This window comes from Pseudomonas sp. NUPR-002 (genome assembly GCF_056322725.1).
Window position 1 is genome coordinate 6,240,097 of the sequence record NZ_CM150476.1, and the last position, 55,679, is coordinate 6,295,775.

54 protein-coding genes (2 of these 54 only partly in view) are annotated in these 55,679 nt (G+C 59.3%); 14 read left to right on the forward strand and 40 right to left on the reverse strand.

Annotated features, from left to right (window positions below; translation table 11 throughout):
• Positions 1-520, reverse strand: partial view of a cation:proton antiporter gene (locus ACVWSC_RS28795; protein ID WP_442110974.1) — the start only. 1,241 nt of this gene lie to the left of the window's left edge; the window shows 520 of its 1,761 coding nt (coding positions 1-520); it begins with the start codon at positions 518-520; the stop codon falls past the left edge of the window.
• A gap of 324 nt (positions 521-844) precedes the next feature.
• Here ACVWSC_RS28795 and ACVWSC_RS28800 point away from each other — a divergent pair, with 324 nt between their 5' ends.
• Positions 845-1,330, forward strand: a complete 486-nt coding sequence (locus ACVWSC_RS28800; protein ID WP_442110976.1) for an acyl-CoA thioesterase — start codon at positions 845-847, stop codon at positions 1,328-1,330.
• Here the strand turns inward: ACVWSC_RS28800 and pdxY are convergent.
• Complete coding sequence (gene pdxY, locus ACVWSC_RS28805) at positions 1,327-2,199, reverse strand: pyridoxal kinase PdxY (RefSeq protein WP_442110978.1); 873 nt, start codon at positions 2,197-2,199, stop codon at positions 1,327-1,329. The two genes, ACVWSC_RS28800 and pdxY, sit on opposite strands and share 4 nt — an antisense overlap.
• Before the next feature lie 117 nt (positions 2,200-2,316).
• Between pdxY and ACVWSC_RS28810 the strand changes: the two genes are divergently transcribed.
• Positions 2,317-2,709 carry a DUF3301 domain-containing protein gene (locus tag ACVWSC_RS28810; protein ID WP_442110980.1) on the forward strand — a complete coding sequence of 131 codons (393 nt, stop codon included), beginning with the start codon at positions 2,317-2,319 and terminating at the stop codon, positions 2,707-2,709.
• Here ACVWSC_RS28810 and ACVWSC_RS28815 read toward each other — a convergent pair.
• Positions 2,706-3,677, reverse strand: coding sequence for a CobW family GTP-binding protein (locus ACVWSC_RS28815; protein ID WP_442110982.1), 972 nt, complete (start codon positions 3,675-3,677; stop codon positions 2,706-2,708). The genes ACVWSC_RS28810 and ACVWSC_RS28815 overlap by 4 nt on opposite strands.
• A gap of 69 nt (positions 3,678-3,746) precedes the next feature.
• Positions 3,747-4,955, reverse strand: a complete 1,209-nt coding sequence (gene zigA / locus ACVWSC_RS28820) for a zinc metallochaperone GTPase ZigA (protein WP_442110984.1) — start codon at positions 4,953-4,955, stop codon at positions 3,747-3,749.
• Positions 4,956-5,083: 128 nt separating this feature from the next.
• On the opposite strand from zigA, the gene ACVWSC_RS28825 reads away from it, so the two are divergent.
• Together ACVWSC_RS28825 and folE2 are read left to right on the forward strand one after the other, a co-directional pair.
• Positions 5,084-5,470, forward strand: a complete 387-nt coding sequence (locus ACVWSC_RS28825) for a glutamine synthetase (RefSeq protein WP_442110986.1) — start codon at positions 5,084-5,086, stop codon at positions 5,468-5,470.
• Positions 5,471-5,500: 30 nt separating this feature from the next.
• Positions 5,501-6,388 (forward strand): GTP cyclohydrolase FolE2, encoded by an 888-nt coding sequence (gene folE2, locus ACVWSC_RS28830; RefSeq protein WP_442110988.1) that lies wholly within the window; start codon positions 5,501-5,503, stop codon positions 6,386-6,388.
• Between the two features lie 13 nt (positions 6,389-6,401).
• Here the strand turns inward: folE2 and ACVWSC_RS28835 are convergent, their stop codons facing one another.
• The gene (locus ACVWSC_RS28835; RefSeq protein ID WP_442110990.1) at positions 6,402-6,929 is read right to left on the reverse strand and encodes a DUF3617 domain-containing protein; all 528 of its coding nucleotides are present in this window, start codon (positions 6,927-6,929) and stop codon (positions 6,402-6,404) included.
• A 127-nt stretch (positions 6,930-7,056) separates the two neighbouring features.
• Between ACVWSC_RS28835 and cls the strand changes: the two genes are divergently transcribed.
• The gene (gene cls, locus ACVWSC_RS28840; protein ID WP_442110992.1) at positions 7,057-8,496 is read left to right on the forward strand and encodes a cardiolipin synthase; all 1,440 of its coding nucleotides are present in this window, start codon (positions 7,057-7,059) and stop codon (positions 8,494-8,496) included.
• A gap of 6 nt (positions 8,497-8,502) precedes the next feature.
• Here the strand turns inward: cls and cfaB are convergent, their stop codons facing one another.
• Positions 8,503-9,687 carry a C17 cyclopropane fatty acid synthase CfaB gene (gene cfaB, locus ACVWSC_RS28845; protein ID WP_442110994.1) on the reverse strand — a complete coding sequence of 395 codons (1,185 nt, stop codon included), beginning with the start codon at positions 9,685-9,687 and terminating at the stop codon, positions 8,503-8,505.
• Between the two features lie 210 nt (positions 9,688-9,897).
• Here cfaB and lpdA point away from each other — a divergent pair, with 210 nt between their 5' ends.
• On the forward strand, positions 9,898-11,298 hold the full coding sequence (gene lpdA / locus ACVWSC_RS28850) for a dihydrolipoyl dehydrogenase (RefSeq protein WP_442110995.1): 1,401 nt from the start codon (positions 9,898-9,900) through the stop codon (positions 11,296-11,298).
• 2 nt (positions 11,299-11,300) lie between these two features.
• Here lpdA and ACVWSC_RS28855 read toward each other — a convergent pair whose 3' ends face one another.
• The 12 genes from ACVWSC_RS28855 to ACVWSC_RS28910 all read right to left on the reverse strand — a co-directional run bounded on the left by ACVWSC_RS28855 (position 11,301) and on the right by ACVWSC_RS28910 (position 23,738).
• Positions 11,301-12,506, reverse strand: coding sequence for a benzoate/H(+) symporter BenE family transporter (locus ACVWSC_RS28855; RefSeq protein WP_442110997.1), 1,206 nt, complete (start codon positions 12,504-12,506; stop codon positions 11,301-11,303).
• A 107-nt stretch (positions 12,507-12,613) separates the two neighbouring features.
• On the reverse strand, positions 12,614-13,546 hold the full coding sequence (gene catA, locus ACVWSC_RS28860) for a catechol 1,2-dioxygenase (protein WP_442110999.1): 933 nt from the start codon (positions 13,544-13,546) through the stop codon (positions 12,614-12,616).
• A 38-nt stretch (positions 13,547-13,584) separates the two neighbouring features.
• Positions 13,585-13,875 (reverse strand): muconolactone Delta-isomerase, encoded by a 291-nt coding sequence (gene catC / locus ACVWSC_RS28865; RefSeq protein WP_133213657.1) that lies wholly within the window; start codon positions 13,873-13,875, stop codon positions 13,585-13,587.
• Between the two features lie 11 nt (positions 13,876-13,886).
• Complete coding sequence (locus ACVWSC_RS28870) at positions 13,887-15,008, reverse strand: muconate cycloisomerase family protein (protein ID WP_442111001.1); 1,122 nt, start codon at positions 15,006-15,008, stop codon at positions 13,887-13,889.
• A gap of 19 nt (positions 15,009-15,027) precedes the next feature.
• Complete coding sequence (locus ACVWSC_RS28875; RefSeq protein WP_442111003.1) at positions 15,028-15,789, reverse strand: 1,6-dihydroxycyclohexa-2,4-diene-1-carboxylate dehydrogenase; 762 nt, start codon at positions 15,787-15,789, stop codon at positions 15,028-15,030.
• Between the two features lie 65 nt (positions 15,790-15,854).
• On the reverse strand, positions 15,855-16,865 hold the full coding sequence (benC, locus tag ACVWSC_RS28880) for a benzoate 1,2-dioxygenase electron transfer component BenC (RefSeq protein ID WP_442111005.1): 1,011 nt from the start codon (positions 16,863-16,865) through the stop codon (positions 15,855-15,857).
• Between the two features lie 25 nt (positions 16,866-16,890).
• Positions 16,891-17,379, reverse strand: coding sequence for a benzoate 1,2-dioxygenase small subunit (gene benB / locus ACVWSC_RS28885; RefSeq protein WP_038616069.1), 489 nt, complete (start codon positions 17,377-17,379; stop codon positions 16,891-16,893).
• Positions 17,376-18,734, reverse strand: coding sequence for a benzoate 1,2-dioxygenase large subunit (gene benA / locus ACVWSC_RS28890; protein WP_442111007.1), 1,359 nt, complete (start codon positions 18,732-18,734; stop codon positions 17,376-17,378). The genes benB and benA overlap by 4 nt, the downstream gene beginning before the upstream one ends.
• Before the next feature lie 106 nt (positions 18,735-18,840).
• Positions 18,841-19,797, reverse strand: coding sequence for an AraC family transcriptional regulator (locus ACVWSC_RS28895; RefSeq protein ID WP_442111009.1), 957 nt, complete (start codon positions 19,795-19,797; stop codon positions 18,841-18,843).
• 161 nt (positions 19,798-19,958) lie between these two features.
• Entirely contained in the window at positions 19,959-21,212 is a 1,254-nt protein-coding gene (locus ACVWSC_RS28900) for an OprD family porin (protein ID WP_442111011.1), read from the reverse strand.
• A gap of 92 nt (positions 21,213-21,304) precedes the next feature.
• Entirely contained in the window at positions 21,305-22,636 is a 1,332-nt protein-coding gene (locus ACVWSC_RS28905) for an aromatic acid/H+ symport family MFS transporter (RefSeq protein WP_442111013.1), read from the reverse strand.
• Between the two features lie 145 nt (positions 22,637-22,781).
• A complete protein-coding gene (locus ACVWSC_RS28910) occupies positions 22,782-23,738 on the reverse strand; it encodes an AraC family transcriptional regulator (protein WP_442111015.1) in 957 nt (318 codons plus the stop codon).
• A 129-nt stretch (positions 23,739-23,867) separates the two neighbouring features.
• On the opposite strand from ACVWSC_RS28910, the gene ACVWSC_RS28915 reads away from it, so the two are divergent.
• Positions 23,868-24,743 (forward strand): LysR family transcriptional regulator, encoded by an 876-nt coding sequence (locus ACVWSC_RS28915; RefSeq protein WP_442111017.1) that lies wholly within the window; start codon positions 23,868-23,870, stop codon positions 24,741-24,743.
• Positions 24,744-24,760: 17 nt separating this feature from the next.
• Here the strand turns inward: ACVWSC_RS28915 and hcnC are convergent, their stop codons facing one another.
• From hcnC to hcnA, 3 genes are read right to left on the reverse strand one after another with little or no spacing between them, the layout of a single operon-like run.
• Positions 24,761-26,017, reverse strand: a complete 1,257-nt coding sequence (hcnC, locus tag ACVWSC_RS28920) for a cyanide-forming glycine dehydrogenase subunit HcnC (protein WP_442111019.1) — start codon at positions 26,015-26,017, stop codon at positions 24,761-24,763.
• Positions 26,018-26,020: 3 nt separating this feature from the next.
• Positions 26,021-27,415: a cyanide-forming glycine dehydrogenase subunit HcnB gene (gene hcnB / locus ACVWSC_RS28925; protein ID WP_442111021.1), complete on the reverse strand. Its 1,395-nt coding sequence runs from the start codon at positions 27,413-27,415 to the stop codon at positions 26,021-26,023.
• Positions 27,412-27,726, reverse strand: a complete 315-nt coding sequence (gene hcnA, locus ACVWSC_RS28930) for a cyanide-forming glycine dehydrogenase subunit HcnA (RefSeq protein ID WP_442111023.1) — start codon at positions 27,724-27,726, stop codon at positions 27,412-27,414. The genes hcnB and hcnA overlap by 4 nt, the downstream gene beginning before the upstream one ends.
• Before the next feature lie 216 nt (positions 27,727-27,942).
• Between hcnA and ACVWSC_RS28935 the strand changes: the two genes are divergently transcribed.
• The 4 genes from ACVWSC_RS28935 (at position 27,943) to ACVWSC_RS28950 (ending at position 31,012) form a co-directional block, all read left to right on the forward strand.
• Positions 27,943-28,977, forward strand: a complete 1,035-nt coding sequence (locus tag ACVWSC_RS28935) for a L,D-transpeptidase (RefSeq protein WP_442111025.1) — start codon at positions 27,943-27,945, stop codon at positions 28,975-28,977.
• Between the two features lie 126 nt (positions 28,978-29,103).
• On the forward strand, positions 29,104-29,814 hold the full coding sequence (locus ACVWSC_RS28940; protein WP_442111027.1) for a murein L,D-transpeptidase catalytic domain family protein: 711 nt from the start codon (positions 29,104-29,106) through the stop codon (positions 29,812-29,814).
• Between the two features lie 104 nt (positions 29,815-29,918).
• Positions 29,919-30,320 (forward strand): antitoxin Xre-like helix-turn-helix domain-containing protein, encoded by a 402-nt coding sequence (locus tag ACVWSC_RS28945; RefSeq protein ID WP_442111029.1) that lies wholly within the window; start codon positions 29,919-29,921, stop codon positions 30,318-30,320.
• Entirely contained in the window at positions 30,314-31,012 is a 699-nt protein-coding gene (locus ACVWSC_RS28950) for an RES family NAD+ phosphorylase (protein ID WP_442111031.1), read from the forward strand. Before ACVWSC_RS28945 ends, ACVWSC_RS28950 begins: the two co-directional genes overlap by 7 nt.
• Before the next feature lie 33 nt (positions 31,013-31,045).
• Here ACVWSC_RS28950 and ACVWSC_RS28955 read toward each other — a convergent pair whose 3' ends face one another.
• A complete protein-coding gene (locus tag ACVWSC_RS28955) occupies positions 31,046-31,468 on the reverse strand; it encodes a glycine zipper domain-containing protein (protein WP_442111032.1) in 423 nt (140 codons plus the stop codon).
• Positions 31,469-31,802: 334 nt separating this feature from the next.
• Between ACVWSC_RS28955 and ACVWSC_RS28960 the strand changes: the two genes are divergently transcribed.
• A complete protein-coding gene (locus ACVWSC_RS28960; RefSeq protein ID WP_442111034.1) occupies positions 31,803-32,144 on the forward strand; it encodes a DUF5713 family protein in 342 nt (113 codons plus the stop codon).
• Positions 32,145-32,307: 163 nt separating this feature from the next.
• Positions 32,308-34,281: a BCCT family transporter gene (locus ACVWSC_RS28965; protein WP_442111036.1), complete on the forward strand. Its 1,974-nt coding sequence runs from the start codon at positions 32,308-32,310 to the stop codon at positions 34,279-34,281.
• A gap of 52 nt (positions 34,282-34,333) precedes the next feature.
• On the opposite strand, the gene ACVWSC_RS28970 is transcribed toward ACVWSC_RS28965, so the two are convergent.
• From ACVWSC_RS28970 to katG, 4 genes are all read right to left on the reverse strand, one after another.
• Entirely contained in the window at positions 34,334-36,289 is a 1,956-nt protein-coding gene (locus ACVWSC_RS28970) for a TonB-dependent receptor domain-containing protein (RefSeq protein ID WP_442111038.1), read from the reverse strand.
• Positions 36,290-36,375: 86 nt separating this feature from the next.
• Positions 36,376-37,713 carry a histidine kinase sensor domain-containing protein gene (locus ACVWSC_RS28975; RefSeq protein ID WP_442111040.1) on the reverse strand — a complete coding sequence of 446 codons (1,338 nt, stop codon included), beginning with the start codon at positions 37,711-37,713 and terminating at the stop codon, positions 36,376-36,378.
• Entirely contained in the window at positions 37,710-38,408 is a 699-nt protein-coding gene (locus tag ACVWSC_RS28980; RefSeq protein WP_442111041.1) for a response regulator transcription factor, read from the reverse strand. The genes ACVWSC_RS28975 and ACVWSC_RS28980 overlap by 4 nt, the downstream gene beginning before the upstream one ends.
• Positions 38,409-38,616: 208 nt before the next feature.
• The gene (katG, locus tag ACVWSC_RS28985) at positions 38,617-40,851 is read right to left on the reverse strand and encodes a catalase/peroxidase HPI (protein ID WP_442111043.1); all 2,235 of its coding nucleotides are present in this window, start codon (positions 40,849-40,851) and stop codon (positions 38,617-38,619) included.
• A gap of 208 nt (positions 40,852-41,059) precedes the next feature.
• Here katG and ACVWSC_RS28990 point away from each other — a divergent pair, with 208 nt between their 5' ends.
• On the forward strand, positions 41,060-42,145 hold the full coding sequence (locus ACVWSC_RS28990; RefSeq protein ID WP_442111045.1) for a LysR substrate-binding domain-containing protein: 1,086 nt from the start codon (positions 41,060-41,062) through the stop codon (positions 42,143-42,145).
• A gap of 404 nt (positions 42,146-42,549) precedes the next feature.
• Here the strand turns inward: ACVWSC_RS28990 and glmS are convergent, their stop codons facing one another.
• The 14 genes from glmS to ACVWSC_RS29060 form a co-directional block, all read right to left on the reverse strand.
• Positions 42,550-44,385, reverse strand: coding sequence for a glutamine--fructose-6-phosphate transaminase (isomerizing) (gene glmS / locus ACVWSC_RS28995; RefSeq protein WP_442111047.1), 1,836 nt, complete (start codon positions 44,383-44,385; stop codon positions 42,550-42,552).
• On the reverse strand, positions 44,385-45,164 hold the full coding sequence (locus tag ACVWSC_RS29000) for a DeoR/GlpR family DNA-binding transcription regulator (protein ID WP_442111049.1): 780 nt from the start codon (positions 45,162-45,164) through the stop codon (positions 44,385-44,387). Before ACVWSC_RS29000 ends, glmS begins: the two co-directional genes overlap by 1 nt.
• Positions 45,165-45,427: 263 nt before the next feature.
• On the reverse strand, positions 45,428-46,795 hold the full coding sequence (glmU, locus tag ACVWSC_RS29005) for a bifunctional UDP-N-acetylglucosamine diphosphorylase/glucosamine-1-phosphate N-acetyltransferase GlmU (RefSeq protein ID WP_442111051.1): 1,368 nt from the start codon (positions 46,793-46,795) through the stop codon (positions 45,428-45,430).
• A gap of 123 nt (positions 46,796-46,918) precedes the next feature.
• On the reverse strand, positions 46,919-47,338 hold the full coding sequence (locus ACVWSC_RS29010; RefSeq protein WP_442111053.1) for a F0F1 ATP synthase subunit epsilon: 420 nt from the start codon (positions 47,336-47,338) through the stop codon (positions 46,919-46,921).
• A gap of 44 nt (positions 47,339-47,382) precedes the next feature.
• On the reverse strand, positions 47,383-48,759 hold the full coding sequence (gene atpD, locus ACVWSC_RS29015) for a F0F1 ATP synthase subunit beta (RefSeq protein WP_442111055.1): 1,377 nt from the start codon (positions 48,757-48,759) through the stop codon (positions 47,383-47,385).
• A gap of 27 nt (positions 48,760-48,786) precedes the next feature.
• The gene (atpG, locus tag ACVWSC_RS29020) at positions 48,787-49,647 is read right to left on the reverse strand and encodes a F0F1 ATP synthase subunit gamma (protein WP_038616133.1); all 861 of its coding nucleotides are present in this window, start codon (positions 49,645-49,647) and stop codon (positions 48,787-48,789) included.
• A 50-nt stretch (positions 49,648-49,697) separates the two neighbouring features.
• Positions 49,698-51,242 carry a F0F1 ATP synthase subunit alpha gene (gene atpA / locus ACVWSC_RS29025; RefSeq protein ID WP_442111057.1) on the reverse strand — a complete coding sequence of 515 codons (1,545 nt, stop codon included), beginning with the start codon at positions 51,240-51,242 and terminating at the stop codon, positions 49,698-49,700.
• Positions 51,243-51,263: 21 nt separating this feature from the next.
• On the reverse strand, positions 51,264-51,800 hold the full coding sequence (locus tag ACVWSC_RS29030) for a F0F1 ATP synthase subunit delta (RefSeq protein ID WP_442111059.1): 537 nt from the start codon (positions 51,798-51,800) through the stop codon (positions 51,264-51,266).
• A 12-nt stretch (positions 51,801-51,812) separates the two neighbouring features.
• The gene (locus ACVWSC_RS29035) at positions 51,813-52,283 is read right to left on the reverse strand and encodes a F0F1 ATP synthase subunit B (protein ID WP_028942553.1); all 471 of its coding nucleotides are present in this window, start codon (positions 52,281-52,283) and stop codon (positions 51,813-51,815) included.
• Between the two features lie 57 nt (positions 52,284-52,340).
• The gene (gene atpE / locus ACVWSC_RS29040) at positions 52,341-52,598 is read right to left on the reverse strand and encodes a F0F1 ATP synthase subunit C (protein ID WP_003097235.1); all 258 of its coding nucleotides are present in this window, start codon (positions 52,596-52,598) and stop codon (positions 52,341-52,343) included.
• Positions 52,599-52,740: 142 nt separating this feature from the next.
• Positions 52,741-53,610 (reverse strand): F0F1 ATP synthase subunit A, encoded by an 870-nt coding sequence (gene atpB, locus ACVWSC_RS29045; RefSeq protein WP_010222723.1) that lies wholly within the window; start codon positions 53,608-53,610, stop codon positions 52,741-52,743.
• A 16-nt stretch (positions 53,611-53,626) separates the two neighbouring features.
• Entirely contained in the window at positions 53,627-54,034 is a 408-nt protein-coding gene (locus tag ACVWSC_RS29050; RefSeq protein ID WP_403041528.1) for a F0F1 ATP synthase subunit I, read from the reverse strand.
• Positions 54,035-54,183: 149 nt separating this feature from the next.
• On the reverse strand, positions 54,184-55,056 hold the full coding sequence (locus ACVWSC_RS29055; protein ID WP_442111062.1) for a ParB/RepB/Spo0J family partition protein: 873 nt from the start codon (positions 55,054-55,056) through the stop codon (positions 54,184-54,186).
• A gap of 9 nt (positions 55,057-55,065) precedes the next feature.
• A protein-coding gene (locus tag ACVWSC_RS29060) for a ParA family protein (protein WP_128322013.1) crosses the window boundary here: on the reverse strand, positions 55,066-55,679 show its 3' portion. It continues 178 nt past the right edge of the window; only the last 614 of its 792 coding nucleotides appear in the window; the start codon falls outside the window, past its right edge; it ends in the stop codon at positions 55,066-55,068.

Sequence of the window (55,679 nt, forward strand, 5' to 3'; positions counted from 1 at the left end):
CGGCTATTCCGGAGAGCAAGGCGATGATGCCGATGCCTAGGATATCCTCGACGATCAGCACACCAAAGATCAGCTGGGCAAAGCGTTCGTTCTTCATCTTCAAGTCATTGAGCGCCTTGACGATGATGGTGGTCGAGGAAATCGCCAGAATCGCACCGAGGAACAACGAGTCCATGGTGCTCCATCCAAACCAGCGGCCGATCTCGAAGCCGATCCAGATCATCAGCACGATTTCCAGGAACGCCGCGATAAACGCAGTCGCCCCGACCTTGAACAACTTGCGCAGGCTGAACTCCAGGCCCAGGCAGAACATCAGAAAGATCACCCCTAGCTCGGCAAGGGTCTTGATGGTGACTTCGTCGTGAATCAGGCCAAACGGCGGGGTGTGTGGGCCGATGATGAAGCCGGCGACGATGTAGCCGAGCACGACCGGTTGCTTGAAGCGATGAAAAAGAATAGTGACCACACCCGCAACCAGCATGATCACTGCCAAGTCCTGGATAAAGCTGATGGCATGCACGGCGTGGTACTCCTTACCTTAAGACCAAGGACAAACCGCTACTTAAGCCCCGGAATTGACGGGTTGAGTTGCGGCTACATAGTGCTTTTAATGTAGAGATCCCCACCTTGCATGGGCTTCTTCAGGTTAACACTGCCGCCTGAGGTGAAAAGCCGATGCAATAAGTGGAAACAGATCGACCAGATCAACGCCGTAAATGGCACAAACAGCGTGACGGCAAGGCCGCTGTCAGCGTCCCGTCTTTAGATGGGAATCGTAATAGGGGAAAGAAGCGTGAAAACCAGTCGCCACCCCGCCTCAGCGCAACCTCACCGTGAGCACACTATGGAACCTGGAAACGCCCAGCTGTCGATGACCGTCCTGATGACTCCGGACATGGCCAACTTTTCTGGCAATGTTCATGGCGGCACGCTGCTTAAATACCTGGATGAAGTCGCCTACGCTTGCGCCAGCCGCTATGCCGGGCGCTATGTAGTCACCCTGTCGGTAGACCAGGTGGTCTTTCGCGAGCCGGTGCATGTCGGTGAGCTGGTGACCTTCCTGGCCTCGGTCAACTACACCGGCAACACCTCGATGGAAGTTGGTATCAAGGTGGTCACCGAAAACATTCGCGAACGTTCGGTACGCCACAGCAACAGCTGCTTTTTCACCATGGTGGCCGTCGATGACGACCGTAAGCCAGTGGCAGTACCGCCGCGCCAGCCCGAAACCAGCGAAGAAAAGCGCCGTTTCCTGCAAGGTAAACAGCGCCGGTTGATCCGCCAGGAGCTGGAGAAGCGCTACCAGGAGCTCAAAGGCGACACGCTTTAATCGTTCAGACGGCGCGCCTCAAAGCGCACCCGTGGATGCACGATGCGGTCCTGGGCCCGCACCAGTTCAAGTTCGTAACTGGCGCAGGCCTGGGTCTCAAGCAACACCTCATGCACTGCGGCGGCGGCAAACTCGAACGCGGCCAGGCAGCTATCACCCAGCAGCAGGCGCGCCAGGAACAGCCCTGAGGTGAGGTCACCGACACCCACGGGCTGACGCGGGAAGGCCAGCAAAGGCCGGCGCAGATGCCAGCTGCCCTCTGCCGTTACCAGCAGCATTTCAAAGTCCTCTGCGCCACGTCCCGGGTAGGCCAGGTGTTTGACCAGCACCGCTTTCGGTCCCCGTTCCAGCAGGCTACGCGCCATCAACACACAATCTTCCAGAGACTGCGGTCGACGGTCACAGAAGGTATCCAGTTCCAACTGGTTCGGGCACAGCACATCAGCAACGGCAACCGCCTCTTCAAGCAGAAAGGTGCTGACTTCGGCCGGTACGATGCAGCCCTTTTCCGGGTGCCCCATCACCGGATCGCACAGGTACAGGGCCTTGGGATTGGCGGCCTTGATTCGCGCCACACCACTGAGAATCGCGCGGCCCTGTTCGGCGCTGCCCAGGTAACCCGACAACACCGCGTCGCAGTTACCCAGTTCGCCGATCGCCGCAATGCCCTCGACCAGCGCAGGAATTTGCGCTGGAGCAAGCACTTCTCCCGTCCACTGGCCATACTGAGTGTGATTGGAGAATTGCACGGTGTTCAACGCCCAGACATTCACCCCCACCCTCTGCATCGGAAACACTGCCGCGCCATTACCGGCATGGCCAAAAACGACGTGAGACTGGATGGCGAGCAGATGCGGTGTACGTTTCATGCAAGGCTTCCAAAGCAAAGGAATGAATAACAAGGACGCAGTATGGCGCTAAAAGCCTCCTGTACGACAGACCGGGGAGGCAGTTAAGCTGGGCATACTTTGTTGGAGCATTTGCAAATGTTGACCCTGGGTAATCTCTCCGTGCTGATGCTGCTGGCCACGGCTGGCGCCTGGCTGTGGCATAACCATGGCTTGCGCGAAAAGGCCCTGGAGCGGGTCAAACAGCACTGTGCAAAACTCGATCTGGAATTGCTCGATGGCAACGTCGCGCTCAAGCGTATCGGCTTTGTCCGAGACGCCCAAGGCCGCAAGCGTCTGGCGCGTGTGTATAACTTCGAATTTACCGTCACCGGGGAGCAGCGCCACCCCGGCACCGTCACCCAGTTCGGTGCCCACAGCATGCAGATCGAGCTGGCGCCCTACCCGTTCGAGATTAAAACTGTTCAACATGCCGACAATGTCGTCGAAATGAATCAGTGGCGTCAGGACCATAACCGCTGGCGCAACTAGAGTCGGCACGCCTGCATGGCGTGATTCAGCTGCGCGCGGTCCTGGGCGGCGCTAAATATCAGTTCGATACGCGAATCACGGCGCCATGCGCTGGGCTGCCAGTGAAGACTTTCCTGCCCTTCCACTGCGTTGATCGACTGCCAACCGTGCGGGCTGTGGATAACTAATTTGGCCCGACGCCAGTCGAACGCACGCAAAAACTGCTCGATGCGTGACGGTTCGAACATCTGCTGTGGATGCCAACGCCAACCGATACTCCACCCATCTGCAGCCTCTTGAACACTGCAGAGGGGTTCGTGAGGATTTATCCACAGGGCCGCGGCAGGCCCGGAATCGTTGGGCAAAGACAGCTTATCCACAGCGCCGTCGAGCTCATGCTGTTGTTCCAGCACTGGCAATTTCGATAGCGGTAATTGCCCTTGCTCGGTCCAGAACTGCGGTTGCGCAGGCAGTTGTGAACTTATCCACAGACGCTGGTGCTCATCCAGTCCCTGGGACTTGTTCAGCACCAGCAAGCCCGCACTGGCCAACGCCTGCTGCTGCGCCTCAGGCAGCGCGACACGCCCTGCCAGTTGCTGGGCATCCAGCACCATGACCGCGGGCTGCACATTCAACACACCACGCCAAGGCGGCTGCCGAAGTTGATCCAGCAATTGCTGTGGATGCCCCAGGCCTGAAGGTTCGATAAACAACCGATGGGGTTTGGCTTTGCGCAGCAAACGGCCCAGCCCGACCTGAAAAGGCGCGCCGTTGACGCAACACAGGCAGCCACCCGCCACCTCCCCCATGGCAATGCCCTGGTCATCGGTGCTGAGCAGCGCCGCATCCAGACCAATCTGGCCAAATTCGTTGATGAGTACCGCCCAACGTTCATTGGCTGGCCGTTGCGCCAGCAACTGACGGATCAGGCTGGTCTTGCCAGCCCCTAAAGGGCCAGCAATGACGTGGGTGGGGATGTTCTGCAGCATAAGACGGTAGGCGCTCGGAATTTTCCTCACTATGCCTTGATATCAGGTCGTGCCGTCAAGGCTTGAACATCAAGCCGCTTCCTCGTCGTACCAAGGGCCGAACGGATCAGGCAACTGGCGCCAGCGTTCGACGCCTTCGGCCATTTCGGCATCACTGAGCAAGCAAGCGTCCAGTTCAGCCGTGAGCCGGTTGAAGTCGATGTTCTGACCAATGAACACCAGTTCCTGACGGCAGTCACCGCATTCGGCCGTCCAGTGCTTCAGGATTGCCGCCGTGCTGACTTCATCTTGCGGCCAATGCTCGCGTGGAACAAAGCGCCACCAGCCGCCAGCAAAGCCATAACGCATCATGCCGCCAGCCTGCGACCAGCTCCCCGCATCCTGATACTTGCTGGCCAGCCAGAAGAAGCCTTTGGAGCGCAGCAGCCGGCCGTTGTCCCAAGGCCCGTTGATAAAGTCGAAAAAACGCTGTGGATGCAGCGGCCGACGCGCTTGCCAGGTGCTGGCAGCGATGCCGTACTCCTCGGTCTCCGGTACATGCTCACCCCGCAGTTCCTGCAACCAGCCTGGTGCCTGGGCCGCACGCTCGAAATCAAATAAGCCGGTGTTGAGGATCGCTGCCAACGGCACCTGGCCCATGACCATCGGCACAATCTGCGCAGTGGCATTGAGGCTGCGCAAAATGGCACTGAGCTCATCGCGCTCATGGCTGCTGATCAGGTCGATCTTGCTGAGCAGAATCACATCGGCAAACTCCACTTGTTCAATCAGCAGGTCACTGATGGAACGTTCGTCACCTTCACCGAGGGTCTCACCATGGCTGGCCAGGCTCTGCGCTGCCTGATAATCGCGCAGGAAATTCAAGCCGTCGACCACCGTGACCATGGTATCCAGTCGCGCCTGGTCGGCCAGGCTGCGGCCCTGTTCATCGCGGAAGGTGAAAGTCTCGGCAACCGGCAACGGTTCGGAAATGCCGGTGGATTCGATCAACAGGTAATCGAAACGCCCCTCCTGAGCCAAGCGGCTCACTTCTTCCAGCAGGTCTTCACGCAGGGTGCAGCAGATGCAGCCGTTGCTCATTTCCACCAGCTTCTCTTCAGCGCGATTGAGGCTGACGTTGCGCTGCACCTCGCTGGCGTCGATGTTGATTTCGCTCATGTCATTGACGATCACCGCGACGCGCAGATTCTCGCGGTTGCGCAGCACATGGTTGAGCAAGGTGCTTTTGCCGGCACCCAGAAAGCCGGAAAGCACGGTGACAGGAAGGCGGTTGGGCATGGTCAGATCCTCATCAGGGCGGGTGCATTCGAATGATGCATTGCGAAATGTTATATTATAACAATACAATCTCGCCAAGCTGCTTAACCTGACTGCTACCGAAAAGGCCTCTGAAAGGACGCTAAGCAATGAAGATGCTGTGCTTGTTTGCCCTTGCAGGATTGCTGCTGAGCCTGCCCGTTTGCGCGCAAGCCGTGCCGCTAAGCAAGGGCTTGGCGTTGTGTACGCGTAGCGCCACTTTGCTGGCCTGCGCTGATGCGCAAGGCAACTACTACAGCGTGCGCACCGATGGCAGCACAACCTACCTGCGCGGTTACGAAGCGCAAGGAAAGCGGCTGTGGGCACAAACCAACAGCCGCTATGGGCAGCTGACGTTCTACACCGGATTGGCCAGCGACGGTGAAACCTGGGTGGGCTATAGCCGCAAAGTCGGCTGGACCACACTCAATCGAGTATCTAGCTCCAGCGGTCAGCGCTTCAACGTGCGCTGCAATCGCCTGAGCGGCTGCCAGTAATTGCTCTTTCCTGCCCATGACGAGTTGCCCATGACTGCCTTCACGCTTCCCGATATTGCCGCGCAAGCCAATCGTTCATCACTGCCCCTGGACTGGGTCGGCATGTGCAACATCGCTTTGCCGGTGTTGCTCGATGGCCGCACGCTGCGCGCAACTGCCGACGCAGGTGTCAGCCTCGACGATGGCAGCGCACGCGGTATCCACATGTCGCGCCTGTACCTGGCGCTGGAGACATTCGAACAGCAGCCTCTGACGCCTCAGTTGCTACACCAGGTATTGCTGAACTTTCTTGAGAGCCACACGGGTTTATCGGCGGCCGCTTATTTGGATTTGCGCTTCGACTACATGATCAAGCGCCCGGCATTGATCAGCCCATTAAGCGGATGGAAGGCCTATCCGATCACCCTGTCTGCGCAGTTGAAAGATGAAATGTTCCACGTGGAACTAAAAGTGAATGTGGATTACTCCTCCACCTGCCCTTGCTCGGCGGCTTTGGCCAGGCAGTTGATTCAGCAGCAATTTATCTCCGACTTCGGCAATCGCGCCCTCAGCCATGAGTCGATTCTCAGCTGGCTGGGTAGTGCCGAAGGTGTGGTAGCGACGCCGCACAGCCAACGCAGCGTGGCGCAATTACAACTACGACTGAAGCAGGGAACCCGTGAACTGCCGCTGACTGCTCTGATCGATCACGCGGAGGCGGCTCTGGGTACCGCGGTGCAGACGGCGGTGAAGCGTGCAGACGAACAGGCCTTTGCCTTGGCCAACGGCCAGAACCTGATGTTCTGTGAGGATGCCGCCCGACGCCTGCACCTGGCGTTGCAGCGCCTGCCTTGGGCAAGCGGATTTAGCCTGCGCGTGGAACATGCAGAAAGCCTGCATGCCCACGACGCTGTCGCGCACAGCCAGTGGCGCTGGTAAGGCTCAACGCATTTCAGGTGCGTGGTTTGACCGTGCCACAGTCACTGCCCAACCACACCGCGCGGGTGTTCATGCTGCCCTGCTGCTGAACCCCGGAAGCATTGAAGGTGCCACTGACCTGGGTGAGAAACTCGCGGTCACTGACAAAAGTAGCCTGCCCGGCACCCTGGGCTTTCGGGCAACTGAAGGTGAACTTCCAGACATTACCGCTGCGCTCGGTAATCTTCTGGGTGCAGCCCGACTTCGGATCTTGCAGCGGAATGTCGTTGGTCTTGACCTGCTCCGGGGTCAAGCACGAGCGCACACCTTCGCCGGCGACGTTGATGCCCTGCTTGGCCAGACCCCCTTCGATCATCGCCCGTTGTTCAGGCGGCAAGTTCTTCAACTGGCCAAGCATGAAGCCCATGTCTGGTAGTGCCTTGCCATCGACCTGCATGTTGCTGGTGGTCAGCTCCCATAACCCTGGTTGCAACATTTGCGCATGCACCATCGGGCTCGACACACCCAGGACCAATGCCAGCATCGGCAGACGACTTTTCATGTAATGACTCCTCGAAACTCCAGCCCCAAGCTGGAACACAGCTTAGACGTCAATTTGCCCTTTCGGTTGCAAGTTGAGTGTGGAACATGCTCTGTTAGAGGCAGTGCCTTTGGACAGCAGGATGTGTATGGATTACCACAGCCCCTACTTCTTCGGTTACCTCATCGGTGCCCTGCACTTGCTCGGTGGCATTGCCGCCATGCATGCGGTGCTCACCGTACGCACGGCCCAGGGCGCAATCGCCTGGGCCTTATCGCTGCTGTTTATCCCCTACTTCACCTTGATCCCGTATCTGATCTTCGGCAGCCGCACCTTCGACGCCTACATCCAGGCGAGGCGCCAGGCCAACCGGGAAATGCACGTGGCGATGGCCGACCTGAACTGGCGACCCTGGGTCGATGAAGCGTTGGCCGCGCGAAACTCCGAGTCTTATGCGGCGTTGCGAGCCATGCCCAAGCTGGGCCGCATGCCGTGTCTGGCGAACAACCAGGTGCGCTTGCTGATCGACGGCAAGGCGACGTTCGACGCCATCTTTGCCGCGATTCAACAAGCCCGTGACACCGTGCTGGTGCAGTTTTTCATCATCCATGACGACACGCTTGGTCGCGCCCTACAGGCCCTGCTGCTGAAAAAAGCCGCCGAAGGGGTCAAGGTCTATGTGCTGTATGACCGCGTCGGCAGTCATGCACTACCTGCCAGCTACAGCCAGACGCTGCGCGACGGCGGTGTGAACGTCCGCGCCTTCGCCACCCGAAGAGGCTGGTTCAACCGCTTTCAGGTCAACTTCCGCAATCACCGCAAAATCGTCGTGGTCGATGGCCTGCAGGGTTTTCTTGGTGGGCATAACGTGGGTGACGAGTACTTGGGGGAAAAGCCCAAGCTCTCACCCTGGCGTGACACTCACATCCAGGTCAGCGGCCCGGTGCTGGCCTGCCTGCAGGAGTCATTCGCCGAAGACTGGTTCTGGGCTGCACGCGCACTGCCCCCGCTGATCCTGCCCGACACTTACCCTGAAGACGGCGTGCTCTGCCAAGTGCTGGCCAGCGGTCCGGCCGACTCACAGGAAACCTGTTCGCTGTTTTTCGTCGAGGCCATCCATTCGGCGCGCGAGCGGCTGTGGATCACCAGCCCCTACTTCATCCCTGATGAAGCTGTATTCGCCGCCTTGCGTCTGGCCGTGCTGCGCGGGGTGGATGTACGCATCCTGCTCCCTTCGCGGGCCGACCACCGCATCGTCTATGCCGCTTCCAGCCTGTATGCCTTCGAGGCGGTGCGCGCTGGGGTGAGGATGTTCCGCTATGGTCCGGGCTTCCTGCACCAGAAGGTCGTCCTCATCGATAACGAGGTCAGCGCCATCGGCAGTGCCAACCTGGACAACCGCTCCTTCCGTCTCAACTTCGAAGTGATGCTGCTGACGGTGGACCGCCAGTTTGCCGATCAGGTCGAAGCCATGCTCAGGCACGACTTCGACCTGGCCCGTGAGATCACGCCTGAAGACAGCCAGGACACCCATCGCATTCAACACCTGGGAATGCGTATCGCACGCTTGATCTCGCCGATTCTCTAACAGCCGTCAGCGGTACAAGTCCTCACGTGTCAGCGGCAAATCATGGTGCCCATCGGCAAAGGGTTTGACCGCAAGAATCTGGTGCAGGTTGATCCAGCCCTTGGCGAAGGCATAGGAGCAACCGGCCAGGTACAGGCGCCAGATACGCAGCGCTTTCTCCGGCACCAGTGTCGAGGCCAACTGCAGCTGGTTTTCCAGGCGATCACTCCAGTGCTTGAGCGTGCGTGCATAGTGCAGGCGCAGGCTCTCGACATCGACAATCTCAAGACCGCTATGACTGATGCTGGCAGCGATCATCGACAGGTGTGGCAGCTCGCCATGCGGAAATACGTAGCGGCCAATGAAGTTACCAGCGCCCCGCCCTACCGGACGCCCATCCACATGCTTGGCAGTGATGCCGTGGTTCATCACCAGGCCACCTTCGCGCACTGCCCCGAACAGGCGCTGGCAGTACAGCGCCAGGTTGGCATGACCCACATGCTCGAACATGCCGACACTCACCACCTTGTCGAAGCGACCATCCTGGGGAATATCGCGGTAGTCGAGAATCTGCAGGTCCACCTGTTTCTGCAGACCTTCGGCCTTTACCCGCTCCCGCCCCAGTTTGAGCTGTTCCTTGCTCAGGGTGATGCCGAACACCTTGGCGCCGAACTCGCGAGCCGCGAAGCGCGATAGCCCGCCCCAACCACAGCCCACATCAAGCAGGTAGTCGCCCTTCTGCAGGCGTAACTTGCGGCACAGGTGCTCGAACTTGTTCTGCTGTGCTTGCTCAAGGGTGTCCTGCTCAGTTTTGAAGTAGGCACAGGAGTAGACCATGTCGCGGTCCAGCCACAGCTGATAGAAGTCGTTGGACAAGTCGTAGTGATAGGAAATTGCCGCTGCATCCGTCGCCTTGTCGTGTTCGCGGCGCTGCGGCTGGTCTTCGGTTTCATGCTTGAGCAAGGCTTCACTGAGCTCATCGCAAATCCGGATCACTTCACTGATCGTGCCCTCCAACTCAAGCTTGCCCTCAACGAAAGCAGCGCCCAGTTCATCCAGGCTGGGATGGGTCAGTTGGGTGAGCAACTGCGGATCTTTGACCAGAATAGTGACCTGAGGCTTGGGCCCCAAATCGAACTCATGGCCATCCCACAGGCGCAGACGCAGTGGCAATCGCAGGCTTTGCAGAACAGGTGGAAGTTGCGCAAGCATGAATTGAACCTCCCTTTCTTCATCGGACGTCACCGCCAAAGGGTAGTTCATCTATTGGAAGTTTCAGCCTGACGTGACCATAGTCTGAGCCTGCCGCCCGCATTCCAGACCCTCGCAAGGCAAAAGGGCTGTGCGATAAATTGTATACAATCCATCGTCTTGCAGACTAATCTTGGCGCCATTGCCGATTCTTCATCCTGGAGTACAACAATGAAAACCTATGATGTGGTGATCATCGGCGGCGGCCCAGGTGGCTATAACGCCGCCATCCGCGCCGGGCAGCTGGGTATGAGCGTGGCCTGCGTGGAAGGCCGTTCGACCCTGGGCGGCACCTGTCTGAACGTGGGCTGCATGCCATCCAAGGCGCTGCTGCATGCTTCGGAACTGTACGAAGCCGCCGTTGGCAGCGAGTTCGCCAACCTGGGGATTGAGGTCAAGCCAACCCTGAACCTCGCCCAGATGATGAAACAGAAAGACGAGAGCGTGACCGGCCTGACCAAGGGCATCGAGTTTCTGTTCCGCAAGAGCAAGGTCGACTGGATCAAAGGCTGGGGTCAATTGGCCGGGCCGGGGCGGGTCAACGTCAAGGCCGAAGACGGCAGTGTCACCGAGCTGCAGGCCAAAGATATCGTCATTGCCACCGGCTCCGAGCCTACGCCGCTGCCAGGGGTGACCATCGATAACCAACGTATCATCGACTCCACCGGCGCTCTGTCGCTGCCGTCCGTGCCAAAGCATCTGGTGGTGATCGGCGCCGGGGTGATCGGCCTGGAACTGGGCTCGGTGTGGCGCCGTCTGGGTAGCCAGGTCACGGTGATCGAGTACCTCGACCGCATCTGCCCAGGCACCGATGAAGAAACCGCAAAAACCCTGCAACGGTCACTGGCCAAGCAAGGCATCAGCTTCAAGCTGGGCAGCAAGGTCACCCAGGCGACTTCGACAGCGGATGCAGTGAACTTGAGCCTTGAGCCGGCCGCCGGTGGCGCCAGCGAATCGCTGCAGGCGGACTATGTGTTGGTTGCCATCGGCCGTCGCCCTTACACCAAAGGCTTGGGGCTGGAAACCGTCGGCCTCGACACCGACAAACGCGGCATGCTCAGCAACCAGCACCACCGCACTGCAGTGCCGGGGATCTGGGTCATTGGCGATGTCACCTCCGGCCCGATGCTTGCGCACAAGGCCGAAGATGAGGCGGTTGCCTGCATCGAGCGAATTGCCGGCAAGGCCCATGAGGTCAACTACAACCTCATTCCCGGGGTGATCTACACCCGTCCGGAACTGGCCAGCGTCGGTAAGACCGAAGAGCAACTCAAGGCCGAAGGCCGCGCCTACAAAGTGGGCAAGTTCCCCTTCACCGCCAACAGCCGCGCCAAGATCAACCACGAGACCGAAGGCTTTGCCAAAGTGCTGGCCGACGCCAACACCGACGAAGTGCTCGGCGTGCACCTGGTCGGTCCTAGCGTCAGCGAGATGATCGGTGAGTTCTGCGTGGCCATGGAGTTCTCGGCCTCGGCCGAAGACATCGCCCTCACCTGCCATCCACACCCGACGCGCTCCGAAGCCTTGCGCCAGGCTGCGATGAACGTCGAAGGCATGGCCATGCAGATCTGACCTCAGTCAGCCTGCAAACTTGCCTTGCTCACCTGTGGCGCGGGTCGCCGCAGGTGCAGCAACAGGTGGGCGAACAAACCGAAGATCAGGCCCCAGAACGCGGCCGACAGTCCCAGGAATGACATCCCCGAAGCGGTCACCAGAAAGGTGATCAACGCCGCTTCACGATCACTCGGCACACTCATCGCGCCTGCCAGCGCCCCACCAATCGCCCCGAACAACGCCAGCCCCGCCAGCGCGGCAATCAACGCCGCCGGAAACGCCGTAAACAGCGACACCAGCGTTGCGCCAAATACCCCCAGCAACAAATACAGCACACCGCCGCACACACCTGCCCAGTAGCGTTTGCCGGGATCGTCATGAGATTCACGACCGGTGCAGATCGCCGCGGTGATGGCCGCCAGGTTCAAGCCGTGACATCCGAACGGCGCCAGCAGCAGGCTGGTGAACGCGTTGCTGGCAATGATCGGGCTTGCCGGGGTTTGATAACCATCGTTGCGCAGTACCGCGATGCCCGGCACGAACTGCCCGGTCAGCGCCACCATCACCAACGGCAGGCTGATGCTCAACAAGGCGTTCCAGGTGAACACTGGAGTGGTCCACACGGGAGTGGCAAAACCCACCACCAGCGCCGAGCTGTTCATTGCACCGCTGAACACCGCAATGCTGACGCCGCACACCAGCACGGCCAACACCGCGTAGCGCGGCGCAACGCGCTTGAACACTAGGTAGGTGACGAACATCGCCAGCACCAACAGCGGTTGCGATTTGAGCGAGGTAAACAAGCCGGTGCCGAAGCTGAACAGAATGCCGGCGAGCATCGCTGCAGAAATAGCCGGTGGCAGCTTGCCGACAATCCGGTCGAAAGCGCCAGACACGCCCACCAGCAGGATCACCAGGTTGGCAACGATGTACGCCCCAACCGCTTCGGCAAAGGCGATGTCCGGCAACAGCGCCACCAGCAAGGCCGAACCCGGCGCCGACCAGGCAATCACCAGCGGCACTTTGTAGCGCAGGCTGAGCACCACGCCCAGCACACCGCTGCCGATGGAAATGGCCCAGACCCACGATGACAGTTCCGCTGCCGACAGCTGAGCGCTGTGCGCGGCCTGGAAGATGATCACCAAAGGGCCTGCGTAGGAAATCAGGGTGGCGATGAAGCCGGCAACCAAGGCAGAGAGGGAGAAGTCCTGGAGTATTGTTTTCATTGGATCGTCCAGTTGTTTGCTTCTAGAAAGCATCGCGGGGCAAGCCCGCTCCCACCGTGTCGTCACCGTGGGAGCGGGCTTGCCCCGCGATCAATTCAACCTGTTACTCAGGCGTCCTGCAACGCCCGCGGCCGCTTGCTGCGCTGCTCACTGGCAGGCTTGGGCGCGCTGAGCAGTTGGAAGTCGAAGTCCATCTCAGCAAAGCGCCCTTGCACACCACGGGCATCGGCCGCTGCTGCGTCTTCGACAAAACGCAGCTCGCCAATCAGACCATCACGGGTGGCGTAGGCGAAGTCGTCCCACAGGTATTGGTCACCGGCCAGGTTGATCTGGGTGGTCAGGTGACGATAGCCCGGCGCCGAGATGAAGAAGTGGATATGCGCTGGGCGATTGCCGTGACGACCCAGTTGGTCGAGCAGCTCCTGAGTCGGGCCATCGGCCGGGCAGCCGTAGCCGGACGGCACGATGCTGCGGGCACGGTAGCGACCCTCGGCGTCGGTGACGATACGACGACGCAGGTTGTAGTCCGATTGGGTGCTGTCGAAATACGAGTAAGTGCCTTGGGTGTTGGCATGCCACAGATCCACCACGGCACCTGCTACGGGCTGACCCTGCTCATCCAGCACACGGCCCTGCAGGAACATCACGGTACCTGCGTCGAGGCCGTCGTCCATGCGCACTTCGCCTTCAGCCATCGGGGCACCGGCAACATACAGCGGCCCTTCGATGGTTCGCGGCGTACCACCGCTGATGCCAGCTTCGGCGTCCTGGGCATCGAGTTGCAGGTCCAGGTAGTGCTCGACGCCCAGGCCGGCCACCAGCAGGCCGGCTTCCTGGCGCGAGCCCAGACGGTTGAGGTAATCCACCGCCTTCCAGAATTCATCAGGGGTGACTTGCAGGTCTTCGATGATGCGCGCCACATCGTTAACGATACGGTTGGTCACCAGCTTCATGCGCGGGCTACCCAGGTCGTTGTTCAGGCCACTGACTTCTTCGAAGAATTTCTGGACATCGGCAGTGTGGGCAATCTTCACGGTCATGATAAGTACCTCGAATTGTTGTTATCTGCGGTTCGCGTTCAACGGTCGTCGCTGTGGATCGATGACGGGTGACGGCACAGGCCATCGATTTCGATGTCCATGTAGGGGAACAGCGGCAGCTGCATCAGGGTGTCGTGCAGCGCTTCGACGCTCGGCAGGTCGAAGACGCTGTAGTTGGCGTAGTGCCCGGCAATGCGCCACAGGTGGCGCCAGCTGCCTTCGCGTTGCAGACGCTGGGCCAGTTCCTTCTCGTCGGCCTTGAGCTGCGCAGCTTTGGCCGGGTCCATGTCCAGGGGCAGGTTCACGGTCATTTTCACGTGGAACAACATGGCATCTCTCCTTACTTGCGGCTGAAGAACGCCAGGCGCTCTTCGTCCAGGGTCAGGCCCAGGCCTGGGGTACGGGGTACGTGCAGGGCGAAGTCGCGATAGACCGGCGCTTCGTTGACGATCTCTTCGGTCAGCAGCAAGGGGCCGAACAGCTCGGTGTGCCAGGTCAGTGTGTTCAGGGTGACAAAGGCGTGAGCCGAGGCCAGCGTGCCGATCGAGCCTTCGAGCATGGTGCCGCCGTACAGCGCGATGCCTGCGGCCTCGGCAATCTGTGCGGTACGCAACACGGCACGCGGGCCGCCGTTCTTGGCAATCTTCAGGGCGAAGATGCTGGCGGCGCCGTCGGCGGCCAGGCTGAAAGCGTCTTCGACACTTTCGATCGACTCATCGGCCATGATCGGCGCCGGGCTGCGCTGGTTCAGGCGTACTTGACCGGCGCGGTTGATGCGCGAAATCGGCTGCTCGACCAGGTCGATACCGTGGTCGCCCAACACCTGGCAGGCGCGGATCGCCTGAGATTCGTCCCAGTACTGGTTAACGTCGACGCGCACACTGGCGCGGTCGCCCAGCGCACGTTTGATCGCGATGACATGGTTGAGGTCATGGGCAACTTCGTTGGAGCCGATCTTCAGTTTGAAGATGCGGTGGCGGCGCAGGTCGAGCATCTGCTCGGCCTCGGCGATGTCACGCGCGGTGTCGCCGCTGGCCAGGGTCCAGGCCACTTCCAGACTGTCACGGACACGGCCGCCCAGCAGCTCACTGACGGCCAGGCCCTGACGTTTGCCTTGCGCATCGAGCAAGGCGCTTTCGATGCCGGAACGGGCAAAGGTATTGCCCTTGATCACCTTGTCCAGGCGCTGCATCGCGGCGTTGATGTTGCTGGCGTCCTGGCCAATCAGCAGCGGTGCAAAGTAGCTGTCGATGTTCTGCTTGATGCTTTCCGGGCTTTCGTTGCCATAGGCCAGACCACCAATGGTGGTGGACTCGCCAATACCTTCGATGCCATCAGAGCACTGCAGACGGATGATCACCAAGGTCTGCTTCTGCATGGTATGCATCGCCAGCTTGTGCGGGCGAATGGTGGGCAAATCAACGATCAGCGTCGAGATGCGTTCAATCAGGGGATGACTCATCGAGATCTCCAGGGGGCGTTCAGCCGAGGTCGCCGCCGCCGACTGGCAACACCGTGCCAGTGATGTAGGAAGCCTCGTCAGAGGCCAGGAACAGAATCGCGCCAACCTGTTCATCGAGGTTGCCGTAGCGCTTCATCAGGCTGCTATCGAGGGTCTGGTCGACGATTTGCTGGTACCAGACTTTCTCGTCGCTGCTCTGCTCAGCACTGTTGCGCGGTACCCGCCGTGGTGGCGCTTCGGTGCCACCGGGTGCGGTGGCGTTGACCCGCACGCCGCGCCCTGCGGTTTCGAACGCCAGGCAAGCGGTCAGTGCATTCACGCCGCCCTTGGCCGCGCCATAGGGCACGCGGTTGACGCTGCGCGTGGCGATGGAGGAAACGTTGACGATGGCGCCGCTGCCCTGCTCCAGCATGTAGGGCAACGCCGCATGGCAGCACCACAGGGTGGGGAACAACGAGCGACGTACTTCGGCTTCGATCTGCGCCGCTTCGTAATGCTCGAACGGCTTCGCCCAGATGGTGCCGCCAACGTTGTTGACCAGCACATCGAGACGACCAAAGTGCTCCACGGCTGCCGCCATCACCTGGCTGCAGTCGCTGTGTTGCTCTAGGTCTGCGGTGAGGGTCAGTACACCGTCGCGTTGCAGCTCGTGCACCAGCTCTGAGCGGTCAACGGCCACCAGCGTCGCGCCTTCTTCGAGCAAGCGCTCGCACAAGCGGCGACCGATGCCCTGGGCAGCGCCGGTGACCAGCACGACCTTGTTATCGAATCTGTTGTTCATGACAACCTCGAATAAAAAAGGGACCGACCGTACCCGCACGATGCGCCCGGTCCCATAAAGCGGGTTCAGGCAGCGGCGGCAGCGAATTTTTCGTAGTAGAAATTCGCCGGGGTGATGCCTTGTTCGCGGATGTACTGGCTGACCGCTTCAACCATCGGCGGCGGGCCGCACAGGTACACATCGACATCGCCTTCGTTGAGGTGGCGCGGCTCGATGTGCTGGGTGACATAACCCTTGAGCGGATGCTGGCTCTCCGGGTTGGCCACGCAGGCGCTGAAGCTGAAGTTGGGGATGCTCGCGGCCAGGGCTTGCAGGCGGTCCAGTTCAACCAGGTCGAAGTCGTTGGTCACGCCGTAGATCAGGTGCAGTGGATGCTCGCTGCCCTCTTCGGCGATTTTTTCCAACATGGCGGTGAACGGCGCGAGTCCGGTACCACCGGCCAGCAGCAGCAAGGGGCGACGGATTTCACGCAGGTAAAAACTGCCCAGCGGGCCGGCCAGGGTCATGCTGTCGCCCGCTTTGGCCAGGCCAGTAAGGAAGCTGCTCATCAGCCCGCCCGGTACGTTGCGAATCAGGAAGCTGACCTCGCCATCCTTCTGCAGCGAGCTGAAGGAATAGGCACGGGTCTGCTCGCTGCCGGGTACGCCGAGGTTGACGTACTGCCCTGGCAGGAAGGCCAGGCGGCTCAGCGCTTCACCTTTGATCGACAAGGCAATGGTGCTGTCGGACAGCTGACGAACTTCGCTGATGCTGGCCTGGTAGCTGGACTGCTCGGTTTTGCACACCTGCGATGAAGCCGGCACACGCACCACGCAATCGCTTTCAGCGCGCATCTGGCAGGTCAGTACATAACCCTGAGCGGCTTCGTCCTCGCTCAAGGCATCTTCGATGTATTCCTGGCCCATGTCGTAACGACCGGCCTCGGCAAAGCACTTGCAGGTACCGCAGGCGCCATCACGGCAGTCCAGTGGGATGTTGATGCCCTGACGGTAGGCGGCATCGGCCACGGTTTCGTCAGCAGTGGCGTCAATGAAACGGGTAACCCCGTCCTCGAAATTCAAGGCGATCTTGTGCATGGCGCACCTCGCAGAAAAGCTGGATTCAGATGTGGTAAACGTCGATGACCTGACGCACGTAGTCGTTCTTGAGCACGACCTTCTTGGCCTTGATCAGCGGCCGCTCGCCGCGCACATCAAGGGTGTAGAAGCTGGTGCCGAAGTGACTGTCCACTGTCTTGTAGCGAAAGCTCAGGGTGTGCCAGTTGAAGCGCACCTTGCAGACGCCATCGTTCTGTTCCAGCAGTTCGATGTTGCTGATGTTGTGCGAAGTCCGGGTGTCGGGCATGGTCGCACTGGAGCGTTCGGTCTTGATCCGGAACACCCGGTCTTCCAGGCCGCCACGGTTGCCGTACCAGATCAGCGAGATTTCCCGTTGTGGGTCTTCGGTGAGCTGGTCGTTGTCGTCCCAGGCCGGCATCCAGAAGGTGGCGTCGGCGGCGTAGCACTCCAGCCAGTTGTCCCACTGGCTGTCGTCCAGGTAACGCGCTTCTTCGTAGAGGAAGTCGCGAACTTGCTCGAAGGAAATGCTCATTGCACGGCCTCCACTGGGATCAGCTGCTGTTCGGCTTCGAGGGCCTTGAGCATGGTTTCCTGCCAGTACTTGTGTTGCAGCACGAACAGGCCTTCGTCTTCGGTGCGCACGCCGCTCATTTGCGGATGCAGGTCGATTTCCTGGGCCGCGGCATCGGCGCCATCTACCCAGTGCGTGGCACCACGGGACATGTCGTTCCAACCACGCCCGCCCTGGTAGCCCATCTGGCAGGAGCGGAACTCTTCCAGGTCGTCCGGCGTGGCCATGCCACTGACGTTAAAGAAGTCTTCGTACTGACGGATACGCTGGGCCCGCGCCTCGGCGCTCTCGCCTTTGGGGGCGATGCAGTAAATGGTGATCTCGGTCTTGTCCACGGCAATCGGGCGGGCAATCCGGATCTGCGAGCTGAACTGGTCCATCAGGTACACGTTCGGGTACAGGCACAGGTTGCGCGAGTTCTCGATCATCCAGTTGGCGCGCGCCTGGCCGAAGTCGGCCGCCAGCTCATCGCGGCGCTCGAACAGCGGACGGTCTTCAGGGTTGGCCCAACGGGTCCAGAGCAGCAGGTGACCTTTGTCGAACGAGTAGAAACCACCACCGCTCTTGGCCCAGCCGCCAGCACTCATGGTTTTCACTTCGCTACCGGCTTCGCGCTGCTTGCGCTGGTTCTGGGTAGCGGCGTAGTTCCAGTGCACGGCGCTTACGTGGTAGCCGTCGGCGCCGTTTTCGGCGGTCAGTTTCCAGTTGCCTTCGTAGATGTACGACGAAGAACCGCGCAGTACTTCCAGACCTTCAGGCGACTGATCGACGATCATGTCGATGATTTTCGCCGACTCGCCAAGGTGCTCAACCAGTGGCACGACGTCTGGGTTCAGGCTGCCGAACAGGAAGCCACGGTACGACTCAAAGCGCGCGACCTTGGTCAGGTCGTGGGAGCCTTCACAGTTGAAGCTCGACGGATAACCGGCATCGACCGGATCCTTGACCTTGAGCAGCTTGCCGGAGTTGTTGAAGGTCCAGCCGTGGAACGGGCAGGTATACGACGAGCGATTACCGCTCTTGTGTCGGCAGAGCATCGCACCGCGGTGACTGCAGGCATTGAGGAAAGCATTGAGCACCCCCTCCTTGTTGCGCGCGATAAAAATCGGCTGGCGCCCCATGGTGGTGGTGAGGAAGTCGTTCTTTTCAGGAATCTGGCTTTCGTGGGCAAGGTACAGCCAGTTGCCCTCGAAGATGTGTTTCATTTCAAGATCGAACAGACGGGGGTCGGTGAACATCTCACGCTTGCAGCGAAAGACGCCCTTCTCCTGATCTTCTTCAAGCAGGGCATTAATGTAATCGAATCCCAGGGACATGGCCGGGGCCTCCGTTGTTATTGTGGTCAGGCCATGTCAGGTTAGGGAGCGAGGGGCACGGCAAATATCCGCTTTGTGCAGACCTTTATCCGTTTTCTGCAAAGTGTCAGGAACGACGCTTGAGGGTATCGGAGGGAAGTTCGCCGAACAGCGACTTGTAGTTTTCCGAGAATCGGCCCAGGTGCACGAAGCCATAATCCATGGCCAGTTCAGTGATACTGCGCACCGGGCAGTTGGGGTCGGCGAGGCTGGCGTGAATGCGTTCGAGCTTCTTCTGGCGGATGTAGATTTTCGGCGTGGTCCCGGCATTGCGCTCGAACAACGCATACAACGAGCGCAGGCTCATGCTGGCCTGACGCGCCAATTGTTCACTGCAGATATCCAGCTTGAGGTTGCCTTCGATGTAGCCGGCAATCCGGTCAAACGTCACCGCCTGACTGTTCAGCGCCTCACGGCTGACGTTGGTGGGCATCAGGGTGAGCATCTTGCTGGCAACGATCTGGCTGTAGTGCTCCTGCACGCGGATCAGCGGCTCACTGGCTTCGGCTTCATGACAGACCATGGCCAGCAACCCGGAAAAGCCCTCCAGCGCCAGCAGCTGGTAATGGCTCTGGATAAAGCGCACGCCTTCATCGGGGCGGTGCCAACGTTGTTCATCACAGACGTTTTCCAGCAAGCGGTTGGGCAGTTTGAGAATGAATTTTTCGCAGTCGGCCGAATAGGCCAGATCGACCGGTTCGTCCGGGTTGATCAGCAGCAGTTCACCCGGGCCGAGCAAACGCTCGTCCTTGCCACGGCGCCACAGGCAATGGCCGCGCAGCAGAATCTGCAGGTGAAAGACGTTTTCCAGCGCAGGCGACATCACCCGCACTTCGCCCCCATAGCTGATCCGGCAGAGATCAAGGCTGGCGAATTTGCGGTGGTCGAGACACGCTTCGGGATGCCCGTAACGCGGCAGACGGATGTTATGCACACCCACATGCTGATTGACGTAGGTCGACACGGCATAAGGGTCGGCACGATCGAAAACCCGGCTGCGCTCACTGAGCAGGGGACTCTCCATACCAGGACACTCGTTGTAGTTATCTTGGCAGTCTAAGCGAAAGCGCAGGTTGGCGACCAACCGAAAGATGGACGGTTTGTTTCCGGTAGGCGCGGGCTTGCCCCGCGATTGCGGTGTATCAGTTCAATCGCAATCGCGGGGCAAGCCCGCTCCTACAGGATCTACAGCAGTGTCCAGGTGTAGGTGAGGATCAGGCGGTTTTCATCGATGTCGGAACGGTAGTTCGAGCGGGCCATGGCATTGCGCACGCGTATCCCCAATCCTTTGAGTACCCCGCTCTGTACCGCATAGCCCAGGTCCAGGTCACGCTCGTGCTCTTTGCCTTCGAAGCCGAGGCCGGTATCGACGTTGTTGCCTTTGAGGTAACGCACGGTCGCCGTCAGCCCCGGAACACCCATGGCGACGAAGTCGTAGTCGTAACGCACCTGCCAGGAGCGCTCGTCGGCATAGGAAAACTCATAAGTCGGTACTTCGTTGCCGAGCGGTGAAATGTTCGGAAACACTCGCGGGAACGAATCCTCGCCATAGATTCCCTGATAACCAACGCTGAAGGTATGCCCCCCGCGTTTGGCCGACAGCAGCGAATAGAACGCCTGGTTGTCGATATCGCCAATGCGGCTTTCGCCCTGCTCCTTGGCGCTGAAATAACCGAGGTTTGCACCCAGCACCCAATCACCCACCGGCTGGCTGTGCTTGAGGCCGACAAAGCCCTGTTGATAGATGTCTTCCAGGCGCCCGTACCACAGGCTCAAGGTGCTGCGGTTGGCGTTGAAGCTGTAGTCGCCGCCTGCGAAGTTGAAGGCACCGCTGTCGGCCTGGCGCTGTGGCAGGTGACCGAGCATGGCAATCATCTTCTCATCACCGGCTTCGTTACGCAGGCTGGTGGAGCTCAAGTGTCCGGCCTGCAGGGTCAGGCCGCTGATTTCAGCGGAGGTGATGCTGGCGCCCTGGTAGGTGGGCGGCAACAGGCGCGAATCGTTGTACTGCAAAATCGGCAGGTTAGTCTGTAGCTCACCTACCTTCAGTTCGGTCTTCGAATAACGCAGCTTCAAGGTGGCGCCAGCCCGGCTGTATTCGTCGGCGGCACGGCCGTCATCCTGTACCGGGAGCAATCCGGTGCCGGTTCGATCCGGGCTGCTGTCGAGTTTGATACCGAGCACGCCGATGGCATCGACACCGACGCCAATGATGCCCGGGGTATAGCCTGATTTGACGTTGAGGATGAAACCTTGGCCCCACTCTTCGGCTTTGGACTGTTTGTTTGGGCCGACGATGTCGGAAAAATCACGGCTGAAGTAGTAGTTGCGCGCTTGCAGGGTGGCCGTGGCGTCCTTGAAAAAGTCAGGTTCGGCGGCCTGGGCGGTGAAACTCAGGGCGAGCAAAGGTAGCCACCCGATTGGACGGAGATTGATCATGGGAGATGCTCTTTTTTTATTGTTGTTTTGAACTGGGGGATCGCGGGGCAAGCCCGCTCCTACAGGAACGGTTTGCCCCGCGATGGGGTCGGCTACGCCGCCGACTGCAACTCGGCCCCGGCCTGCGCCGCACTGCGGCTGGCGAACACCATCATCGCCAGCGCCGCGACCGCTCCCGGCACGGCAAAGGCCATGAAGTTCAGCGCCAGCGGCAGTTGGTGGCCCAACAGCAGGCCACCGAGCAGCGGCCCGACGATCGCACCGGTACGGCCGATGCCCGAAGCCCAGCCCAGGCCTGTGGAGCGAATGCCCATCGGGTAGAACTGGGCCACGCAGGCATATGCCAGAATCTGCGTGCCAATGGTGGTTGCCCCGGCAATAGCGATCAGCAGGTACAGCACCGGTGTCGGGCTCTTGAAGCCCAGTAGGCTGATCGACAACGCCGCCACCGCAAAGAACACCACCAACACCCGGTCGAGCTTGAAGCGATCACCAATCCAGCCACCGCCAACGGCACCGAAGATCGCGCCGAAGTTGAGCACCAGCAGGAACGCCAGGCTCGATCCCAGGCCGTAACCGGCGTTGCTCATCAGTTTTGGCAGCCAGGAATTGAGCGCGTAAACCATCAACAAGCAGCAGAAGAACGCCACCCAGAGCATCAAGGTGCTCAGCGCCCGTCCTTCACGAAACAGCTGCGGTACCGAACCACCCGCCTGAACGCCGGTGACCACTTCCAGGCGATCATCGGCCTGCGGTTTATAGCTGGGCTCCACCCGCTGCAGCAGTTCGCGAGCCTGCTCGGTACGCCCTTGGCGCACCAGAAAACCCAGCGACTCCGGCAAGAAGCGCAGGATCAACGGCAACAGCAGCAACGGGATAATGGCGACGTAGAACACCGACTGCCAACCGAAAGACGGCAGCAGCACAATACCCAGGCCAGCCGACAGCATGCCGCCCACCGAGTAACCACTGAACATGATCGCCACCAGAGTGCTGCGCATGCGCTTGGGTGCGTATTCATTCATCAAGGCCACCACATTGGGCATCACCCCACCGATACCTAAACCGGCGAGAAAGCGACAGATGCCAAATTCGGTCGGGTTGCGGGCAAAGCCGTTGAGCACGGTGAAGCCGCTGAACAGCACCACGCAGATCATGATCGCCTTCTTGCGCCCGATGCGGTCGGACAATGGCCCGAATACCAGGGCGCCGAACATCATGCCGAACAGCGCGTAGCTACCCAGAGCACCGGCCTGCAAAGGGGTCATGCCCCATTCCTGCATCAAGGCCGGCAGCACCACGCCGTAAATGACCAGGTCATAACCGTCGAAGATGATAATCAGCGCGCACCAGAACAGCACACGCCAGTGAAAGGCATTGAACTTCGCCTGATCGATCAGGCTATTGATATCGATAGCTCGCATGTGGCGTGTCTCTTTTGTTGTTGTTATCGAAACCTGGCGAACCCTGCCGAGCAGAGTTCGCAGCCTCAGGTTAGGATCAGAACAAAAGTGCCAATAGCCGTTTCCTGCGAATCGCTATCCAGTTTGCGCAGCGCCTGACCAGGTGTCAGCGGTGCCGTTTGAAGGTGGCCGAAGGCAGCTCGCCAAAGCGCTGGCGATAACTCTCGGCAAAGCGCCCCAAGTGCAGAAAACCGTAGTCGAGCGCGATTTCGGTGACGTTGCGCACCTGGCTGGCCGGGTCCTGCAGCGCGGCATGGATACGCTCGAGCTTGCGCTGGCGCACGTAACCTTTGGGCGATAACCCGGCATGACGTTCGAACAATGAGTACAAGGTGCGCTCACTGACCCGCGCCACATTCATCAGTTGCGTGACACTGATGTCTTGCTCCAGGTGGGCATCGATATAGGCGGCCAGCTGTTCGAAAGAATGCGTCTGCGGCACCGGCTCGGCGCGCTGCACATTGTTGTCCAGCAGGCTGAGCAACTTGCTGGCGACAATACGCCCATAGTGCTCCTGTACCTGCAGCAATGAGTCAGTACTCTCCGCCTCCTGACAGATCAAGCCCAGCAGGCCGAGAAACCCTTCCAACTCACCGGTGGCATGACGCGCCCGGTTGAAGCGAATCCCACCTTCCGGCAACTGCCAGCGCTGCTCGATACACGCTTGCTCCAGCAGGCTGACCGGCAGCTTGAGAATGAATTTCTCGCAGTCGGCCGAATAGGTGAGGTCTACCGGGTCATCCGGATTGATCAACAGCAACTCGCCCGGTACGTAGTAGTGTTCATTGCCACGGCAACTAGACTGACAATGCCCCTTGAGCAGCACTTGCAGGTGATACAGCGAGCCTAACGCGGGCGAAGTGATCCGCGCTTTACCGCCGTAGCTCAGGCGACAGAGGTCAAGGCTGGCAAATTTGCGGTGATTGATGCTCGCCTTCAGGTCGCCGGTTCTCGGCAGGCGCAGGCTATGGCCGCCAACATGCTGGTTGACGTACTCGGACACGGCATAAGGGTCGGCGCGCTGAAAAATGCTGCTGCGCTCGCTCAACAGGTGGCTGCTCATGGGCTGCCCTCTTTTTTATTCTTACTGACGATATCCACAGGGTCTGGTTATCCACAAGGCGCCAGCTTGCGTCAGCACTACCAGGCAGTCCAATATCTGTTGGGTAGGCAACCATACCCTGGAGGTATTATGGAACTGCGCCATCTACGTTACTTCCGGGTACTCGCACAAACCCTGAACTTCACCCGCGCCGCCGAGCAGTTGCACATTGCCCAGCCACCGTTGAGCCGGCAGATCCACCAGTTGGAAGAGTTTCTCGGCGTCGAGTTGCTGGAGCGCAGCCGCCCTTTGCGCCTGACCGAAGCCGGGCGCTACTTCTACGAACAGAGTGCAATGCTGCTCGACCAGCTCGAACAGATTTCCGAAGGCACCCGGCGCATTGCGAACAGCGAACGTCAGTGGCTGCGTATTGGCTTCGCGCCTTCGACGCTCTATGACCTGCTGCCCGATCTGATCCGCCAGTTGCGCAGCAATCAGGAGCTGGAGCTTGGCCTGCAGGAAATGATCACCCTGCAACAGATTGAGGCATTAAAAGCCGGGCGCATCGACATCGGCTTTGGCCGCATCCATATCAAAGACCCGGCCATCGACCAGCGAGTGCTGCGCGAAGATCCTCTGGTCGTCGCCCTGCCCTGCGGTCATCCGCTGATTGGTCAGCCGCTTGACCTGATCCGCCTGGCGTTTGAGCCGTTCGTGCTCTACCCCGCTACACCGCGGCCCAGTTATGCCGACCACATCATGGCGTTGTTTTCCAGCCAGGGCCTGAGCGTGCAAGTGATCCAGTGGACCAATGAGCTGCAAACCGCGCTCGGTTTGGTCGCGGCCGGCCTGGGGATAACCCTGGTGCCCGCGTCTGTACAGCGCCAGCATCGCGACGATATCGTTTTTGCTCCGTTGAGCGAATCAGCGGCGGTTTCGCCGATCATTCTCAGCCGTCGGCTTGGGGATAACTCGCCACAGATTCAGCACTGCCTGGAATTGATCGAGCGTATGACCGGCCACTAGGGCCGGTCTTCTTGCGCTCAAGACACTACAGTTTGAGGTTTATCCACAGCCCCGGTGTAGAAGCGTTGCGCCAGAAACGGGGTGATATCCACAGGCGAAACTTCGTCATGCACAAGCTTGTCGATCATCACCCCGGTAATCGCCGAGGTGAGGATGCCGGTGCGAAAGTGTCCACAGGCATTCAAATAGCCGGACACTTCCGCTACCGGCCCGAGGATCGGCAGCTCATCTGGCGACCCCGGACGCAACCCGGCCCAGCTGCGTTTGAGATTGACCTGCGCCAGCTGCGGAATACAACGCATGGCGCCCTGCACCAGGCCATTGATTTCCGGCAAGGTGGTGCTCACATCGAAACCTTTGTCTTCGGTGGTGCTGCCGATCAGGATCTCGCCGTTATCCTTTTGCGCCATGTAGCAATCGCTGGTGGTCAGGCAGCCCTGCAGCAACTTGGGCATGCGCTCGGTGAGGATGATCTGGCCCTTTACCGGGCTCACCGGAATACGCAGCCCGGTGGCCTGTTCGCTGAGTTCGGCCGCCCAGGCGCCAGCAGCGTTGATCAGGGTCTGGCAATGAAAGGTGCCTTCATCGTCGGTGTGTACGCCACTGACCCGTGACCCCTGGTGCAGCACCCCGGTGACATTGGTGTTGTGGAACAGCTCCACACCGTTCTGGCGCGCCGCTTCCATATAGGCGTCGGCCAGGCGGAACGGGCTGACCTGATGATCGCAAAGAAACTCCAGGGCACCCCGCGCCTGATGACTGACCGCCGGTTCCACTTTGCGCAGGGTGTCGCGATCGAGCCAGCGTACCTGATCGGCCAGGTGCGGGATCTGCGCGACGATGTGCTCGGCGTACATCTGGTCTTCATCGTCGTAGATCACATACTTAAGGCCCGTGCGCTCGAACTTGAAGTCCATGCCGTGGCGCTCGATCAGCTCACGGTGCAGCTGTGGATAAAGTGCGTTGGACTGCAGGGCAAAGTCGAAGAACGACTGCGGCAGGATATGCGGGGTGCTGGCATCCACCACCACCGCGCTGCCCTGGGCCTGGCGCTTGTGCTGGGCCGACATCATGCGAAAGAAAATCACCCCGCAGCCGAGCCCCACCGACTCGCCTATCGCCCACAGTCCACCGGCCGAAGCACGGGTGGCGTTGCCGGGGCGCTTGGCATCGATCAGGGCGATCCTCAGGTTCTTGCGTTTGGACAATTGGTAAGCGCACGAAGCGCCAATTACGCCACCACCGGCAATCACAACGTCGTAGGTTCTGTTCATGGCTCAGGCCTCCGCGCCAGGTTGCTGGAAGGCCGAAAACGGCACCGGATCGACCGGAAAACGCGGGCGTAACCAGCCAACATCAACGCGCCCGGTGGCTTCACGCAAACGGTCAGAGCAATACCCGACACACATGCGCCCCTGACAGTCGCCCATGCTCACCCGCGTGCGCATCTTCAGCGCGGCCATGTCTTCTACGCCCTGCTCCAGGGCCAGATCGATATCAGCGCGGGTCACGTGCTCACAACGGCACACCACGGTATCGGCCCGAGGCAGTTCGAGCTGCCGGGTGCCACGCGTGGTGTAGCGTTCTACACCAGCACGAAAGCGCTTGATGGCTGCCAACTGCCCCAGGTACCGCTCACGCAGCTCGATGGCCTGCTCGGCGTCGAGCACTTCGCGTTGCAGCAGCATCGACACCGCAGCGATACGCCCGGTCAGCATGGCCGCTTCACCACCGCGGATACCGCCCATGTCACCGGCCAGGTGTATGTGCCGCTGACTGCTTTGCTGCCACACATTGCTCACTGCGCGCAGATAGCCATCGTCATGCACCCCATGCTCCAGTCCCAACTGCTGACTGAGCTGAGTGCGCGGGATGAACCCATAGCCCACCGCCAGGGTCTGCGCACGCTCACGTTGGGCGCGGCTGTAATCGGGCTGCCAATTGTCATCGTAAGGCGCGAGGATAACCTCGGCGACTTCGCCCTCACCCCTGGCCTCAACGACACCCCAGCCGTAATACATTGGAATGCCATTGAGCTTCATGTAACCGAGCATGCTCAGGCCATCGAGGAACAGCTGCGGCTTGTTCAGCAGCGCCAGGCTCTCCTTGGCAATCTTGCCGAACGCGCAGGCTTCATACACGCCCGCCACCTTGGCCCCGGCGGCGTGCAGCTGACAGGCCACCAACGGCAGCAGCGGCCCGGTACCGGCAATCACCGTGCTGCCCAGCGGTTTGACCACGCCACTTTTGATCTGCAACTGCAATCCGCCGAGTAGCTGTACGCCGGGCAGTGTCCAGCCCGGAAAGGGCACGTTGCGCTCGTGGCAACCGGCCGACAGCAGCAGGTGTGAATAGTCGATCTCGTGCAGTTGTTCTTCGCTGTCGAGGACCATCAAACGCTGTTCGTCACCGCCAACCACGCGGGTGTTCAGGCGCAAATCGATGCGCTCGGCGCACGCGGCAAAATCCTTGTGCAGCGCCGTCAGGGCCTTGCTGTAACGCGCGCCGAGATAGCCCAGATCGACACCTCCTCGCAGCGGGCCGCGGTACACCACCCCGCCTGGGCGCGATGCTTCATCGAACAACACGCAGGACTCACCGTGTCGAGCCAACTCGATCGCGGCTGCCATACCGGCCGAGCCGCCGCCGACAATCACAGGACGCAGGCTCATGGCGCCTCCTGACCGTCAAAACGGTTGCTCAGGGTTTCTACCTGCATTCCAGGCTGAACCACGGTTTGGCAGGCGCGACGCTTGGGTCGGCCGTTGATGGAGACCAGGCAGCAATGGCAGACACCCATGCCGCAAAAAGCCCCGGTCAATTGTGCATGATCGTTGCGCGCCACCTGACGCAGGCCCACGGCATTGAGCACCGTGAGCACCGTCTCGCCGCTGGCGACGTCAACCGGCTGGCCGTTGATTTGGATGGTCATATCCGCCCGCGACAGGGGCTGGATATCGAGTGTTCGATCCAGTGTTTGCATAGTGCTTTTCATCCGTGAAAAGGGAATGTGGAATCACCGACACTATGGCAACACAGCAATCGGTTCATTGATTTATACCAATGAACCCGCCCCTTATCGCGCCTCGGCAATACCGTGACACGATACAAATTCCAGGGGTGTTCATCGCCGCCTGCATTTGCTCAACGGCGAAGGCTCCGACTAAGCTGGCGGCAGGGTTAAATCAGGATCGATTAGATGACTCACCTACCGCTTGCGCTGAGTTTGCTGCTCACCTCCGTCTGGCTTGAGGCTGCGCCGTTGCAGGTGCCCACCCCGGCCGAACTGAAGACTCAACTCGAGCGGCTCAAGCCTGGCCAGTTTCTCTGGTACCCGCAGGTGTCGCCGGTGGGGCCGGTTACCGTGGTGGTCAGCCTCACCGAGCAGCGGGCCTATGTTTATCGCAACGGCATCGCCATTGGTGTCAGCACGGTGAGCACCGGTAAGGCTGGTCGGGAAACCCCGACGGGGGTGTTCAGCATCCTGCAGAAAAAAGTCGAGCATAAATCCAGCCTCTACAACAGCGCGCCAATGCCCTACATGGAGCGGCTAACGTGGGACGGCATCGCCCTGCACGCGGGCCACCTGCCCGGCTACCCGGCTTCGCACGGGTGCGTGCGCCTGCCCATGGATTTCGCCAAGAAGCTGTACGAAATCACCGGTTTCAGTTCAACCACGGTGATTGTCTCCGATACCCACAGTGCGCCGGTCGAGGTCTATCACCCAGGTGTGCTGGCGCCTACCGTCAGCGAGGGCAAAGCCCAGGGTCCGGTGAATGTAAGCGATGAGCAATTCTGGAACGATCCAGACCCAACGGCGGGGCCACTGTCGATTCTGATCAGCCGTGCCGACCGCCGCGCCTATGCGTATCGTGGCGGCCAACTGATTGGGTCGGCGCCAGCCCTGACCCAGAGCAACAGTCAGCGCCGTAGCGGCATGGCCGTGTATTCCCTGCTGCAGAAGCCTCCCACCGACGATCTCGACAGCGCCCTGCCGTTGCACTGGTCGGTGGTTGGGCTGAGCAACCCGGAGTTTGGTGACACGCCGTATCAGCAACTGGGCCAACTGGACTTGAACCCGGAATTCCGCCGTCACCTACGCGCGGCGATGGACATTGGCACCATGCTGGTGATCACCGATTGGGCATCGACTCGGGATACCCGCAGCAGCGGGAAATTCACCGTAATCACCACCGACGACAACGAGCCGACAAAACCGTTGGTCAAGAAATGATCGGCATCCCGGTAAAAATAAAGCAAAGTAGCGGCTTTTGGCCATAATCCAGCTGACCGTGCTGACACTTGATTTGCCCTGAGCAACGAGGCCGCAGACAGCTTTTTATCAGGATATCCCGACACGATGTTTGCAAAATTGACGAGGGCCATACGGCTCTCAACGGCCGGTTTTGGCCTGCTTTTCCTCAGTGCCTGGCAAGCGGCCCAGGCGCAAGCCCTGCCCAGCGCTGCTGAACTGCAAAAGCTGGCGCCAAGCGCCAGTCTGTCGACCCTGACCCTGGCACTCACCGCCTACGAATGCGCCAGCCACAGCGACGCGAACAAATTGCTGACCGTAATCGACTACTCCAAGGCCTCGCGCGACAAACGCTTGTGGGTATTCGACCTGAACGCCAGAAAGCTGCTGTTCGAAGAGTGGGTTGCCCACGGCAAAAACAGCGGCGCTGACGTGCCGAGCGCGTTCTCCAACACGCCGAACAGCTACCAGTCCTCCATCGGCTTGTACCAGACCGGCCAGACCTACAGCGGCAAACACGGCCGCTCGTTGCGCCTGGAGGGGCTGGAGCCGGGGTTCAATGACAACAGCATGTCGCGGGCGATTGTCATGCATGCCGCTGCCTATGCCGATCCCAAGGTGGTTCCCAGCCTCGGCCGCCTTGGCCGCAGCCAGGGCTGCCCTGCCGTGCGCCCGGCGATTGCTGGCAAGCTGATCGATGCGCTGCAGCGTGGAAGCTATGTGTTTGCCTATTACCCGCAGCAGGACTGGCTGAAAAAATCGCGTTTTCTCAGCGCGCAGAGCTGCCCGATAGCCAATCAGTCACTGGCCAGCAAGTAATACCGGCGGCTTCAGCAGCGGATCAGCACCCGCTGCCTGCTTTGATCTGTGGACTACTTTTGGCTATATTTGCTTCTGTAGATCACGGATAAGAGGTCACGGCCATGAGCCTGGCAACCAGCAAGCCGTCCACTACCCCAAAGGATGCAGGCGCCGTTGCACTGCGCACGGCGGTGAACATCATGGAGAAGTGGAACGCCACCTCCAGGCAGATTGAAAATGTCCTGCGGATTTCCCGCAGCACCTATGCCCGTTCGAAAGATCAACAACGCTCGGTGAGCCTCGATAGCGACCAGCTAGCCCGTATCAGCCTGGTCCTCAACATTCACGCCAGCCTGCGGACGATCTTCGACAACCCCGATAACGTCTACGGCTTCCCGGCGATGGCCAATGACAATGCGTTTTTCGACGGTCGCTCGCCCCTGGAGATCATGGCCGAGGGCTCGTTCATTCAGCTCTACGAAACATTCCGCCGCATCGACGTGCTGCGAGGCGCGCAATGGTGAAGGCCGCAAGCCTGGGCGCCAGGCACGGCGGCGAGGCGATCAAAGCCTATCGCCTGGTGAACTCGAAATTTCCACCCGTCGCGCTGTTCGAAGACGTGGCCAACGCCGACGAGTTCGACCTCCTCTACGAAATTCAGGCACTCACTAACCCTCGTCTGCAGAACGAAGTTGGCAGCCTCAACCTGATCTCGCGCAGTGAGATTCCGTTTGGAATCAAAGGGTGTTCGTATGCGACTGCGCCGTTCACCCATGTGAACCCGAGCGGCTCGCGGTTCAGTGACGGCTCGTTCGGTATCTTGTATCTGGCCGACACCATGGAAACTGCCATTGCAGAAGTGCGCCACCACCAGCAGGCGTACTGGAGCAAGGTTCATGGCCTGAACTACGAGCGCTTTGTGTTCAAGGGGCTTGTTTGTCAGTTTGACGAAGCGGGGATGCTGGATGCGACCCGCTTGCCTCTGTCGCACGCAATCTACGCACCAGACGATTACACCTACTCCCGCGCCCTCGGTGCGGACGTCAGGAATAGCAAAGCGCCCGGCCTGCGCTATCACTCAGTTCGCGCGGCGGGCAACACCTGCTGGGCGCTGACAACTCCACGCCACGTAGCCTCGATCATTCAGTCGTCACACTACGAGATGGTGTGGAGCAATCAGATCACCAGTGTTCACAAGCTGCTTGCTGGCGCTTGATGGGCAAAGGCGTGACTGCCTGATGCAAGCAGATCAATGACCGTGTTTGTGCTTATGTTTGTGCTTGTGATTCGATTTGTGGCCATCGTGATGGTCGTTGTCATCGGCCAGGCTATTGCCAATTGCACTGCCCGCAGCACCGCCTAGTCCGGCACCTACTGTGCCCCCGGTAGTACCGCCTACGCTACGCCCCACCACCTGACCACTGGCTGCACCCAAGCCACCGCCAATGGCCGCTTCGGTTTTTTTGCCATCCTTCGCGCTCACCGCGCCACCCGCTGCTCCGCCAACGCCGGCGCCGATCGCAGCGCCAGTGCTGCCACCAACGGCCTGACCAACCACACTGCCCAAGGCACCGCCAAGGCCGCCACCAATGGCAGTCGACGCCGTTTCGCCAGCGAGTGCACCCTGTGATACCAGGAGGGTGCAGGCCAGCGTAATGAATAGTTTCTTCATGCTCAAATCCTCAAACTGTATACAATTATTAATACTGACAAATGTGAAAGGAGCGAGCAAGTTCCATATTTATCCTCATAGACTCAAGTCAATATTCAAAACTTAAATTCCGACCATTCATCGGAACTATTCCGCAATAAATACTAGCCAAAGAATAATTATCTTTATTTACGAACAATTATAAATTTGATAATCAAACTGGTTAATGACTTGTGGGGTAACACACAAAATTCTGTCCTATGCCGCATGCGGCGCCCGCATCGATTCTATGACCCGTGTTGCACTCGGTCGCTGAAACCGCCAACCTGCAGGCTTCCCCTACCAAGGAGCAGGTATGCAACTGAGCAATGAAAGCATGGCCAATCACACCTTCCTCAAAGAGATGTATGAGGACAGCTATTTTCCCGATGCCGTCGTCAAGCAGTGCGAGGAAGTACTGATCACACTGTGTCGTGAGATTGAACAGGGTAAACCTGCCAGTCTGAGTGCGCTCTACGAATTGAGCCATGCCGCCACTGAGCGGATCAACGCGCTGGAAGAGGCGTTCGAAGCGCATGGCAGTGAAATCGAAACGACCGCTCGTGAAGCCCTTGCCGATGACTTCGCACGTATCGCGCGCGCCTATGGCTTTGCAGATGCTGACGTCGAAGAGCTGATTGCTCCGCGCCATTGGTAACCAGACCCGCCGTTGTGCGTGGTTTACCAGAACCGTTGAAAAGCAGGTTCCTTTCCTGCGAGCACAGACGCCTGGGCAACCAGGCTTTTGCCTGGCTGCTAGTCTTGGCAGAGGTCGCCGTGCCTTGGCGCTGTGTTCATCGACTTAAAGGAGAACTGACGTTATGAATACAGCCCCCAAACCCAGGAGCACGCTCAATCCCCCGGTCTTCTACAGCAGCGCGATACTCATCTTTCTTTTGGTGCTGTATGCCACTGCATTCCAAGAGCACGCTCAGGCGCTGTTCGAGCACGTTCAACAGTGGATCATCACCAACGCCAGCTGGTTCTACATTCTTTCCGTAGCCTTGGTGTTGATCAGCGTGGTGTTCCTGGCGGTCAGCCGCTACGGGGACATCAAGCTAGGCCCTGATCACAGCGAGCCTGATTATCCAAAGAGCAGCTGGTTCGCCATGCTGTTTTCGGCCGGCATGGGCATCGGCCTGATGTTCTTCGGGGTGGCCGAACCGGTCATGCATTTCACAGCTCCCCCCGTAGGCGACCCCGGAACAGTGGCCGCCGCACGCGAAGCGATGAAGATCACGTTTTTCCACTGGGGCCTGCATGCTTGGGCGATCTACGCGATCGTTGCCTTGATCCTGGCCTATTTCAGCTTCCGCAACGGTTTGCCACTGACCTTGCGTTCTGCGCTCTATCCTCTGATCGGTGAACGCATCTACGGGCCTATCGGGCATGCCGTGGATGTATTTGCCATCCTCGGCACGGTGTTTGGGGTGGCGACCTCGCTGGGCTATGGCGTACTGCAGATCAACAGCGGTTTTCACCATGTATTCGGCTTGCCGGTCAATGCAACGGTGCAAGTGGCCCTGATTGCCGCCACCTGCGCGCTGGCGACGCTTTCGGTTGCCAGCGGCCTGGACAAGGGCATTCGCATCCTGTCCGAGATCAACTTGAGCCTGGCGGTGATTCTGATGCTGTTCGTCCTGCTGCTGGGACCTACGGTGTTCCTGCTGCAGACCTACATACAGAATACCGGCGCCTACCTCTCGGACATCGTTAACAAAACCTTCAACCTTTACGCTTACGAGCCTACCGATTGGATCGGCGGCTGGACCTTGCTCTATTGGGGCTGGTGGCTGTCCTGGTCGCCGTTTGTAGGCTTGTTCATTGCGCGCATTTCCCGGGGCCGCACCATCCGTGAATTTGTCTGCGGTGTGCTGTTTGTCCCAGCCGGTTTCACCTTGCTGTGGATGACCGTGTTTGGTGATTCGGCGATCCACATGATCCTCAACGACGGGGTAAAGGATCTGGCGGCGGTCGTCGAACAGGACAGCTCTCTGGCGCTGTTTGCCTTCCTTGAGCACTTCCCGTTCTCCAAAGTGATTTCGCTGATCGCGGTACTCATGGTGGTGGTGTTTTTTGTGACATCGGCCGATTCCGGTGCCCTGGTAGTCGATATGCTCGCCTCCTCCGAAGAAGGTCATTCGCCGTTGTGGCAGCGCATCTTTTGGTCGGTCAGCATAGGGGCCGTCGCGATCGCGCTGTTGCTGGCCAACGGCCTCAAGGCACTACAGACTGCGACCATTGCCAGCGCCTTACCCTTCGCGGCCATCCTGCTCATCGCCATCTGGGGCTTGTTCAAAGCCCTGAGCCTCGATGCCACCCGCCGCGGGCTGCGTAATCAGGCATTACCCGGCCCTCGGCACACGCGTAATCCACATGGTGGGTGGCAGCGCCGCCTACGCAATATCGCCATGATGCCGCGCCGCGCCCATGTAACGCGTTTTATCGCTGAGGTGGTGAAGCCAGCCTGTGAAGAAGTCGCGATCGAGCTGCGCAAGCTAGGGTACGACGTGACAGTCAATGAGCGTGAGGATGGGCGAGTGACGCTCGAACTTTCACACGCAGGTGAAGGGCGATTCCTGTACGAGGTGCGTCCTCGAGCGTTCAATACACCCAGCTTCGTCATTCGCGATACCGATGACAGTACCGATGCACGCAAGTATTTCCGTGCCGAAGTGCATTTGCGCGAAGGTGGTCAGGACTACGACATCATGGGATGGAGTCGCGACGATGTGATTGGCGACATATTGGACCAGTACGAACGTCACCTGCATTACCTGCATGTGGTGAGTTAACGTCGGTTCTGTCCTGCCTTGGTATCGGCCAAGGCGGGACAGCTTCGCCTCGTCAGATGCGCAGCGCCACGCCCAGGCGCAGTTCGCGGCCCGGATCGTAGGCACCGCGAATGCCCTCGTAACCCGAGATGTGTTCGAAGTCTTCGTTGCTCGCCTGGTCCAGGTACTGCTTGTCGAAGAGGTTCTTCAGGGTCAGGTTGAAGGTCAGCCGCTCGGGCAGGGCCTGCCACTCGGCATAGACGTCATGCACGCCATAACCGGGCTTATCCACAGTGCCGACACTGGTATGCAAGTTATCAACAGCCTCGACGAAGCGCCCTTGCCAGCCCACCGTCAGGTTTTCGGTTGCACGGTAGTCAGCAAAGGGAGTCCAGGTATCGCCGAAGCTGGCGCCCAGGCCATTGTGCTCGTACGCGTTGAGGCGCTCGCCATCGATGCGGGCATCGTTATGGTGATAGCCCATGCCGATGCTCAGCTTCTGCCAGTGGTAGGCGGTCTGCAGGATTACGCCCTTGCTCTTGAGGTCGCCAATATTCTCGTACAGCGCCGGTTTTGGCACCGCATCGGCAATCGCGTTCTCGATGCGAGTGACATAGGCCTTGGCGGAGAACTCCCAGCCCTGGTGGCGGTAGTCGAAACCCGCCTCGGTGGTCTGGGCCTTTTCCGGTTCCAGGTCGCTGGCGTTGCGCGCGGTATCGAGCTTGAACGCATCACGCACCTGCATACCGCGCAGGGCGCGAGAGTGGCCGGCGAACAGCGCCAGTTCCGGGGTCAGCTCGTAGCGCAGACTGAGGTTTGGGCTGACGCCGTCATCGCGGAAGTTCTGCCCGTCGCGGTCGTCGAGCTCATAGAGATCGTAACGCAGGCCCGCGCCCAGCAGCAGGCGCGAGGTGACTTGATAGCTGTCCTGCAGATAGAGGCCGGTGACGCTGCCGTCTTCGTCATCCAGCTCACGATTGCCCGCAGGGCCAAGGGTGCCACGATCTTCGCGGTAGTCCACGCCATAGGTCAGCGAATGCGCGCCGAGGTGGCTGGTGTTGCGCAGGTCCATGCCGGTGCTGCGGGTGTTACCGAAGTAGAGGCCGAAGCGCGCGTCCTGTTGCAGTTCGTTCTCGGTGTGGAACGTGGTCAGCTCGAGGTCAACCAGCTCGTTATCCACAGGCTGGAAGGCATAGTTCAGGGTCCAGGTCTCGCGCTCGCTCTTCATCGGGTAAAGGCGGTTGAAGTTGCTGGGAATCCATTGCGGGCGCTGGCTGCGTTCACCTTCGTCGGTACGCTGTTCGTAGGAAAGGCGCAGGGTTTGCTCCTCGGTCAGCTTGCCCACCAACTTGGCGAAGCCGAGCTTCTGCCGGGCTGCGGTACCCAGGACGTCGTCGTTGTTGCCGTCTTCGTAATCGTTCTGGTCCTGGTAACTGGCCACGGCCAGGGCCGACCAGTCCGGGCTGAAGCGGCCGAACAGGCTGGTGCTGGCCTTGTAGCCTTCGCCATTGCTGAAGTAGCCGCTCTTGACCAGGGCGCCGAAATCTTCACCTTCGCGCAGCAAATCGTCCGGATCTTTGGTGACAAAGCGGATGGCGCCGCCCAAGGCGCCGGCCCCCGACGTTGCGTCACCGGTACCGGCCCGGGTGTCGACGCGCTTGAGCAACTCGGGCTCGACGCCGATGCGGCCATTGTGGTGAAAGGTTTGCCCCGGCTGAGTGGCACCATCGATGGTGATATTCAGCTGGGTATCTTCCAGACCACGCATGTAGAGCTTCTGGGCGATACCGGGACCACCGCTGACGTTGATTTCCGGGCTGGACTCGAAAACGTCCTCCAGGTCATTGGCCTGAAGCTTCTCCAGTTGCTGTGCCTCGACATGCTCGGTGCGCTGCAGCAGCTTTGCAGACACCTCGCTGACCTCCAGCTCCAGCGGCTTCTTGGCAGTTTCCGCCTGGGCTGCGCTGGCCAGAAGACCACCGAAAGTCATGGCGCCGAGCAGGGAAAGAGGATGGGGACAACGGAGCATGGTGGTTCCTCGGGTAAAGATGAAAATACTTCGCATTTGCAAATTTTCATCTACCCCACGCTGCCGCGAAATGATTTTTACAACTGTTACGAACTCGGCTGACGGGGCAGCAGGAGTTCCATGAGCAGCCCCCCGCCTGCTTGGTTGCGCGCAGAGATGCAACCGCCAGTGGCATGCATCTGGCGCTGGGCCAGGGCCAGGCCAAGGCCGAAGCCCTTGCGCTCACCCGGGGCGCGGAAAAACGGCTGGAAAATACGCTCTAGCCATTCCTCCGGCACGCCCGGCCCTTGGTCACTCACCTGCAAGCGGTAGTCCGCCCCTTCGGTATCAAGGCGCACCCGCACCCGGCCACCCGCTGGCGTGTGGTCCAGTGCGTTGCGTACGACGTTCTCGATGGCTTGGCCCAGGGCCCGATGACTACTGCCCGTCAGCGGCGCTTCTTCCGGCAGCTCGGCAACTATCTCGCGGTCGGGGTACTCGAAACGGGCATCGTCGAGGATGCTGTCGAGCAGTTCGGTCAGGTCCAGGGTCTCGTCGCGTAACTGCGGCCGTTCGTTTTCCAGCCAACTCAAGGTCAGGGCATCCTCCACCAGTCGGCGCATGTCGTCGCAGTCGTCGTGGATTCGTTCGAGCAACGGGCCACGCATGCCCTCCTGCTCGGCCAGGCTCACTGCCATTTCGATACGCGTCAGCGGCGTACGCAGTTCGTGCGACATGTCTGCCAGGCGTTGGCGCTGGTCGATGATCAGTTGGCCGGTGCGCTCGGCCATGGCGTCGAAGGTATCGGCCAGGCTGGCCAGTTCATCGTTGCGCGAACCGAGCAGTGAACGCACGCGTACATCAAAGCGCCCCTCGCTGAACTGTCGGGTCGCCTGCTCCAGGCGACGCAGGGGCTGCATCAGGTGGCGGTAGAGCACCAGGCTGACGATCAGCAGCACCACCAGCGGCACGCCCAACTGCAACCCCAGGCGCGCGTAATGCCAGTAGAGACCGGGCCGCATGCGCTGCGGCAAGACGATCAGCAGGTGAGTACGACCGTCGGCGAATGGCAGGTCCATGATCGGGTTTTCCGGGAAGTACAGGTGGATCTTCCAGGACACATCGCGGCCGAGGCTAAAGGTATCCACGAAGCGCTCCGACAGCTCGCTGCCCGCCAGTGGGCGTACCTCCGACTCCACGACCGCCGCCCAAGTCTGCTCCTGCTCCTGCAGGGTCTTCAGCCAGCGGCCCAGGGCTTCGTGGTCGTTGCCGAGGTACAGCGCCTCTGCCTGAGCGCCATAGTGGCGCAGGGTTTGCTGATGTTCGGGGTCGATGAAACTCATGCTTTCTTCGGTCTGCCAGGCCAGGCGCGCGATCACCTTGACCAACACGATCCCGCCCACCGCCAGCACGATGGCAAGTTTCCAGAACAGGCGACGGTTCATGGGAAGACGTAGCCCCGTCCGTGCAGGGTCTGCAGGCGATCGGCGCCCAGCCCGGCCTCCACCATGCGTCGGCGAATCCGGCTGACGTGCATGTCCAGGCTGCGGTCATAGCTGCTGTACTCACGCTCCAGCGCTACGCGGTAGAGATAGGGCTTGCTCAGGGCCTCGCCGCGATTGGCCACCATCAGCCAGAGCAAGCGGAACTGCAGAGGGGTCAGGGCCAGATCGCGCTCGCCGACGCGGGCCTGCTGGGCATGGCGGTCGAGGTGCAGTGCGTCCACCTGCAACTGCTGCGGCTGCCGGGTGCGCGCAGCGTCCTGGGGACGGCTGCGCCGCAGCACGGCGTCGATGCGCAGTTGCAGCTCGGTGAGGTTGAAGGGTTTTGACAGGTAGTCATCGGCACCGTGACGCAGGCCGCGAATGCGTTCCTCCTCTGCCCCACAGGCGGTGAGCATGATCACCGGCGTCTGCTGCTGCTCGCGCAGGCGTCGCAGTACTGAGAAGCCACTGATATCCGGCAGCATCACATCCAGCAGGACCAGGTCTGGTTGCCCGGCGATCGCCAATTCCAACCCCTCCTCACCGCGCTGGCTGACGCAAACGGCATAGCCTTGCCCACGCAGCAACTCGCCAAGCTGGCGACTTAGGGTGAAGTCGTCTTCGATGATGAGAATGCGGGCCAGGTGGGTGGTCATGCTATCGATTCCTTCGATCCGAGAAGCAAAAGATAACAATTCTCAAGTAGATTGAAGAAGTTCGCCAGCCCTAGATGTTGGACGGTGCTGATTAGTGGAGGAGAAACAGAACGTAGGAGGCTGTCGAAGAAGGGAGCCTTAAAGGCTCCCTTCTCGCGGCGACATTAGCCAGCAAGGACGCGGCTATGCAGGTAGCTGACCCGCTCGATCAGAGATCGAAACGGTCGAGGTTCATGACCTTGGTCCACGCTTTGGCGAAGTCCTTGACGAACTTTTCCTTGGCATCGCTTGCGGCGTAGAACTCGGAGACCGCACGCAGCTCCGAGTTGGAGCCAAATACCAGGTCGACTGGCGTGGCTGACCATTTGACCTCGCCCGTCTTGCGGTCGCGACCTTCATACAAGCCATCGGTAGCGGACTTCGACCAGACCGTCGACATGTCCATCAGGTTGACGAAGAAGTCGTTCGACAATGTGCCCGGACGCGTCGTGAGCACGCCATTTTTACTGCCGTCGGTATTCGCCCCCAGCGCCCGCATGCCACCGACAAGCACAGTCATTTCCGGTGCAGAGAGGGTCAACAAGCTGGCCTTGTCGACCAGCATTTCGGTCGGTGAGAGGCGAGCGTCGGTGCTGTAGTAGTTACGGAAGCCATCCGCCTTGGGTTCCAGCACCGCGAAGGATGTGACATCGGTCTTGTCCTGGGTAGTGTCCATACGGCCCAGGGTGACCGGGACTTTAACGTTGTAACCCCCCTGCTTCGCGGCAGACTCAACCGCAGCAGAACCCGAGATCACAATCACGTCAGCAAGCGAGACCTTCTTGCCGCCTTTGAGGCTGCTGTTGAAGTCCTTCTGGATCGCTTCCAGCTGGGTGAGTACTTTGCTCAGTTCGGCCGGGTTGTTGGCGTCCCAGTCTTTCTGCGGGGCAAGACGCACACGTGCACCGTTGGCGCCTCCGCGCATGTCGGAACCTCGGAACGAAGCTGCCGAGGCCCAGGCGGTACGCACCAGCTCGCCAGTACTGAGGCCCGAAGCGAGTACCTTGGCCTTGAGTGCTTCGACATCTTTGGTGTCGATCAGCTTATGGTCCAGCACCGGGATCGGGTCTTGCCAGATCAGCTCTTCCTTGGGTACATCGGCCCCTAGGTAGTGGGTGCGCGGACCAAGGTCACGGTGAGTCAGCTTGAACCAAGCCTTGGCGAAGGCCAGTTCGAATTCCTTGGGGTTGTCCAGGAAGCGACGCGCAACTTTCTCGTAAGCGGGGTCGAAACGCAGCGCAAGGTCAGTGGTGAACATGATCGGCGCATGGCGCTTGTCTTTGACGTGTGCGTCGGGAACCATGACCGCAGCAGACGGATCGGACGGAATCCACTGGATTGCACCGGCCGGGCTCTTGGTCTGAACCCATGTCCAGCCGAACAGGTTGGCCAGATACTGATTGGTGAAACTCGCCGGGCTTGAAGTCCACGCACCTTCCAGGCCACTGGTGATGGTGTCTTCGGCGTTTCCTTTACCGCAGGTGTTTTTCCAGCCCAGGCCTTGTTGCTCGGTAGGCGCGCTGGCAGGATCTGCGCCCAGGCAGCCTTCAGGCTTGTGCGCACCGTGCGCCTTGCCGAAGGTGTGGCCACCGGCGATCAGCGCAACGGTTTCTTCGTCGTTCATGCCCATGCGCGCGAACGTGTCGCGAATGTCCTTGGCGGCAGCCAGCGGATCGGGCTTGCCATTCGGACCTTCCGGGTTCACGTAGATCAGCCCCATTTGCACGGCCGCCAGTGGCTTTTTCAGCTCACGCTTGCCATGGTAGCGCTCATCACCGAGCCAGGTGCTTTCAGGGCCCCAATAGACCAGATCAGGCTCCCAGTCATCTGCACGACCGCCGCCAAAGCCGTAGGTTTTCATCCCCATCGATTCCATCGCCACAGTACCCGCCAGCACCATCAGGTCGCCCCAGGAAATGCTCGCACCGTACTTTTCTTTCACAGGCCACAACAAGCGCCGGGCTTTATCGAGGCTGACGTTATCAGGCCAGTTGTTGAGCGGATCAAAACGCTGCTGACCACCGTCGGAACCCCCACGGCCGTCCATCGTGCGGTAGGTACCGGCGCTGTGCCAGGCCATACGGATAAAGAACGGGCCATAGTTGCCATAGTCCGCTGGCCACCAGTCTTGCGACTGGGTCAAGGTTGCTTCGATGTCCTTTTTCACCGCACTCAAGTCAAGGCTGTTGAACGCCTTGGCATAGTTGAAATCGGCGTCGGCAGGGCTGGAGGCCGGGTTGTGCTGTCGCAACAAGGAAAGATCCAGGCGATTGGGCCACCAGTCCTTGTTAGTCATCTGTTCGTGTTTACCAGCCATCGAGGCGGCGCCCGTGTTATCGGCGTAAACAGTGGGTGAAAAGGCAACTATCAGGGCGATCGCCAAGGGCAGCTGTTTCATGCGCATAGGGGCTTGGTCCTTGTAAGTGTGTAAACCAGGCCAATCAATGACTTGGTTTGGAAACGGGTACCAAACCTTAAGTGCGCCCCGGAAAACGAACAATTGAGGTTCTAAAAGGGGCCGATTGAGAACCTGACTGACGCCAATTCGAGAATTGCATCTAAGGTGACGCGGTGAGTGGCCAGCCGGTGTCTACTGCTTTGAATTTATTTCAATGCAGGTCATGCGTTTTTTTAATTTCACTGTCTTGACCCTGTTTGCCAGCCTTGCCGCTCACATTGAAACCCGTGCGCGCTTTTTCAAGGATGTATTGATGACCTTACGCGAACTCCGCTATCTCGTTGCATTGGCGGAGCACCGTCACTTCGGCCGGGCCGCCGACGCCTGCCATGTCACTCAATCGACGTTGTCCACTCAATTGCGCAAGCTGGAGAACTACCTTGGCCAAGTATTAGTGGACCGTCAGGCCAAGCAATTCACCCTCACGCCCAGTGGAGAGCAGATCGTCGAGCGCGCGCGACATATGCTTGCCGAAGCCGACACCATTCTTGCCCTGACCCGTGCGCGCCGTGAGCCGCTGGAAGGCATTCTTACCCTGGGCATCATCCCGACCTTGGCGCCCTATTACTTGCCGCATCTATTGGAGGCCGTAGAAGCCGCGCATCCAAAGTTGCAGTTGGTGATACAGGAGAGCTTTACCGCTGACTTGTGCGAGCGGCTCAACGATCAGTCCATCGACAGTGCATTGCTGGCACTCCCCCGGCCGCTTTATCAGACGATGTCGCGCTCTGCAGAGTGTCTGCGATGCGAAGCGGCGGTACAGGGTGGGCCGAGACTGCTCGATCCTGAAGCTTATGATGAGCGTGTGCTGTTCGATGAACCGTTTTGGGCCGCACTGCCGTTGGGGCATGAACTTGGCGCCAGCACTGATGTGGCGGTCGAAACACTGAGCGATCTGAAGTTGTTGCTACTTACCGATGGCCATTGTCTGCGCGGCCAGGCGCTGCAAGCATGTGGCATGAGTGAAGTTCAGGCAGGCGATTCGGCGGACTGCCGGGCCACTAGCCTGGAAACCCTGCAACATCTGGTCGCCGCTGGTCGTGGATGTACGTTGCTGCCCGCCTTGGCGGCCATCAATGCCGACAGCACACGATTGACCATAAAGCCGCTGCGTGGTGATGAACATCGGCGCATCGGGCTGGTATGGCGTCGAACACATCCGCGCGCGCACGAGTTCGATTTGTTGGCGACGACACTCAAGCGCACCGCCCCCGTCGGAACCAAAGCCTGGCAGCTTTGAAGTTTCCGCAGCGCTCCCTTGCCATATTTATTTTAAAATCCAACTCCAATAACTCTGCATTAATTGCTCTTAACCAACTTTGTATTTTTTATTTGCTGCCTCCCAGACAATAACTTCACCTGTAAAATAAAAACCACAGCAATAGCACATCACCACAACTTTAATAAGTTGTAGATGCCACTATTTCAACATGATCAATTTCGTATGTAGTTATGTATTTGGTCATGCCTCACCTTTTTGTACTCATGCAATACATCTGTCATTGCACTGTCGAGAAACCGGGGGAAGGCGATCTGTCGGAGAAGGGAGCCGAGGGAGTGGCTCCCTTCCTGCTTCGACAGTTTTTCTTGCTAGCGACAGTTTTTATTGTCTAAAACCACATCGTCGCTCACGCGTTGTGGTCGTTACTCCACCGTCACCGATTTCGCCAGGTTACGCGGCTGGTCAACGTCGGTGCCCTTGAGCACGGCCACGTAGTACGACAGCAGTTGCAGCGGAATGGTGTAAAGGATCGGTGCGAGGGCATCGATGATGTGTGGCACGGCAATCACGTGAGTACCTTCGCCATTGCTCATGCCAGCCGCCTGGTCGGCGAAAACGATCAGTTGACCGCCACGGGCACGCACTTCCTGCAGGTTGGACTTGAGTTTCTCCAGCAGTTCGTTGTTCGGCGCCACGGTCACCACTGGCATATCGTTATCCACCAGCGCCAGCGGGCCGTGCTTGAGCTCACCAGCTGGATAGGCTTCAGCGTGGATATAGGAAATTTCCTTGAGCTTCAGGGCACCTTCCATTGCTACCGGGAACTGCGCGCCACGGCCAAGGAACAGGGTGTGGTGCTTGTCGGCGAACAGTTCGGCGGTTTTCTCGACGGTGGCGTCCATGGCCAGGGCTTCACCCAGGCGGGTCGGCAGGCGGCGCAGTTCTTCGACCAGTTCGGCCTCAACACCAGCTTTCAAGGTGCCACGTACCTGGCCCAGGGACAGGGTCAGCAGCATCAGAGAAACCAGCTGGGTGGTGAACGCTTTGGTCGAAGCCACACCGATTTCCGGGCCAGCCTGGGTCAGCAGGGTCAGGTCCGATTCACGCACCAGCGAGCTGATGCCAACGTTGCAGATTGCCAGGCTGCCGAGGAAGCCCAGTTCCTTGGCGTTGCGCAGTGCTGCCAGGGTGTCAGCGGTTTCACCCGACTGAGAAATGGAGACGAACAGGGTGTCTGGCTGCACCACCACTTTGCGGTAGCGGAACTCGCTGGCGACTTCTACCTGGCACGGGATGCCGGCCAGCTCTTCGAGCCAGTAACGCGCAACCATACCGGCGTGATAGCTGGTACCGCAGGCGACGATCTGCACATTGCGGACTTTGGCGAACAGCTCGGCCGCTTGTGGACCGAACGCCTGGACCATGACGTGATCCTTGCCCAGACGCCCTTCCAGGGTGCGTTGAACTACGGTCGGTTGCTCGTGGATCTCTTTGAGCATGAAGTGGCGGTAGGTGCCCTTGTCGGCAGCCTCTGCGCCTTCGTGATACTGCACGGTTTCACGCTGCACCTGTTGGCCGGCCTGGTTCCAGATGGTGACCTGGTTGCGGCGGATTTCGGCGATGTCGCCTTCTTCCAGGTACATGAAACGGTCGGTCACCTGACGCAGGGCCAGTTGGTCGGAAGCGAGGAAGTTCTCGCCATGCCCCAAACCAATCACCAGCGGGCTGCCGCTGCGGGCGGCCAGCAGGCGGTCAGGCTGATGCACGCTGATCACCGCCAGGCCGTAGGCACCGTGCAGTTGCTTGACCGCAGCTTTCAGAGCGTCGGCCAGGTCCGGAACGGTTTTCAGGGTGTGGTGCAGCAGGTGGACGATAACTTCAGTGTCCGTCTCGGAACTGAACACGTAGCCCAGGCCCTTGAGCTGTTCGCGCAGTTCTTCGTGGTTCTCGATGATGCCGTTGTGTACTACAGCCAGCTCGTGGCCAGAGAAATGCGGGTGGGCATTGTGCTCGGTCGGCGCGCCGTGGGTGGCCCAACGGGTATGGGCGATGCCCAGCTGGCCGGCCAGCGGGTCGGCGTCGACAGCGGCTTGCAGTTCGCTCACCTTACCAATACGGCGGCGGCGTTCCAAGGTGCCTTGCTGGGTGTAAACCGCCAGGCCTGCGCTGTCATAACCACGGTATTCCAGGCGCTTGAGGCCTTCGATCAGGATGGAGGTGATATTACGTTCGGCAATGGCGCCAACGATTCCACACATTAGTTATGCTCCTTGGAGAGTGCGGCACAAATCACATGGACGCCGCGGGCTTCAATTTGTTCGCGCGCCTCAGTGGGCAAGCGCTCATCAGTAATCAGGGTATTGACGCTGCCCCACGGCAGTTCGAGGTTCGGGATTTTTCGCCCGACCTTGTCGGACTCGACCATCACGATCACTTCACGGGCCACTTCCGCCATGACCCGGCTCAAGCCGAGCAGTTCGTTGAAGGTGGTGGTGCCCCGGGCCAGGTCGATGCCATCGGCGCCGATAAACAACTGGTCGAAATCATAAGAGCGTAATACTTGCTCAGCGACCTGCCCCTGGAACGATTCGGAATGCGGGTCCCAGGTGCCGCCGGTCATCAACAGCACAGGCTCGTGTTCGAGCTCGCTCAGGGCCCGGGCCACGTTCAGCGAGTTGGTCATCACCACCAGACCTGGCTGGTGGCCAAGCTCAGGAATCATCGACGCCGTGGTGCTGCCACTGTCGATGATGATGCGTGCATGTTCACGAATGCGTCCGACCGCAGCCTTGGCGATTGCCTGCTTATAGAGCGAGATCGGTTGGCTCTGCTCGGCAATCAGCTCTTGCGGCATGGTCACCGCGCCGCCGTAGCGACGCAGCAGCAGGCCGTTGGCTTCAAGCGCTGCGAGGTCCTTGCGGATGGTCACTTCGGAGGTTTCGAAACGTTTGGCTAACGCATCAACGCTCACCTCACCCTGTTCAGAGAGCAAGGCCAGGATGTTGTGACGGCGCTGTGGGGTGTTTCGTTTCGACATAGCGTCTTTAAGTTTCGATTCGAAAGTTAGTGGTTGCAATCAAAACCTAAAGCTTTCGAGGCGTCAAGGGGGCGGGGGAAAAATTCCGATGGGGTGTGTTGTCCACAGGCCAAAGTGGGAGCGGGCTTGCCCCGCGAGGCGACGTGGCAGATGGACAGCTATCGCGGGGCAAGCCCGCTCCTACAGGGGGATTTTGTCCACAGGCATGAAAAAGGCCGACTTATGCACAATCCAGTCGGCCTTTGTTGTCAGCTGTGTATAACTCAGCTTTTCTTGATCTTCTCTGGCCGCTTCCAGCCATCGATGTTGCGCTGGCGTGCACGACCAACGGCCAGCTGGCCGGCTTCGACAGTTTGGGTGATGGTCGAACCAGCTGCTGTGGTGGCGCCGTCAAGGATATCCACAGGCGCAACCAGCGAGTTGTTCGAACCAATGAACACATCCTCACCCAGGGTGGTCTTGAACTTGTTCGCGCCATCATAGTTGCAGGTGATGGTACCGGCACCAATGTTGGTACGCGCGCCTACCTCGGCGTCGCCCAGGTAGCTCAAGTGACCGGCCTTGGCGCCTTCACCCAGGTGGGCGTTTTTCAGTTCGACAAAGTTACCCACATGGGCACGCGCTTCCAGTACGCTGCCAGGACGCAGGCGGGCAAATGGGCCAGCGTCGCTGCCTTCACCCATGATCGCGCCTTCCAGATGGCTGTTGGCTTTGACCACAGCGCCCTTACGCAGGGTGGTGTTCTTGATCACGCAGTTCGGGCCGATGACCACGTCGTCTTCGATGACTACACGGCCTTCAAGAATGACGTTGATGTCGATGAGCACGTCGCGACCGACCGTCACCTCTCCTCGCACGTCGAAACGTGCTGGGTCACGCAGGGTAACGCCCTGTGCCATCAAGCGGCGTGCTTCACGCAGTTGGTAGTGACGCTCAAGCTCAGACAGCTGACGACGGTCGTTGGCGCCCTGCACTTCCATGGGGTCATGCGGCTGCTCGGTGGCGACCACCAGGCCATCGGCGACCGCCATGGCAATCACGTCGGTCAGGTAGTACTCACCCTGGGCGTTGTTGTTCGACAGGCGTCCCAACCACTCAGCCAGGCGTACACCCGGAACCGCGAGAATACCGGTGTTGCCTTCCTTGATAGCTTTTTGCGCGTCGTTGGCATCTTTATGCTCAACGATCGCGGCTACCTGCCCTTGTGCATCACGGACGATGCGACCGTAGCCCGTCGGGTCGTCCAGCGTCACGGTCAGCAGGCCGAGCTGCGTCGGGGTGACCTTGGCCAGCAAACGCTGGAGGGTCTCGACTTCAATCAGCGGTACATCACCATAGAGGATCAGCACAGTTTCTGCGCTCAAGGCCGGCAGCGCCTGGGCCACGGCATGGCCGGTACCCAATTGTTGGTCTTGCAGCACAAAGTTCAGATCATCAGCCGCCAGACGCTCACGCACCAGCTCAGCACCGTGTCCGATTACCACATGGATTCCCTGTGGCTGGAGCTGTCGGGCGCTGTGGATAACATGGCCAAGCATGGAATTGCCGGCAACCGGATGCAGTACCTTAGGCAGCGCGGAGCGCATGCGGGTACCTTGGCCGGCGGCAAGAATAACGATATCGAGAGACATTGACGGGCTACCAATCCTAGAAGGCCAGTGATGTGACCAGAATATGAAACGCAGAAAAAGAAAAAGGGTAGCCGAGGCTACCCTTTAACTCAATCGCAACGGAAGTAAACGGCCGGGGCCAGATTACTTGCCTTTGCGCATTTGCTGGACGGTGCGCAGCTGAGCTGCGGCTTCGGCCAGTCGTGCAGCGGCGGCACTGTAGTCGAAATCCGCGCTCTTTTCGTGCAGGGCACTCTCAGCAGCCTTAACGGCATCCTGAGCCTGAGCTTCGTCCAGGTCGGCAGCACGTTGCACGGTATCGGCAAGCACCTTGACCATGTTCGGCTGGACCTCGAGGAAACCACCAGAGATGTAGAACACCTCTTGGGCGCCACCCTGCTTGGTCAGCGTGATAGGACCTGGCTTGAGATTAGTAATCAGCGGCGCGTGGCCTGGAGCGATACCAAGATCACCCAGGTTACCGTGCGCAACTACCATCTCGACCAGGCCGGAGAAAATCTCTCCTTCCGCGCTGACGATATCGCAATGGACTGTCATAGCCATCTGCTTGCCTCAACCTGATTAGCGCCCCTTGCGGGGCGCCGGGATTACAGTTTCTTGGCTTTCTCGACCGCTTCTTCGATGCTGCCGACCATGTAGAACGCTTGTTCTGGCAGGTGGTCGTAGTCACCTTTGAGGATGCCGCTGAAGCCAGCAATGGTGTCTTTCAGGGAAACGTATTTACCTGGGGAACCAGTGAAGACTTCTGCCACGAAGAACGGCTGGGACAGGAAGCGCTGGATCTTACGAGCACGGGACACCAGCTGCTTGTCGGCTTCGGACAGTTCGTCCATACCCAGAATAGCAATGATGTCCTTCAGCTCTTTGTAGCGCTGCAGTACGTACTGAACGCCACGAGCGGTGTCGTAGTGTTCGTTGCCGATGACGTTCGGGTCCAGCTGGCGCGAAGTCGAGTCCAGTGGATCGACCGCTGGGTAGATACCCAGGGAGGCGATGTCACGGGACAGTACGACGGTGGCGTCCAAGTGGGCGAAGGTGGTCGCTGGCGACGGGTCAGTCAGGTCGTCCGCAGGTACGTATACGGCCTGGATCGAGGTGATCGAACCTTCTTTGGTCGAAGTGATACGCTCTTGCAGAACGCCCATCTCTTCAGCCAGAGTCGGCTGGTAACCTACTGCCGAAGGCATACGGCCCAGCAGTGCGGATACTTCGGTACCGGCCAGGGTGTAACGATAGATGTTGTCGACGAACAGCAGAACGTCGTTACCTTCGTCACGGAACTTCTCAGCCATGGTCAGGCCGGTCAGCGCTACGCGCAGACGGTTTCCTGGTGGCTCGTTCATTTGGCCGTATACCAGAGCAACCTTGTCCAGTACGTTGGAATCCTTCATCTCGTGGTAGAAGTCGTTACCCTCACGAGTACGCTCACCCACACCGGCGAACACGGAATAACCGCTGTGCTCGATGGCGATGTTACGGATCAGTTCCATCATGTTTACGGTTTTGCCTACACCGGCACCACCGAACAGACCAACTTTACCACCCTTGGCAAACGGGCAAACCAGGTCGATAACCTTGATGCCGGTTTCCAGCAGGTCGTTGCCGCCTGCCTGGTCAGCGAAGGAAGGCGCGTCACGGTGGATGCCCCAACGCTCTTCTTCACCGATCGGGCCGGCTTCGTCGATTGGGTTACCCAGGACGTCCATGATACGGCCCAGGGTCGCTTTACCGACTGGTACCGAGATCGCTGCGCCAGTGTCGTTTACGTCCAGGCCACGTTTCAGGCCTTCGGTGGAACCCATCGCAATGGTACGAACCACGCCGTCGCCCAGCTGCTGCTGAACTTCCAGGGTGGTTTCCGCGCCGACTACTTTCAGCGCGTTATAGACACTCGGTACGCTGTCACGTGGAAATTCCACGTCGATGACGGCGCCGATGATTTGAACGATACGTCCGCTACTCATAGCTGGATCCTCTGAATATTTGAACCGTTAAACCGCGGCAGCGCCGCCGACGATTTCCGAGATCTCTTGGGTGATCGCAGCCTGACGCGCCTTGTTGTAGATCAGCTGCAATTCGCTGATCAAATCACCGGCGTTGTCGGTGGCGTTCTTCATCGCGATCATCCGGGCAGCTTGTTCAGCTGCGTTGTTCTCGACCACCGCCTGGTAGACCTGCGACTCCACGTAACGCACCATCAGGCCGTCCAGCAGCTCTTTGGCGTCAGGTTCGTAGAGGTAGTCCCAGTGGTGCTTGAGTTCTTGATCCGGGGTTGCTACCAACGGAATCAACTGCTCGACCGTTGGCGTTTGCGTCATGGTATTGATGAACTTGTTCGATACCACGGACAGACGATCGATACGACCGTCCAGGTAAGCATCCAGCATCACTTTGACGCTGCCGATCAGATCGTTGATCGACGGCTCTTCGCCCAAGTGGCTGATTGCTGCAACGACGTTACCGCCGAAGCTGCGGAAAAACGCCGCACCCTTGCTACCAACCACGCAAAGATCGATCTCGATACCTTGCTCGCGATTGGCTGCCATGTCCTTGACCAGGGCCTTGAACAGGTTGGTGTTCAAGCCACCACACAGACCACGGTCACTGCTCACCACAACATAACCGGCGCGCTTTACAGGGCGATCGATCATGAACGGGTGGCGGTATTCCGGGTTGGCGTTGGCCAGATGACCAATAACCTGGCGGATACGCTCCGCATAAGGACGGCTAGCAGCCATGCGCATTTGAGCCTTGCGCATTTTGCTGACCGCCACTTTTTCCATGGCGCTGGTAATTTTTTGCGTGCTTTTGATGCTCGCAATCTTACTGCGAATCTCTTTTGCGCCTGCCATGTAACACCTATCAGGTTAGCAAGCGGGGGCTGCAAAGCCCCCGCTGCGGCTTACCAGGTTTGGGTGGCCTTGAACTTCTCGATACCGGCTTTGATGCCAGCGTCGATTTCGTCGTTGAAGTCACCCTTCACGTTGATCTTCGCCATCAGTTCGGCGTGATCACGGTTGAAGTAAGAGATCAGCGCTTGTTCGAAGCTGCCGATCTTGGCGATTTCAACGTCGGTCAGGAACCCACGCTCAGCGGCATACAGCGACAGCGCCATGTCCGCGATGGACATTGGAGCGTATTGCTTCTGCTTCATCAGCTCGGTAACACGTTGACCGTGCTCGAGTTGCTTACGGGTGGCTTCGTCCAGGTCAGAAGCGAACTGGGCGAATGCAGCCAGTTCACGGTACTGAGCCAGAGCGGTACGGATACCACCGGAGAGCTTCTTGATGATCTTGGTCTGAGCGGCACCACCCACACGGGATACCGAAACACCGGCGTTCACTGCAGGGCGGATGCCCGAGTTGAACATGGCCGATTCCAGGAAGATCTGACCGTCGGTGATGGAAATCACGTTGGTCGGAACGAACGCGGAAACGTCGCCAGCCTGGGTTTCGATGATCGGCAGTGCGGTCAGGGAACCGGTCTTGCCAGTTACAGCACCGTTGGTGAACTTCTCAACGTACTCTTCGGAAACGCGCGATGCACGCTCCAGCAGACGGGAGTGGAGATAGAACACGTCACCTGGGTACGCTTCACGTCCTGGTGGACGGCGCAGCAGCAGGGAGATCTGACGGTAGGCAACGGCCTGCTTGGACAGGTCATCGTATACGATCAGCGCGTCTTCACCGCGGTCACGGAAGAACTCGCCCATGGTGCAACCGGCGTATGGCGCCAGGAATTGCAGTGCGGCGGATTCCGAAGCACTGGCAACAACCACGATGGTGTTGGCCAGAGCGCCGTTTTCTTCCAGCTTGCGAACGATGTTGGCAACGGTGGAACGCTTTTGGCCGACAGCGACATAAACACAGAAAATACCGGAGTCTTTCTGGTTGATGATGGCGTCGATCGCCATAGCGGTCTTACCGATCTGACGGTCACCGATGATCAGCTCACGCTGGCCACGGCCGACAGGGATCATGGCGTCGACGGATTTGTAGCCAGTCTGTACAGGCTGGTCTACCGACTTACGCCAGATCACGCCCGGAGCAACTTTCTCGACCGCGTCGGTCTCGGTGTTGCCCAGTGGGCCTTTGCCGTCGATTGGGTTGCCCAGTGCGTCAACAACGCGACCCAGCAGTTCCTTACCAACTGGAACTTCGAGGATGCGGCCGGTGCACTTGGCGCTCATGCCTTCAGCGAGGGTGTCGTAAGCGCCCAGTACTACCGCACCAACGGAGTCTTGCTCCAGGTTGAGGGCCATACCGTAAACGCCGCCTGGAAATTCGATCATTTCGCCGTACATAACGTCGGCCAGACCGTAAATCCGCACGATGCCGTCAGAAACGCTGACGACAGTACCTTCGTTGCGAGCTTGAGAGGCTACATCGAGATTCTCGATGCGGCCCTTGATGATTTCACTAATTTCGGAAGGATTGAGTTGCTGCATTGCTCTGCTGCCCCTTCAAACTCAAGATTTCAATGCTTCGGCCAGTTTCGCGATTTTGCCGCGGACTGAGCCATCGATAACCAGGTCGCCGGCGCGGATTACGACGCCACCAATCAGGCTGGCATCCTCCGACACTTGCAGGCGCACTTCCCGGTCGAGCCGTGCACTGAGAACCTTGGCGAGTTTGTCTTGCTGTTCTTGGTTCAACGCAAAAGCACTGGTGACTTCCACGTCCACGGATTTCTCTTGTTCAGCCTTGTACAGCTCGAACAAAGCCGAAATCTCCGGCAACAGCAGGAGACGTTCGTTTTCCGCGGCAACTTGGATGAAACTCTTTGCCTGTACATCAAACTTGTCACCGCACACTTCAACAAAAGTGGCGGCCTTTTCTGCGCTCGTCAGTCGCGGGGCCTTGAGCAGGCGCTGCATGGTGTCGTCTTGCGACACCGCAGCAGCCAGGCCGAGCATGGCTGACCAATTGGCCAGTTGCTGATGGGCCTGGGCATGCTCAAAGGCAGCCTTAGCGTAAGGTCGGGCCAACGTGGTCAGTTCTGCCATGATCGCCCTCGCTTAAATTTCAGCGGCCAGTTTGTTAACCAGCTCCGCATGCGCGTTTTGATCGATTGTGGCGCCAAGGATCTTTTCAGCACCGCCAACGGCCAGGCTACCCACTTGGGCGCGCAGCGCGTCTTTGACGCTGTTAATTTCCTGTTCGATCTCGGCCTGAGCCTGAGCCTTCACACGGTCAGCTTCGACGCGGGCCTGATCACGGGCTTCCTCGACGATCTGAGCACCGCGCTTCTTGGCTTGCTCAATGATTTCGGCTGCCTGAGCTTTCGCTTCGCGCAGTTGCTGACCCGCTTTATCTTGGGCCAACTCCAGGTCGCGAGCTGCTCGGTTGGCAGCGTCCAGTCCATCCGCGATCTTCTTCTGACGTTCTTGCAATGCCGCGATGACCGGAGGCCACACGAACTTCATGCAGAACAGCACAAAAATGAAGAACGCAACGGACTGACCAATCAGGGTTGCATTAATGTTCACGCCAACACCTCGCTCGTTCTTTGTCCATCACACCAAACCACTCGAGAATTCGAGTGATTAGCCGGCGATTTGACCAACGAAAGGATTAGCGAAGGTGAAGAACAGAGCGATACCAACACCGATCATGGTTACGGCGTCGAGCAGACCGGCAACAATGAACATTTTAACTTGCAGCATTGGAACCATCTCTGGCTGGCGAGCAGCGCCTTCCAGGAACTTGCCGCCCAGCAGGCCGAAACCAATGGCGGTACCCAGAGCACCCAGGCCGATCAGCAGAGCAACAGCGATAGCGGTAAGACCAACTACAGTTTCCATCTTTCCTCCCGACTTTTACGTCGTATTGGTTAGGTTTTTAGTTTGAAGCGGTAAAACAAAATCGTTTTTTACAGCTGCCCTTGCGGACGATTTCGACCCTCCCCACAACCGGCAGAAGGGTCATCAGACACGCCAGGCGGTCTTAATGGTTATCTTCGTGAGCCATCGACAGGTAGACGATGGTAAGCATCATGAAGATGAACGCTTGCAGGGTGATGATCAGGATGTGGAACACAGCCCACGCCCATTGCAGCACCACACCCAGGCCGCTCAGCCACAGCAGGCCGCTGCCGAACATCACAGCGATCAGGATGAACACCAGCTCGCCGGCATACATGTTGCCGAACAGACGCAGGGCCAGCGAGATCGGCTTGGCGATCAGGGTGACGAATTCAAGCAGGAAGTTGACCGGAATCAGCAGGATCTGAACGAAAATGTTCTTGCTGCCGAACGGGTGCAGGGTCAGTTCGCCGAGGAAGCCGCCGATACCCTTGACCTTGATGCTGTAGAAAATGATCAGGGCGAACACGCTGAAGGCCATGGCCAGGGTCGCGTTCGGGTCGGTGGTCGATACGGCACGGAACGGAATGTGCGGATCACCGGAGATCAGGATGGCCAGCTGAGGAATCCAGTCGACCGGGATCAGGTCGATGGCGTTCATCAGGAAGACCCAGACGAAAATGGTCAGCGCCAGTGGGGCGATCACCGGGCTGCGACCGTGGAAGCTGTCCTTGACGCTGCCGTCAACGAACTCAACCAGCACTTCAACGAAGTTCTGCAGGCCGCCAGGCTGGCCGGAAGTCGCCTTCTTGGCTGCCATGCGGAACAGGAATACGAAAAGCAGACCCAGTGCGACCGACCAACCCAGGGTATCCAGGTGGAAAGCCCAGAAGCCCATTGCTTTGGCTTCTGCTGCGGAATGGGCAAAGCCCCAACCGCCGTCTGGTAGTTGACCGAAGGTCAGGTTCTGCAAGTGGTGCTGGATATAGCCCGAAGCGGTTTCTGCTGCCATGGTTGCCTCAAACGCCCTAAGGTCTCGAAAGTCTTATATTCATCAGCAGGGGCGCGAACCAGCTGACCAACTGGGTCAGCAGAAAGACACCGAAGACTGCTAACGGCGCCAATGGCTTCACTCCTGCAAACGTCAGTGCAAACAGCACTGCCGTCAAAATCAATTTGCCTGCTTCGCCAGCGTAAAACGACTTGACGATAGCCTGCGCTGCCCTGGCTCCTGTGTAACGAAAAGCCTTCCAGGCGAAATACACATTTGGCAGCCAGGCAATCAACCCTCCGCAGAGTGCTGAATATCCACTGACCACCCCGTGCCACTGCCACAACGCCAAAGTTGCTAACAGAAACACGACACACTGAGCCAACAGTACCGGAAAAACCGCCCAGCGATGGAAAGGCAAGCGGTTTGGCGTGCGGGTTTCCATCACAACTGCTCCTCAAAAGTCGACCAACCAGTCAACTACGACTTGGCATAATTTGTGCCGACAAAATGCGCGCAGAGTATAGGGGCGGTTTAACCCCTATTCAACTGCTGGGTAGTGATTTCCGACTGCGCGCTACAAAAGGAATTGTTTCAGCGGATGTGAGCTAGCACACCTTGCAACTCATCTAAAGAGTTATATCGGATAACTAACTGACCTTTACCTTTGTTGCCGTGACGTATCTGTACTGCCGAGCCCAAACGCTCTGCCAGACGCTGTTCAAGGCGGGTAATGTCCGGATCAGGTTTGGCCGGTTCGACCGGCTCAGGCTTGCCATTGAGCCACTGACGAACCAGGGCTTCCGTCTGGCGCACCGTCAGACCACGTGCGACAACATGACGCGCCCCATCAACCTGCTGCTCTTCCGGCAAACCAAGCAGTGCACGGGCGTGACCCATTTCCAGGTCGCCATGTGCCAGCATGGTCTTGATCACGTCCGGCAGCGAAATGAGGCGCAACAGGTTGGCCACGGTGACCCGTGACTTACCCACCGCATCCGCCACCTGCTGCTGAGTGAGCTGGAACTCCACCTGCAGGCGCTGCAGGGCGATGGCCTCTTCCACCGGGTTAAGGTCTTCGCGCTGGATGTTCTCGATCAGGGCCATGGCAATGGCCGCTTCGTCGGGCACATCACGAACCATGGCCGGAATGGTTTCCATCCCGGCCTGCTGGCTGGCGCGCCAGCGGCGCTCACCGGCGATGATTTCATAGCGGTTTTCGCCAATCGGGCGCACCACGATCGGCTGCATGACGCCCTGGCTCTTGATCGAATGAGCCAGCTCTTCCAGCGCTTGCGGGTCCATGTCCCGACGAGGCTGGTACTTGCCGCGCTCGATCAGGTCGAGCGGCAGATGTTGCAGTTCTTTCTGGTCGACCTTTACAGCCTGCTCTTCGAGCGCGCTGACGGTAGGACCACTGAGCAGTGCATCCAACCCACGTCCGAGACCCCGTTTCTTAACGGCCATGCGGATTCCTTAAGTTGTTTGTGCAGTGCGTGATGGACGGCGCTGACGACGTACCAGTTCCCCAGCCAGGGCCAGGTAAGCCAGTGCGCCACGCGATTGCTTGTCATACGCCAGGGCTGGCATACCGAAACTCGGCGCCTCGGCCAGGCGAATGTTGCGCGGGATCACCGTGTCGTACAGCTGGTCACCGAAGTGCTCCTTGAGCTGCGCAGACACGTCGTTGATCAGGCTCAAGCGCGGGTCGTACATGGTCCGCAGCAGGCCTTCGACCTTCAACTGCGGGTTCAGGCGTTCGCCAATGCGCTTGATGTTATCCACAAGGTCACTCAAGCCTTCCAGAGCAAAGTATTCACATTGCATCGGAATGATCACGCCATCGGCGGCAACCAGGGCATTGAGGGTCAGCATCGACAGCGACGGCGGGCAGTCGATCAGGATGTAATCGTAACTTTCCCGGATCGGTGCCAGCGCCGTGCGCAGACGGCTTTCCTTCATCTGCATTTCCAGCAGCACCACTTCCGCAGCGGTCAGGTCGCGGTTGGCTGGCAGCAGTTGATAACCACCGTGCTCGGAGACGTGCATGGCCTGAGTCAGGTCGCACTCCCCGATCAACAGGTCGTAGA

What these genes read in the sequence shown, in the direction of transcription:
- ACVWSC_RS28965 (WP_442111036.1), top strand. Translation starts at nt 32,308, where the DNA reads ATGAATACAGCCCCCAAACCCAGGAGCACGCTCAATCCCCCGGTCTTC.
- ACVWSC_RS29030 (WP_442111059.1), bottom strand. Translation starts at nt 51,800, where the DNA reads ATGGCAGAACTGACCACGTTGGCCCGACCTTACGCTAAGGCTGCCTTT.
- ACVWSC_RS29010 (WP_442111053.1), bottom strand. Translation starts at nt 47,338, where the DNA reads ATGGCTATGACAGTCCATTGCGATATCGTCAGCGCGGAAGGAGAGATT.
- ACVWSC_RS28945 (WP_442111029.1), top strand. Translation starts at nt 29,919, where the DNA reads ATGAGCCTGGCAACCAGCAAGCCGTCCACTACCCCAAAGGATGCAGGC.
- ACVWSC_RS28875 (WP_442111003.1), bottom strand. Translation starts at nt 15,789, where the DNA reads ATGAACAACAGATTCGATAACAAGGTCGTGCTGGTCACCGGCGCTGCC.
- ACVWSC_RS28975 (WP_442111040.1), bottom strand. Translation starts at nt 37,713, where the DNA reads ATGAACCGTCGCCTGTTCTGGAAACTTGCCATCGTGCTGGCGGTGGGC.
- catA (WP_442110999.1), bottom strand. Translation starts at nt 13,546, where the DNA reads ATGACCGTGAAGATTGCCCACACTGCCGATGTCCAGAAATTCTTCGAA.
- glmU (WP_442111051.1), bottom strand. Translation starts at nt 46,795, where the DNA reads ATGTCTCTCGATATCGTTATTCTTGCCGCCGGCCAAGGTACCCGCATG.
- ACVWSC_RS28825 (WP_442110986.1), top strand. Translation starts at nt 5,084, where the DNA reads ATGAAGATGCTGTGCTTGTTTGCCCTTGCAGGATTGCTGCTGAGCCTG.
- cls (WP_442110992.1), top strand. Translation starts at nt 7,057, where the DNA reads ATGGATTACCACAGCCCCTACTTCTTCGGTTACCTCATCGGTGCCCTG.
- hcnC (WP_442111019.1), bottom strand. Translation starts at nt 26,017, where the DNA reads ATGAACAGAACCTACGACGTTGTGATTGCCGGTGGTGGCGTAATTGGC.
- benB (WP_038616069.1), bottom strand. Translation starts at nt 17,379, where the DNA reads ATGAGCATTTCCTTCGAGCAAGTTCGCGACTTCCTCTACGAAGAAGCG.
- ACVWSC_RS28950 (WP_442111031.1), top strand. Translation starts at nt 30,314, where the DNA reads ATGGTGAAGGCCGCAAGCCTGGGCGCCAGGCACGGCGGCGAGGCGATC.
- glmS (WP_442111047.1), bottom strand. Translation starts at nt 44,385, where the DNA reads ATGTGTGGAATCGTTGGCGCCATTGCCGAACGTAATATCACCTCCATC.
- zigA (WP_442110984.1), bottom strand. Translation starts at nt 4,955, where the DNA reads ATGCCCAACCGCCTTCCTGTCACCGTGCTTTCCGGCTTTCTGGGTGCC.
- catC (WP_133213657.1), bottom strand. Translation starts at nt 13,875, where the DNA reads ATGTTGTTCCACGTGAAAATGACCGTGAACCTGCCCCTGGACATGGAC.
- benA (WP_442111007.1), bottom strand. Translation starts at nt 18,734, where the DNA reads ATGTCCCTGGGATTCGATTACATTAATGCCCTGCTTGAAGAAGATCAG.
- atpA (WP_442111057.1), bottom strand. Translation starts at nt 51,242, where the DNA reads ATGCAGCAACTCAATCCTTCCGAAATTAGTGAAATCATCAAGGGCCGC.
- ACVWSC_RS29000 (WP_442111049.1), bottom strand. Translation starts at nt 45,164, where the DNA reads ATGTCGAAACGAAACACCCCACAGCGCCGTCACAACATCCTGGCCTTG.
- katG (WP_442111043.1), bottom strand. Translation starts at nt 40,851, where the DNA reads ATGCGCATGAAACAGCTGCCCTTGGCGATCGCCCTGATAGTTGCCTTT.
- ACVWSC_RS28815 (WP_442110982.1), bottom strand. Translation starts at nt 3,677, where the DNA reads ATGCTGCAGAACATCCCCACCCACGTCATTGCTGGCCCTTTAGGGGCT.
- atpG (WP_038616133.1), bottom strand. Translation starts at nt 49,647, where the DNA reads ATGGCAGGCGCAAAAGAGATTCGCAGTAAGATTGCGAGCATCAAAAGC.
- pdxY (WP_442110978.1), bottom strand. Translation starts at nt 2,199, where the DNA reads ATGAAACGTACACCGCATCTGCTCGCCATCCAGTCTCACGTCGTTTTT.
- ACVWSC_RS28970 (WP_442111038.1), bottom strand. Translation starts at nt 36,289, where the DNA reads ATGCTCCGTTGTCCCCATCCTCTTTCCCTGCTCGGCGCCATGACTTTC.
- benC (WP_442111005.1), bottom strand. Translation starts at nt 16,865, where the DNA reads ATGCACAAGATCGCCTTGAATTTCGAGGACGGGGTTACCCGTTTCATT.
- ACVWSC_RS28915 (WP_442111017.1), top strand. Translation starts at nt 23,868, where the DNA reads ATGGAACTGCGCCATCTACGTTACTTCCGGGTACTCGCACAAACCCTG.
- ACVWSC_RS28800 (WP_442110976.1), top strand. Translation starts at nt 845, where the DNA reads ATGGAACCTGGAAACGCCCAGCTGTCGATGACCGTCCTGATGACTCCG.
- ACVWSC_RS28905 (WP_442111013.1), bottom strand. Translation starts at nt 22,636, where the DNA reads ATGCGAGCTATCGATATCAATAGCCTGATCGATCAGGCGAAGTTCAAT.
- ACVWSC_RS28855 (WP_442110997.1), bottom strand. Translation starts at nt 12,506, where the DNA reads ATGAAAACAATACTCCAGGACTTCTCCCTCTCTGCCTTGGTTGCCGGC.
- ACVWSC_RS28955 (WP_442111032.1), bottom strand. Translation starts at nt 31,468, where the DNA reads ATGAAGAAACTATTCATTACGCTGGCCTGCACCCTCCTGGTATCACAG.
- ACVWSC_RS28900 (WP_442111011.1), bottom strand. Translation starts at nt 21,212, where the DNA reads ATGATCAATCTCCGTCCAATCGGGTGGCTACCTTTGCTCGCCCTGAGT.
- ACVWSC_RS29055 (WP_442111062.1), bottom strand. Translation starts at nt 55,056, where the DNA reads ATGGCCGTTAAGAAACGGGGTCTCGGACGTGGGTTGGATGCACTGCTC.
- folE2 (WP_442110988.1), top strand. Translation starts at nt 5,501, where the DNA reads ATGACTGCCTTCACGCTTCCCGATATTGCCGCGCAAGCCAATCGTTCA.
- hcnB (WP_442111021.1), bottom strand. Translation starts at nt 27,415, where the DNA reads ATGAGCCTGCGTCCTGTGATTGTCGGCGGCGGCTCGGCCGGTATGGCA.
- ACVWSC_RS28980 (WP_442111041.1), bottom strand. Translation starts at nt 38,408, where the DNA reads ATGACCACCCACCTGGCCCGCATTCTCATCATCGAAGACGACTTCACC.
- ACVWSC_RS28940 (WP_442111027.1), top strand. Translation starts at nt 29,104, where the DNA reads ATGTTTGCAAAATTGACGAGGGCCATACGGCTCTCAACGGCCGGTTTT.
- lpdA (WP_442110995.1), top strand. Translation starts at nt 9,898, where the DNA reads ATGAAAACCTATGATGTGGTGATCATCGGCGGCGGCCCAGGTGGCTAT.
- ACVWSC_RS28835 (WP_442110990.1), bottom strand. Translation starts at nt 6,929, where the DNA reads ATGAAAAGTCGTCTGCCGATGCTGGCATTGGTCCTGGGTGTGTCGAGC.
- atpE (WP_003097235.1), bottom strand. Translation starts at nt 52,598, where the DNA reads ATGGAAACTGTAGTTGGTCTTACCGCTATCGCTGTTGCTCTGCTGATC.
- atpD (WP_442111055.1), bottom strand. Translation starts at nt 48,759, where the DNA reads ATGAGTAGCGGACGTATCGTTCAAATCATCGGCGCCGTCATCGACGTG.
- atpB (WP_010222723.1), bottom strand. Translation starts at nt 53,610, where the DNA reads ATGGCAGCAGAAACCGCTTCGGGCTATATCCAGCACCACTTGCAGAAC.
- ACVWSC_RS28895 (WP_442111009.1), bottom strand. Translation starts at nt 19,797, where the DNA reads ATGGAGAGTCCCCTGCTCAGTGAGCGCAGCCGGGTTTTCGATCGTGCC.
- ACVWSC_RS28960 (WP_442111034.1), top strand. Translation starts at nt 31,803, where the DNA reads ATGCAACTGAGCAATGAAAGCATGGCCAATCACACCTTCCTCAAAGAG.
- ACVWSC_RS28870 (WP_442111001.1), bottom strand. Translation starts at nt 15,008, where the DNA reads ATGAGTCATCCCCTGATTGAACGCATCTCGACGCTGATCGTTGATTTG.
- ACVWSC_RS28935 (WP_442111025.1), top strand. Translation starts at nt 27,943, where the DNA reads ATGACTCACCTACCGCTTGCGCTGAGTTTGCTGCTCACCTCCGTCTGG.
- hcnA (WP_442111023.1), bottom strand. Translation starts at nt 27,726, where the DNA reads ATGCAAACACTGGATCGAACACTCGATATCCAGCCCCTGTCGCGGGCG.
- ACVWSC_RS28990 (WP_442111045.1), top strand. Translation starts at nt 41,060, where the DNA reads ATGCAGGTCATGCGTTTTTTTAATTTCACTGTCTTGACCCTGTTTGCC.
- ACVWSC_RS28810 (WP_442110980.1), top strand. Translation starts at nt 2,317, where the DNA reads ATGTTGACCCTGGGTAATCTCTCCGTGCTGATGCTGCTGGCCACGGCT.
- cfaB (WP_442110994.1), bottom strand. Translation starts at nt 9,687, where the DNA reads ATGCTTGCGCAACTTCCACCTGTTCTGCAAAGCCTGCGATTGCCACTG.
- ACVWSC_RS29050 (WP_403041528.1), bottom strand. Translation starts at nt 54,034, where the DNA reads ATGGAAACCCGCACGCCAAACCGCTTGCCTTTCCATCGCTGGGCGGTT.
- ACVWSC_RS28910 (WP_442111015.1), bottom strand. Translation starts at nt 23,738, where the DNA reads ATGAGCAGCCACCTGTTGAGCGAGCGCAGCAGCATTTTTCAGCGCGCC.